Origin of the sequence: Luteibacter sp., from assembly GCF_009912395.1 — a bacterium.
Classification (GTDB): domain Bacteria; phylum Pseudomonadota; class Gammaproteobacteria; order Xanthomonadales; family Rhodanobacteraceae; genus Luteibacter.
The window spans coordinates 1-57671 of record NZ_WNDO01000021.1 but is presented as its reverse complement, the minus strand read 5'-3'; the positions used below and the strand labels follow the sequence as shown (position 1 = coordinate 57671).

Sequence of the window (57671 nt, the reverse complement as noted above, 5' to 3'; positions counted from 1 at the left end):
TTGACGACGCGGTCGTGCGCGCGGTGTTCACCCAGGCCTTGCGTAACCACTGGCAGTTCCTCGTCCATGCCAATGGCGATCGCGCCATCGACCAGATGCTGGCGCAGTTCGCCCTGGCGAAGGAGGACGTGCCGGGCGTCGACGTGAAACCCGTGCTCATCCACGGCCAGACCCTGCGCGAAGACCAGGTCGATCGCCTCCAGACGCTGGGTATTTTTCCGTCGTTGTTTCCCATGCACACGTTCTACTGGGGCGATTGGCATCGCACGTCGGTGCTTGGCCCGGAGCGCGCGGAGAATATCTCGCCGACCGGGTGGCTCGTGCGTAGGGGCATGCCGTTCACGACGCACCACGACGCGCCGGTGGCGTTTCCGGATGCCATGCGCGTGGTCGCCAGCGCGGTGAATCGCAGCACGCGGTCAGGGTATGTCCTGGGTGCGCACCACCGCATCGACCGCTGGACGGCATTGAAAACCATCACGTCGTGGGCGGCGGACCAGCATTTCGAAGGCGCGAGCAAGGGCTCGCTGGCGCCGGGAAAGCTGGCCGACCTGATGATACTGTCCGACAACCCGCTGACGGTCGATGCGTCGAAGATCGCCGATATCCGCGTGCTGGAAACCGTAAAGGAGGGGCGCACGATCCACGAGGCCCGTGCGCAGATTCCTGCCAGGTGGCTTACGGCGTCAGGCGCAGGCGATGTTCCGTAGCGCCGGGAAGGAGCGGCGTGGCACGGCCATGCACCCAATCGTCGTGCCCCGCGCCATGGAAGGGCGACAACGGATGGCCGCTCTGTCCGCCAGGCAGTTCCAGGTAGCTGCGATCCTCGTGGCCGGGCGAAATGCCGAAGCGTTCCGATGCACCGAAGGATGGCGCCTGCACGCGGGGCATATCGGTATCGCCGGGTAAGGGTTCGGCGGGCATGTCCAGGTAATGGGCAAGCCAGCCGGGCAGCGCGGCCGATAGCGGATGGGCGATATGTGCCGTGTTCACCTCGCCCCATGATCGCGCTTCAAGGCCACCGGGCAGCTTGCCGAGGTCGTCAGCTGTCTTGCGCGCGGCGCCCAGCAGGAGATCGTCCCAGTCCTTCCAGCGCGGGTCGAGGAGGTTCATCGGGCGCTCGTGCAGCATGCGCCAGATGGCGGCCTCGGCCAGCGCGGCACGAGGCCATTCGAACGCCGGGAAGCGCGCCTTCGTGCGCGCGATGAACGGCGCGAGCACCGCCTCGCGTACGTTCTGGCGGAACGTGCGGACGAGGCGGTAATCGACGCTGGAAGGATCGGCGCGACCTCCCCAGGTGGCCGTCAGGCGACGCAGCGTGGCAAGCGAACCGCTGGTGTCTTTAGCCAGCGTCTCCTGCAGCAGGCCCTGCCAGCGCGTGAGGAACACCGCACGATCGTCGGTCTGGATGGCGAGCATGTCGGCAGGCGCGAAACGGTCGCGTGCGCGCAGGTCGTCGCGAATCTGCCGGGCGCGGGCGCCGAGGTCATGGCCACCGTTGCCCAGCAGGGCGAGTGCGTCGCCGCCGACGGTGCGATTGTTGGCGGTCCACAGCCGGCCGTCGGCGGGATCGACAAGCCGCGGATAGCGGTCCGGCGAGGCAATGCCGCGCCATGTGCCATCGGGACCGTCACGCAGCGGAATCGCGTTGCCGATGATCGTCCAGCCGACGTGGCCCTGGCTGTCGCCCGCGAGCAGGTTCTGCGGCGGCATGCCGGCCGTGGGGCCCACATCCAGCGCCTGCGACACGTCGGTCACGTGTTCCATGCGCATCAGGTTGAGGTTGAAGGCACGCGGATCGTGGGCGATCCATGAAAGTGCCAGCGGCGTACCGTCGGTATCGGGCTCGACCAGCGGTCCCCAGCGGGTCTCCTCCACCTTGAGGTGTCGTGACTCGCCACCGGCGACCTCGATCACCTCGTCGTGCACCTTGAACCGCTCCGGGCCATCCGGCGAGTCGTAGCGGGTCGGATCGGCGGCGTCGCGATGCACGCGGACGAAGTCCATCCAGTCGCCGAAGCTGTTGGTGAACGCCCAGGCGACCTGTCCGTTGGAGCCGGCGACGAGGACCGGCGTGCCGGGTAACGTCACGCCGTTGAGGTCGCGCGTGCCGCCGGGAGCGGTCGGGTCGGGATACCGCAGCCGGGCGCGATACCAGATATCCGGCACGCGCAGGCCAAGGTGCATGTCGTTCGCCACGAGCGCATGGCCGTCGGTCGTGAGCGAGCCACCCACGGCGAAGCTGTTGCTCCCGGGGAACTCGGGCAGCGGTGCCGGTGAAAGAGCCGCCACGGTCGTGGTGGCGCGCAGGTCGATGGTGCTGGCATCGGGCAGCGGCACGTCCGGCGAGCGGCTGCCATCCAGGGGCGCCTCCCAAAGCGGGTCCGGTGCGAGCAGCGCGTCGGCCAGCGCAGGGGGCAGGGCGGCGCGCAGTCGGGAGATGTCGCGTTCGCGACGATTGGTGCCGTCCTCGTTGAGGTCGAGGTACATCGCGCCGAGCACGAGCAGGGTGTCCTCGCCCGTCCATGGTTGCGGCGACTGGCGCAGCAACAGGTACTCCCAGGGTCGCACGCGCAGGGCACCTAGCCCGGCGTTCACGCCGTCGCGGTAGGCGTTGATCAGGGCACGCTGATCGCCCGGCAATGCCTCGTAGGCCCGGTGTGCCACATCGCGCATGCGATGTACGCGATGACCCATATCGACATCGACGGCCTTGCTGCCGACCAGGGCGGCCAGTTCGCCGGCGGACAGGCGACGCATGAGGTCCATCTGGAAGAAGCGATCCTGTCCGTGCGCGTAACCCAGCGCCCAGGCGACATCGCGCCGATCGCGACCTTCCACCGTGAGCGTGCCGCGTGCGTCACGCTCCAAGGTCACCGGGGCCGACAAGCCGTGGACGGTGACATCGCCATCCAGTCGCGCCAGGCTGCCCGACAGGAAATACCAGCCGGTCCCTCCCGCCAGGCCGATCAACACGATAAACAGGATCAGCAGGCGGGCGAGGACGCGGCGTGTTTTCATGGTTTCTTTGGAAAGACGGCGATGATGCCCGCGTAGGGCTTGGTCATGAAGGCTGGGGCGCCAGCGTAGCCGGACGCGGGCGTGAAGGCTTGGGAAATCGTGCCGTCGAGGAAGAGGGCGTCGCGGCAACCGATCTGGTCGCGGAACAACCGGGCGAACGCATGGAAGTTGACTGGAGCGCGGCTCACGGCGAACACCACTTCGTGGGCGCTACGGGCACACACGCCGCTACGCCATTTCATGCTGTCCGAGCCATCGTCGAACTGGGTGTTGATCTCGCCGTCGACGACCAGCATCGGTCCGGATTGGGTCGCCCAGCGAGGCTTGCGTGCGGCGGCGCGGAACACCTCGCTGGTGCGTACCTCGGCGCTGCCGTCGTCGTAGACGGCGAACACGCCATTGGGTAGCAGCGAGAAATTGCCCGATCTCGGATTGCCGTGGGCGAGATTGAGCGGAACGAGGGTTTTGCCGTTCTCGACATACAGACCCAGCGGCCGGAACTCGCGATCGTAGATGCCCGCGTTGGTGGCGAAGGCCAGCGGGCGACCCTTGCCCTGGGTCCAGGTCTTGAGCGCTTCGATGCCGCCGAACGGCTGGTCGTTGTCGGGGTTGCGCCAGTAGAGCTCGATGTCTTCGCGACGGGTGTCGACCGTGACAGTGAAGTACGACTGGCTGTCGAACACGACATCGCGTCCTTCCACGGCGTCGGCCGGGCCGGAGCAGGCGGTGGCCAGCACGGCGAGCGCGGAGGCCGAGGAAAGGCGGGCGAGAAAACGGGCCATGCGAGGGAAGTGCCGGTGGTGCATCCGGGGATGTTCGCCGGGCTGGCGGGGGCATGCAAGGGCTGAACGCGTCCGGTAGCGGGGATGGGCGTAAACTCCGGGGTTTTTCCCCGACTTCGCCATCGCCATGCCTTATACGCCCATCGTCGCCACGCTCGGCTACGTGCTGTCCCCGGACGGCCGGAGCGTCCTGATGATCCATCGCAATGCCCGCCAGGACGACCAGCACCTGGGCAAGTACAACGGCCTGGGCGGCAAGATGGAGCCGGGCGAGGATATTGCCGCCTGCATGCGCCGGGAGATCCGCGAGGAGGCAGGCATCGAATGCCTGGAAATGAGCCTGCGCGGCACGCTGAACTGGCCGGGCTTCGGCAAGAACGGTGAGGACTGGCTGAGTTTTATCTTCGTGGTGACCCGTTTCGAGGGTGAGCCGCCTGCCACGAACGCCGAGGGTTCGCTGGAGTGGGTGCCGATCGAGGGGCTGGACGACCTGCCCATGTGGGAAGGCGATAAAAACTTCCTGCCGTTGGTGTTCGACGAGGATCCGCGGCCGTTCCATGGCGTGATGCCGTACCAGGACGGCCACATGGTGTCCTGGAACTACACCCGCCTCTGAATCAGGCTTGTCGCAGTCATCATCGCGGATACGATCCGCTCCCACCTTCTGTCAGCGACGTTGCTACCAGAGGGGTGGGAGCGGATCGTATCCGCGATTCAACGAGAGCCGATCAGCCGGTGGTCTCGATGCGTTCCACACGGCGTAGGCTGCGCGGCAGCACGCCGCCACGCGTGGCACGGCTGCCGCCGTACTCCACGAGGTCGGCCCACTTCAGCGTGAGCTTGCGCTGACCCGCGTAGAGCGTGACCTCGCCCTTGCCCTCGGTGACCACGGCGACGCCGACGACGCGCTCCTCGCCCGAGGCCAGCTTGGTCTTGGGAATCTCGATGAGCTTGTTGCCCTTGCCCTTGTCGAGTTCCGGCAGTTCGGCCACCGAGAACATCAGCAGGTGGCCTTCGCCCGTAACCACGACGATACGGTCACGCGACGGATCGGGTGTGACCGCCGGTGCCAGCACACGTGCACCGTCACTGAGCGTGATGATCTGCTTGCCGGCCTTCTGGCGACCCGTAAGGGCCTCGAAGCGGGTCACGAAGCCATAACCGAAGTCGGTGGCAAGAATGATGCGGGTGTCGTTCTCGGCGGCCACCACGGCGTCGAAGCGTGCGCCGGCCGGCGGGCTGAAGCGGCCCGTGAGCGGTTCGCCGTTACCGCGCGCCGAGGGCAGCGTATGCGCCGCCGTCGCATAGGCGCGACCGGTGGAGTCGATGAATGCCACCTGCTGCGTCGTGCGGGCACGGGCGATCGCCAGCAGGCTGTCGCCGTCGCGGTAGGACAGTGCCTCGCCGTCGATCTCGTGGCCCTTGCCGGCGCGGACCCAGCCCTTCTGCGAGAGCACCACGGTGACCGGCTCGGAGGCGACCAGCGCGCTCTCGTCCAGTGCCTGGGCGGCGCTGCGCTCGATCAGCGGCGAACGGCGCTCATCACCGAACTTCTCGGCGTCGGCGCGCAGTTCTTCCTTGATCAGGCCCTTGAGCTTGGCCGGGGACTTCAGCAGCACGTTGATGCGCGCGCGTTCTTCCTCGAGCTTGTCGCGCTCTTCGGTGATCTTCATCTCTTCGAGGCGGGCCAGCTGGCGCAGCTTGGTCTCGAGGATGTAGTCGGCCTGTTCCTCGTCGAGACGGAAGCGGGCGATGAGCACCGGCTTCGGTTCGTCCTCGGTGCGGACGATGCGGATCACTTCGTCCAGGTTGAGGTAGGCGATGCGCAGCGCTTCGAGCAGGTGCAGGCGGCGCTCGACTCGGCCAAGGCGGTGGTTGAGGCGACGCGTGACGGTGTCAGTGCGGAAGCGCAGCCATTCGCTGAGGATGGTCTTCAGGTCCTTGACCTGCGGGCGACCATCCAGGCCGATCATGTTGAGGTTGACGCGGAAGCTCTTCTCCAGGTCGGTGGTGGCGAAGAGGTGCTGCATCATCTCCTCGACGTCCACGCGGTTGGAGCGCGGTACCAGCACGAGGCGGATCGGGTTCTCGTGGTCGGACTCGTCGCGCAGGTCCTCGATCATCGGCAGCTTCTTCGCGCGCATCTGCGCGGCGATCTGCTCGAGGATCTTGGAGGGCGAGACCTGGTGCGGCAGCGCGGTGATGACGATGTTGCTGTCGTCGCGCTCGTAGATGGCGCGAGCGCGCACCGAGCCGGTGCCGTTCTGGTACATCGTGGCCAGTTCGCGGCGCGGCGTGATGATCTCGGCCTTGGTCGGGTAGTCCGGGCCCTGCACGTGCTCGCACAGGTCGGCGATCGTGGCATCCGGGTCGTCGAGCAGGCGGATGCAGGCGCTGGCGACCTCGCGCAGGTTGTGCGGCGGGATGTCGGTGGCCATGCCCACCGCGATGCCCATCGAGCCGTTCAGCAGCACGTGAGGCACGCGGGAGGGCAGCCACGAGGGTTCTTCCAGGGTGCCGTCGAAGTTCGGTACCCAGTCGGTGGTGCCGTGGCCCAGTTCGGAGAGCAGCAACTCGGCGATCGGAGTCAGGCGTGACTCCGTGTAGCGCATGGCCGCGAAGCTCTTCGGATCGTCGGGCGAACCGAAGTTGCCGTGGCCGTCGACCAGCGGATAGCGGTACGAGAACGGCTGGGCCATGAGCACCATGGCTTCGTAGCAGGCCGAGTCACCGTGCGGATGGAACTTGCCGATGACGTCGCCGATGGTGCGGGCGGATTTCTTCGGCTTGGCCGTGGCGGCGAGGCTCAGCTCGCTCATGGCGTAGACGATGCGGCGCTGGACCGGCTTGAGGCCATCGCCCACGAAGGGCAGGGCGCGGTCGAGCACCACGTACATGGAATAGTCGAGATAGGCCCGCTCGGCGTAGTCCTTGAGCGGGATCTGTTCGTAATTGGCTTGCAGATTCATCGGGTTAGCTGTCCTTCTGGCGCGCCATGGCGCGTCGTTAGCCGGAGGATGGTGCCAGAAAGCCGTCTCAGGGGTGTAGACCGGAATGCGAAACGGTTCACCGTCACGGCGTCTTGACCTAGTGGAACCGGCGCGTAACGCAAAACCCTGCGTTCACCCGAGGTCAAAACCCGGATGGGTTCCATGGGGTTTTTCCCATGGGCGAGTTGATGCGCAAAGACCTCTCGGCAGACGGCCTGCGTGGCCTGGCCGCGGCCAATGTGCTGCTGTGCCACCTGTTCCTGGCCTTCATCCCGGGCGGTTTCGCCTGGATCTACCCCGACACCACCACACCCGACGCCATGCATGGCGTCGTAGACCACCTGATTGCCTTGCCCCCGCTGGCGGTGCTGTGGAACGGCCAGTTCGCCGTGTGCATCTTCTTCGTGCTGAGCGGCTATGTGCTCACGAAGGCCTGGCTCGACACCGGCGATGCCGGGATCTTCCGTACGCGGGCCTCCCGTCGTTACCTGCGCCTGTGCGTGCCAATCTTCGGCTCCGTGATGTTCGCGTGGTTCGTCATGCGCATGGGTTGGAGCCACGCGAGGGAGGCGGGCGCGCTGTCGGGTTCCTATTGGTTGGCCGATTTCTGGAAGCAGCCGGCGGATGTCGTGCAAGCGCTGCGCGACGGTGTCTACGGCACCCTCTTCGGCGGGTGGTCGCGTTTCAATCCCACACTTTGGACGATGAAGATCGAGCTGCTGGGTTCGCTGTTCGTCTTCGCGTATCGGTCATTGACCTTGCCAGGACGCTCCGGCGTGCTGAACTTCGCTTTCGCGGTGGCCGTACTGACCTGGTTCTTCCCGCACGACTGGCCGTACTACACGGCGTTCCTGGCGGGCAGCCATGTTGGCGAGGCCCGACTCACCCGTTCGCGGCCTTTGCTGGCGGCGATCCTGGTCGGTGCGGTGGTCTGCGGTGGCTTTGATGTCTCGCCCTGGTACGACTGGACGCGCGTGCTGCCGCTGGCCGACAACGAGCGCAAGGCGTTCTTCAACGTCGTCGGGGGCGTACTCATGCTCTACGCCGTACGCTGCGGCGTACTCGATCGCGTATTGCAGAGTCGTCCGGCTCAGTTCATGGGGCGCATCTCCTACGCCTTCTACCTCGTCCACCTGCCGATCCTGTTGAGCTTTTCGGCCTGGTTCTTCGTCGCCCTGGCAGGCGGCATGCGCCTGGATCCCGTCGCCGCGGCGCTGCTCACCGTACCGGCGACCTTCCTGGTAGTGATCGTCGCGGCCGTGGCCTTCGACCGGACCTTCGATCGCTGGGGCATCCGCCTGTCGCAGGCGGTATTTCCGGCAGTTTCCCGGCGGATTCCCACGGCGGCCGTCGCGGGAGCGGGCGGGCTTCGGCGCCGTTTGCGCTATCGCAGGCGGCGCGCGGCGGAGCCTGCGAGGCGGATAGCCCATTCGACCGAGTCCGGTCCGGGCTAGGGTTCAGAGCGTGAAGTCGACGGCCACAGGGAAGTGGTCGGACGGATAACGGCCGTCCTTCGACGTGGTCACCGTGGTGGCGGATTTCGCCTCCACGCCGCGGTAGAGCACCCAGTCGATGCGTTTGTCGGCCTTGCCGGTGAAGTTGTGGAAGGTCGCGTCCGGTCCTTCGTGGATCGGTGCGGCGGTCCAGGCGTCCTTGAGGGTCTTCGTCAGCAGGGCATGCGCCTCGCTGTCGGGCCCGGTGTTGAAGTCGCCGGTGAGCACGACGGGCACGCCCTGCGGCAGCTTGCCGATCCAGGTGGCGATCTCGCGCGCGCTGCGCGTGCGGGCATCCTCGTCCTGGTCGCGATACGGGAAGTGCGTATCGAGCAGGTAAAAGCGCTTGTGGTCGGACACCCGCTCGAACAGCGCCCAGTTCACCATGCGCGGGAAGATGTTGCCCCAGGTGATGCTGGCGACCTTGTCCGGAGTGTCCGACAGCCAGAAATCGCCGGATTCGACGAGCTTCAGGCGGTCCTTGCGGTAGAAGATGCCCATGTGCTCGTCCTTGTGGCCGCCGTAGCGGTCACGGCCGAACCAGGTGTAGCCCGGCAAACGGGCCACGGTATCGTCGCCCTGGGCCTGGCCCAGCTCCTGGGTGCCGATCACGTCGGGGTCGATACGGCGGATCGTCTCGGCGAACAGGTCGCGACGCATCTCCCAGCGATTCGGGCCGTCCGGGCCGGTGATCGTGCGGACGTTGAAGCTCAGCACTTTCAGGTCGGCCGAGGCGGCAGGAAGCGCGAAGGCGGCCATGGCGGCGAAGGCCAGGGTACGGAGTCGGATCATGGCGGGTCTCCCGGATAGGCAGCCTCTGACTATAGCCCCGTAACCGCGTTACATCGCCGCAGCTCCCCCTTGGGACGATTGGGGCAGAATAGGCCGTTTCCCGCGCTTTCCCCGGAGCCTCCATGACCGATCGTGACGTCGCCCCCACGCGACGCGACAATGGCCGCCGCACCGCGATGGCCATCGTGGCGCTGGCCTTCATCGCCTCCGCCACCACGGCCATCCTCGCCTTCACCGCCTCCCATCGCGCACAGAAGGCCGACGCGGCCAACCTGGCCGCCGATTCGACGGACCTGCACAGCGTGATCGCCGACTGGCACCTCCAGCGCGACGGTGCCGTCGACAAGACAGCCCTAGGCACCCGACTTGCCGCCCTGTCGGCGTGGAAGCCGCGGACGCCGTGCGGCGCCCAGGCGCGCAATCATCTCGGCGAGGCGATGAAGCAAGACATGGCGCGATTTGTGAATGACACTGATCATTCCAGTCCCGTCGATCTCAGGGCGGCCCTCGAGAAGTCACTGCAGGAATGCGAAGCGTCGCGGGGACGCGACGTGAACATCTGATCCCATGCGCAACCACCCCTTCCGCCAGGTCGACGTGTTCAGCGATCGGCCCCTGCTGGGCAACCCACTGGCCGTGGTCTTCGACGCCGACGGCCTCGACGATGCCACGATGCTCGCGTTCACCCGCTGGACCAACCTGAGCGAGGCCGTGTTCCTGCAATCGCCCAAGGATCCCCGGGCCGATTACCGTCTGCGGATCTTTGGCGCCCGTGGTGAGATGGCCTTTGCCGGGCACCCCACGCTCGGTGGTTGTCATGCCTGGCTGGAGGCGGGCGGCCGTCCGCACGGAGAGGACGTGATGCAGGAGTGCGGCGTCGGCCTGGTCCGGGTGCGCCGTGGCGGAGGACGGCTGTCGTTCCTGGCGCCGCCGCTGCTGCGCGACGACGCGTTCGACGAAGGGGAGAGCCTGCGCATCGCCTACGGCCTGGGGGTGTCCCGGCACGACATCCTGGGCGCCCGCTGGGTGGACAACGGGGGTGGCTGGCGGGCCGTCCTGTTGCGCGAGGGCGTCGACCTGCGTCGCCTGACGCCCGATCCGTCCGTTCTAGCCGGCATGAAGCTGGGGGTCATCGCGCTGTCCGGCGACCACGCCGACGCGCTCTTCGAAGTCAGGGCCTTCGTCTTCGCGGGCGGGTTGCTCGAGGACCCGGCCACGGGCAGCCTCAATGCCGGCATCGCGACCTGGTTCGCGCGAGAGGGCCTGGCCCCGGCCTCCTACGTGGTCGCCCAGGGCATGGCCCTGGGGCGCGACGCCCGTCTTCACATCCTTCGCGACGGCGCCGATATCTGGCTGGGTGGCCAGACCGTCACGGCCATCGAGGGGCATGTGGCGCTGCCCCGCGTGTAGGGGGAAAGCCGTCCATTCGCGTTATATCGGTCGAGGGCGAGCAAGCCCGTCGACCCGATGGGAGCGAGGATGGTTTCGCAAGCCACATTGCCGATTCCGCACACACACCGAAAGTGGGGTACTCTCGCTGGAAAGCGGCTTTCGGGGGCACGGTATCGCAGCATGGGACGCAGTTCGGTCGATGGCGATCAGCCAATAGAAACCTCGCCCGAAACGATCAGTTTCGAACGTTTCGTACGCGAGCAACGCAATCCTTTGCTCGGCTTCCTGCGCCGACGCGTATCGTCGGAGGAAGACGCGCAGGACATCGCGCAGGAGAGCCTCGCCCGGCTCATCCGTTATCGTGACCACGCGCCGGAAACCTGGAGCGCGTTGCTCTACCGCATCGCCATCAACGCGCTGAACGATCGCGCGCGCCGTGCGCAAACACATCACGTGACCGACCACGTCAGTCTCGACGAAAACGTGCATGCGCTGGCGTCGTCCGAGCAGGCGCACGAACAGCGCCTCGACACCCACCAGGAACTGGCACGCGTGCAACAGGCGCTACTACGCCTTCCGCCGCGGTGCCGCGATATCTATCTTCTCAACCGCATCGATGGCATGAGCTATCCGGAGATTGCGACGCACTGCGGTATCTCCGTGAAGGCGGTGGAGAAGCAGATTGGCAAGGCACTCGCCCTGCTGCGAAAGCAGCTGGGTGAACTGGACGCCGGAAGGAACTGAGCATGACGCACGATTTTGAATCCCTGCCGAGGACGGCCGAGGCCTGGGTGGCCCGGCTTGCCTCGCCCCGATGTAGCGTGAAGGACCGCGAGGCCTTTTCCCGCTGGTTGCAGGAAGAGCCCGGTCGCGACGCGGCTTTTGTCGAAGCGTCGCGCCTGCACGACGCCGTGCTGTCATTGCGCCAGGATGCCATGCTGCGCGCATCCACCCGCCAGGGCCGCGAACGCACCGGGCGGGGACGCCGTCGCCGCCAGATCTTCCGCTTCGTGTTGCCGACGGCGCTGGCTGCGAGCCTGCTGATCTGGCTTGGCGTCTCCGGCGTATACACGCGCCATGCCGCGGCGCCCGTCGCCCAGGAGCAACACGTGCTGGGCGCGCCGGATCGCATCTTCGCCTCCACGCTGCCTGATGGCACGAAGGTGGTGCTCGACGCCGGTGCGGCGATGTCGCTTCGCTTCGACGACGACCGCCGTATCGTCACGATGGAGCGGGGGCGGGTCGAGTTCGTCGTCGCCCATACCGGCGTGCCTTTCGAGGTGCGTGCGGGCAGTCACGTGATCCACGACATCGGCACCACGTTCCAGGTCAGCGATATCGAGGGCGCGGTGACGGTTGGCCTGCTCGAAGGCGCGGTGTCGATCGACCGGGCCTCGTGGAGTGGTACCCGGGCGCTCACGCCGAACCAGCAGATCCGCTTCGCCGCCGACGGCAGCACCGACGGCGTCACGCCGCTGGATGTCGATTCCGCGCGAGGCTGGACACGCGGCGAGTTGTTCTTCAGGCAGCATCGCCTGGACGACCTGCTGACGGAAATGAATCGCTATTCCGAAACCAAGATTCGCCTGGGGGATCGCAGCCTCGGTGCCGTCGAGGTCAGTGGTAGCTTCCATGCGGGCGACCAGCAGGCGCTGGTCCGGGCGCTGGAGGCGGGATGGTCGCTCAGGGTCGAGCGACGGGGGACCGACGAACTCGTGTTGTATCCGGACAACGGCACGGTGAAAACGCACTGAGGAAGCCTGCACTGAACGCTTCGCCGCCGAAAGGCACGAACTAGCCGTATGCGCGCCGGGGGGCCTCGAATCGGTAGATATGGAAGGGCGGCGCTTGGCCTGCTCGTGGCGCTTTGCTGCGCCCGCGGTGCCGCCGCCCCCCTGACGCCGACGGATTACCAGATCGCTTCGGGTTCGCTCGACGATGTGCTGCGCGCGCTCGCCCACCAGGGTGACGTGCAGTTCATCTACGACCCCGCGCTCACCCACGACAAGCGCAGCGCTGGCGTGAAGGGGCAGCGCGACGCCAGCGGTGCGTTGAACGACGCGCTCAAGGGAAGTGGCCTGAAGGCGGTGCAGGTGGATGGCAAGATCTTCGTGCTGCGCAGGCTGCCACCGCCGCCACCGCCGATCGAAAAGCCCTTGCCGCGTATCGAGGAACTGCCGCTGGCCACGCGGTTGCTACCGGTGGAGGTCACCGGATCGCACATCCGGCGCACCGACGTCGAAACCGCGTCGCCGATGACCGTGATCACGCGCGACGAGATCGAACACAGCGGCTACCAGACACTCTACGACCTGCTGCGCGCGCGCCCGGGCATTCGCGTGAGCAATTCGCCCGTGAGCACCACCGATGGGGCGGTCTACCAGAACAACGGTCTTTCCGGAGCCAGCGGCGCTGCGGCCGTGGACCTGCGAGGCCTGGGTTCGGCGGCGACGTTGTTCCTGATCGACGGCCAGCGCATGGCGGGCTACGGCCTTGCGCAGGACGATTTCAGTGTCATCAACGACCTCAACAGCATTCCCCTCGCGCTGGTCGAGCGCGTGGACATCCTGCGCGACGGTGCATCGGCGATCTACGGCTCCGATGCGATGGCGGGCGTCATCAACGTGGTGTTGCGCAAGAACGCCACTGGCGTGACGCTCGATGGAAGCTATGGCTGGTCAGACCGTGGCGACGCAGGGCAGCGTCGGGCCACGGCAAGCTTCGGCGGCTCGTTCGGCCAGAACGGGCACGCCATGTTCAGTATCGACTACTTGAAGCGCGATCCATTGCTTGGACGCGATCGCTCCTGGGCGGCGCTGACGGATCAGCCGACCCTGGGGGGCGCAGTACGCCTTCGGATGACGATTTCGTGCTGGATCGGTCCCAGGTCCGCTTCCGCCCGGCCGACTGCGCTCCATCGAAACGTAGTCGCCTGGGGGTCTGCCTCGATGATGGCGCTGGCGTCACCAGCTTGCAGGGCTCGCTGAACAGCCGTTCGTTGATGGCCCGGATCGATCGCAGTTTCGGTGACGTGGAGGCCTATGCGGATGCACGCTGGACCCGTGTCGAACAGGGTCAGCAGTCGGCACCGGTCAAGGACAGCCTGCAGCTTCCCGTAGGCCACCCGGACAACCGGGGGCCCGGCATCATGACCATCTACGACTACACCTTCGCCGATCTCGGTCCCGTGCGCGATACCACGGTGTCGATCAGCCGTTTCCTTACCCTTGGCTTGCGCGGGGCGTGGGGCGATGGCGAATGGGATATCCACGTCAACGACCAGCACAACGACAGCTCGGACGAGTTGATGGGACTGCTTCGGGAGGACACGTTCGCCGAGGCTGTGCGCAAGGGGGCGTTCCATATCGACACGGTCAACGCGGAGGCAGTGCGTTCCGCCATCTCGCCGGTGCTTCACCGCCGTGCGGAAACCACGCAGAGCGGCATCAGCGGGCACGTGTCACGGCCCGTGGCCGAGTTGCCCGGCGGTGCAGCCACGGTGGCCATCGGCGTGGAAGCCTATCGCGACCGGCTGCACGACGCGCCCGATCCATTGATCCTCACCAGTCGCGTCTTTCAGTTCCAGACGCCGTCGATCCGGAGCGAGGACCGATGGAGCTCGGCGGCGTATATCGAATCCCTCCTTCCGGTCATGCATCGCTTCGACGTCGACGTCGCCTGGCGATTCGATCGCAGCAAGGGGTATGGCCATGCGTGGTCGCCCAAGGTCGGCCTGAACTGGAAGGCCATGGACGGTCTCAGCATCCGCGGCACCTGGGCCCGGGGATATCGCGCGCCGACGTTGTTGCAGCTGAACCATCCGGCGACCCTGGCCTCGGTCGGTTTCCTCACGCAGGTGCCGAACAACGTACTGCCGTGCGCGGAGGGTGTGCTCATCGATCGGTACAGCAGCTATTGCGAGCTGCGGCTCAACTCGATCAGTAATCCCCAGTTGAAGGCGGAGACCTCCAGCAGCTACACGCTGGGACTGGTCTGGGCGCCGAGCGACACGGCGAGCGTGGCACTGGACTACTTTCGCATTCGTCGCGACAACGACATCAATGCGCTGCCCATTCCCTATGTCCTCACGAATCCGGAACGGTATCCGCGCCTTTTCGAGCGAAACGCCAACCACGAACTCGTGGCGCTGAACCAGCAACTCACCAACCTGGGCAAGACCGACGCCCGAGTGATCGACCTGGAAAGCCGCTACCGTTTCGAGCCCGGCCGGGTGGGGCGCTTCGATATCCGCTTCGACGTGAACTACCTGAAGCGGCTCGATCGGACGATCGTGTCCGGCATGCCGGTGGATCACTATGCGGGCTATGCCTCTCAGCCGCGCTGGACCGCGTTGCTCGGCATCGATTGGCGGTATCGCGACTGGACCACCACCGCCAACGTGCGCTACACCGGCGCCTACCGCTACCCGACCTCCTCGGCCAGCTTCCAGACCTGTCCCGACTACCTGGCGACCGTGGGCAAGTGCACCACGCCGGCGTTCGTGCTGGTCGACCTCAACCTGGCCTACGCCGGCATCCGCGACTGGACCGTCGCCCTGAACGTGCACAACCTCTTCGACCATTCGCCGGCCTATTACGGCTCGCCCGGCACGGCCTACAACCCGCTCTTCGACGATGTCGTGGGGCGCGCCTACCAGCTGAGCTTCACCTGGCATCCCCATTGATCGCATCAGGGGTAGGGGGGAGAAGCGCCATCGCGTTATAGGAAGTGTGCGCAGGCTACATCCGCGTTCCTGCGTACACGTGGTGCCCCCCGGGGGCCGGCAAGGATGCCGGCCTTCTTCTTGGGCAAGGCTACACTTCGTGACAATCGGCACCGCCGGCGCACATGCCCCGGACACATGGCCACCGCAGACTGGCGAAACATTCCCCGTCGAGGCCATGACATGCGTACGTTCCTTCATGCCGGCATCGCCGGTCTTCTCCTGCTATCCGCCGCTGCCGCCAGCGCTGGCGTGGTCCGTCACCCCAATCGCGGGAACACCCTGCCGATCTCGGCGGCGGTGGAAGTACCGGCCGACGCTTCGCTCGTGTTCGTCAGCGGCGTCGTGCCCCCACGCATCTCCGCCAGCGCGCCCGTTGATTCGGTAGATGCCTATGGCGACACGAAAACCCAGGCCCAGGGCGTGTTCGCATCGATTGAGCGTCAGTTGAAGGAGATGGGATTGGGCATGGGGGACGTGGTGAAGATGCAGGTGTTCCTGGTCGGTGACCCTCGTCTTGGTGGGCGCATGGACCTGGAAGGTTTCACCGCGGCCTATCGACAGTACTTCGGTACGTCAGGGCAGCCGAACCTGCCAGCGCGCTCCTCATTGCAGGCGGCTGGCCTCGTGAATCCAGGTTACCTCGTCGAGGTAGAAGTGACGGCAGTCAGGCCGCCTCCGGCCCACCACTGAGTTCGTCCATCGCGCGGCTGCTCCCGAAGCGAAGGTACCAGTACAGCGCCACCTTGCCGGCATGTATGCCGTGGGTGGCGTACACCAGCTGATCGAATCCACCCAGGGTGAAACCTTTGCGCTCGCAAAGAGCGCATGCGCGGAGATTGTCGTGCTGGGTCTCTCCCCTCACGCCCTCATAGTCGTTGTCGCGTGCCCACTGGACGACGCGATCGACAAGCGCCGCGCCCAGGCCTTTTTCACGATGGGCCCGGTCCACCGAGACCTCGTCCAGCGCGGCGTACCCATGCAGGTACGTGGAGCACGCCGCGAAGCCTATGGGCGTATCGCCATCGCGCAGCACGAACAGCTCCGCGAGGGCCGTGGAGCGATAGTGGTCGTAGTGGCCAGTCAGATGACGTCGGATCCGTGACTTCACCGGATTCGTGGCGACGATGCGACCCTTGTCGTAGGGCGGAGCGGCCACTTCATCGATATCGGATGAAAAATCCAGGGCATCGAAGTCGATGGCGGTGCTGGCAGGGGCGATGGTGTAGTTCGAGGGAAGGGGAGTGCTCATGGGGGGCAAAGGATACCTCACCCGCCTCGGCTCCTCTTTGCCGGGCATGCTCCCCGACAAAGGTGACGCCGACACGACAGTGCCGAGTCAGGATGTATCGTCGCGCTTCCATGCTTTGGCGTATGGCAGCAAGACGCTATCGACGCATGCATGTCGAAACATCTCATGCAAAGGAACAATATCGGCATGAACCCTTTGGCGCGCCATCTCAAGGCGCACTTTTCCGTGCATACCTTGCGCATGCAAGGATTGCGGGCCCTATTTTTTTGGCTGCGTATTGCGACGAACGTCACAGCTAACGCTTCGCGCACGTTGCCTTTCCTGTTTGTGGCCGAAAACACGCCCTGATAGGTATCGAAGAAAAATGCGTAAAAGCGTTACTTTCGGAATCTGTAATGAAGATGAACACGGTCGCCGCGAAGAAGAGGGCGCGTCGATCAAACCGGAAATAAGGACTGGCAACGTGGGATTGATACGAGCCGACAAGGTCCTGGCGCGGTGCCATGGCGCACCGTGCCGAAGGTGTATGCCCATGCGCGAATGGCAGGCCGGATGGTGTTGACCGGCAACGCGTGAATCGTTGTATGCGTGGTGACCTTGTGGTCATAAAGGCGCCATGCAACGCGATATATGTTCGGGTCCCCATGACATCGTTTCGTCGGATCGACGCGCTAACTGAGCTTAGTGCGGTGAGTCCCCTTGTGCGTTGGATTCGCGAGGAACGATGGAAAGAAGTTCTTATGGCTGAAGTCCGCCATTAATCAGGATGGTTATTGGAGTGCGTTTCCTATGAACGACAGTCTCGTTGAGCTTCGTCGCGCCTGGCGCGCGCATCTTGCCGGCCAGCCGGTACGCATCGACCTTCCGTTCGACCGTCCGCGCTCCCTGCGCGCCGGCACCGGCCTGTCGCGTTGCGCGATAGCCTGCCCATCGGGCCTTCTGGACGCGCTGACCCATGTTTCGACGTCCGGCGCGGTGGCGCCCTTCGCGATCATGGCGGGCAGCTTCGCCGCGCTTTGCGCGACACTGGCGGCGAGCAGGGACATCGTGATCGGTGCGGATGGCAACGGAGGCGACGAGATCGATGTGTTGCCTTACCGTGTCGAGAGATCGTCATCCCTACGCGCATGCTGGGAACAGTCGGAGCAGGCCTCGCGGTGGGCTCGCGATCACGCCGGCCTGCCTTTCGAGGACAAAGTTGCCGCCATGGGGCTGGATACGGAGACCTCGCATCATCCCATCTTCCAGGTGTTCTTTTCGTGGTCGACGGACGGCGGCGCGGTGATCCCAACCGGCGTCGATTTCGCCATCTGCGTGCAGCAGGGCGACGACGGCTTGTCTTTCGAGGTGGTTTACGACGGACGTCTCTTCGACGAGGCATCGGCGAAGAGCCTGGGGGCTTTGTACGTTTCGTTCGCGATGGCGGCGTTGGATGCCCCCGACACCCGCGTCGAGGACCTATGGCGGCTGAGCAACGAAACGTGGACAGCCGCCGATCAGCCCGGTGTCGGGCATCGCTTGCCTGGCCGGAGCGATCCGGGCGCCTGGTACCCGCTTTCGACCGCACAAAAGGCCATCTGGATCGAAGAACAGGCGACGCCGGGAAGCTCTTACCAGACGATATCGGTGTTGCGTTGTGGGCCATCGGTGAATCGCGGATGGCTGGAAGCGGCCGTCGACGCGGTGATCGCGCAGAACCAGGCATTCTGGCTCCAATGGAACGATGCCGGCTGGCAACGTCAGTCGACAGCGCCAATGACGACGCGGGCGAATTTCGTCAATGAATCGATTGCCGACGAACATGCACGTACCGAGATCGTTCGCCAGTGGCATCGCGACCTCATCGCCGACATCGACATGCAGGGCATCGCGGCCGTGTTCCACTGGGCGGACACGTCGTGGGTCGTCTGGCGCCTGCATCACCTGGTGACCGATGGCTGGACGACCCTGCGCACGGCCGAGAACCTGGCAAAGAACTACGCCCTGCTGGCGCGCGATCCATCCCATCGTTTCACGTTGGACCGCCATTATCTCGACAGCCTGGCGTTGGACCTGGCTTATGAGGATTCCGCGACCTATACGGAGGACGGCGCTTTCTGGCACCACGACCTGGCGGGGCTTCCGGAGACGTCGCTTCTCGCGGTGCTGGCCGATCGCCCGCACGCCATCGGTACGCCGTTCCGTGTCGCGTCGGTCACGCGTACTTTGTCGCCCGAGTTGCAGGCCGCCATCCAGCGGCTCGCCGACGAGGCGTCGGTTACGCCTTCGGAGTGCCTGACCGCGCTCACGGCCATGTACCTGGCACGCATGGCCGGTGAAGACGAGATCGTCATCGGCGTGGCTTACCTCAACCGTACACGCGACATGCTCGATACCCTCGGGCAGTTCGCGAAAGTGCTTCCGCTGCGTTTGTCCTCCGCCGGTGGCGATACGATCGGCGCGCGCATCGGCGCGTCGGCCAGCATGTTCCGTGACGTGATGGCTCACGGGCGCTATCCGTTCAGTGAGCTGGTCCGTCACCATGGACTCGATCCGCGCCACGTCGATGTCAGCGTCAACACGCTTTTCCTGAAGCGCAGCCTGGAACTCGGCGGCGAGCCAGCCCACCTGAAATGGTTGAGCGGCCCGCAGGCAGGTCTGTCTTTCCTTTTCACGCAGTTCGGTCGAAACGCGCCGATGGGATTGGAGCTTCGCTTCAACCAATCCGTCTTCAACGACGTATCGGTAGCGCGCCATGCCGATCGGCTGCTGGATTACCTTGCCAGCGCATCGACCGATCTGCACGCGCCTGCAAACGAGGTGACGCTGCTGTCGCCCGAAGAGCGACACCTCTTGCTCGATACCTGGAACGCCACGGAGCGGGCATACGACACCGCTCGCTGCATCCACGCCTTGTTCGAGGAGCAGGTGGCACGGAATCCGGATGCGCTCGCGCTTGTCCGGGGCGACGAGCAGGTCAGCTATGCGGCATTGAACGCGCAGGCCAACCGCCTTGCGCACCATCTCATCGATCTGGGCGTAGGGCGGGACGATCGCGTAGCCGTCTGCGCGGAACGCAGTGTGGCCCTGGTGACCGGGCTGCTCGCCGTACTGAAGGCCGGCGCCGCTTACGTTCCCCTGGACCCCGCCTATCCTGCCGATCGCCTCGAACAGACCCTCGCCGATGTCGAGCCTGCCGCGATACTGGCCGACGTCGCAGGCCGACAGGCCATGGGCGCCGCGGGTGCGGGCAGCCTCGCCCTGGATGACGTCACACTCGGCTCCGCATGGCCGGCGAGCGATCCGCAGGTGCCTGGCCTGGTTCCGGGCGATCTCGCGTACCTGATCTACACGTCCGGTTCGACCGGCACGCCCAAGGGCGTGATGGTCGAGCATCGTACGTTCGTCAACCTCATTGCCTGGCACGCGGAGACTTTCGGCCTCGCGGCGGGCCAGCACAGCACGGCCACCGCGGGTGTCGCCTTCGACGCCAGCGCGTGGGAACTCTGGCCAGCGCTGGCCAGCGGCGTCACGCTGCACCTGCCACCGTCGCGGATCAGCCGCGATCCCGCCATGCTGTTGCCCTGGTGGCGTGAGCAGCCGGTGGACAGCGCTTTCCTTGTCACGCCGCTGGCCCAGCTCGCGATGGACGGTACGTTGCCGTCGAGCCTGAACCATCTGCTGGTGGGTGGCGATCGTCTCGCCGACGTGCCTGCCTCGTTGCCGGCGCATATACGACTGACCAACAACTATGGCCCCACGGAAACGACGGTGGTGGCGACCTCCGGTGTCGTCGAGGCGGGCGACATACAGCCGTCCATCGGCCGTCCCATCGCCAATACACGCGTATACGTGCTTGATGCCCAGCGGCGGCTCGTACCGCCGGGTGCCACGGGCGAGCTCTACGTGGGTGGCGCAGGCGTGGCGCGTGGCTACTGGCGGCGACCGGAACTGACGGCCGAACGCTTTCTCGCCGATCCGTTCAGCCGGGTTCCGGGGGCACGGATGTATCGCACGGGCGACGTGGTGCGCTTCCTGCCAGACGGCAGGCTGGCCTACCTGGGACGCAACGACGAGCAGGTGAAGATCCGCGGGTTCCGCATCGAACTGGGCGACGTAGAAGCGACGCTGCGAGGGTTGGACGAGGTAAACGACGCCGTCGTCGTCGCGCACGTGCCGACGGCGGGCGAGAAGCGACTTGTCGCTTACGTGGTGTTGGGAGACGGTATCGACGCCGATGCCACGATGCCTACGCTGCGTACGCGCATGGGTCGACACGTGCCGGACTACATGGTCCCGTCCGCGTTCGTTCGCTTGGCCGCGCTGCCGCTCACGACCAACGGCAAGCTGGATCGTCGCGCGTTGCCCGCTCTCGACGACGATGCCTTTTCCCGTGAGCGTTACGAAGCGCCGTCAGGTGACGTCGAAGAAGCGCTGGCCGCGACATGGCAGGCATTGCTGGGCGTCGATCGGGTCGGGCGGCATGACGATTTCTTCGCACTGGGCGGCCATTCATTGCTGGCCGTCAGGCTGCTGAGTCGTCTACCGTCCCTGTTCCAGATCGAGCTTCCGCTGTCCGCCCTGTTTGCCGCACCCACGCTGGCCGGGCTGGGCGAAACCGTGTCGCAGCGTCTTGCCGGGGCACGATACGACTCGACGACGATCGAGAGCGTGTCGCGCGACGCCGTGCTGCCCTTGTCGTTCGCCCAACAGCGCCTGTGGTTCCTCGCGCAACTCGACGAGCATAACGAGAGTTATCACATCCCCCTCGGCCTGCGGCTTCGCGGATCGCTGGACAAGGCGGCGTGGCGTCGCGCGCTGGATACGGTATGGGCACGCCACGAAGCCCTGCGCAGCCATTTCGTCAGCGTGGGTGGCACGCCCCAGGTGCGCCTTCTTCCTGCTGGACAGGGCATGCCGTGGCGCGAAGACGATCTGCGTGGCGAGCAAGACCCGTCCGCTGCGCTGAGTCGGTTGCACCAGGAAGAAGGGAGCGCGACCTTCGATCTGGCGGTAGGTCCGCTCGTGCGTGCGCGCTGGATCGAACTGGCAGACGACGACCATGCGTTCCTGCTGACCCAGCATCACATCGTTTCCGATGGTTGGTCGGTGGGCGTGTTGCTGAGGGAGTTGTCTGCCCTATATGCCGCCTTCCGGGAAGACCGGGGCGACCCGCTGCCTTCGCTGGATATTCAGTATCCCGACTACGCGGCATGGCAACGTGCATGGATGCACGGCGAGCGTCTGGCGGAGCAGTCGGCTTATTGGAAACGACAATTGGCCGATGCTCCCGTCCTGCTGGCATTGCCCACGGACAGGGCGCGCCCGCCGCTACAGAGCTTCGACGGTGCCAGCGTACCGGTGTCGCTGGACGAGGCGGCCACTCGGCGTCTGAAAACGTTCGCGCAGGACCACGGCGCCACCCTGTTCATGGGCGTGCTGGCCGCGTGGGCTTCCGTACTGGCCAGGCTCTCGGGCCAGGAGGATCTGGTCATCGGTATTGCCGGTGCCAACCGAGGTCATGTCCAGACCGAATCTCTGGTCGGCTTTTTCGTCAACAGCCTTGCCCTGCGAATCGACCTGTCGGAACGTCCAGACGTCGCCACGTTGCTGAATCGCGTGCGTCGGGTAACGGCGGACGCGCAGGTTCATCAGGACCTGCCTTTCGAGCAGGTGGTGGAAGCGGTGAAGCCGCCGCGCCACCTTGAACATACGCCGATCTTCCAGGTGCTACTGGCCTGGGATGACGATGTGATCGGTCAATGGGATGTCCAGGGTGTTCAAGGCCAGGCCATGGACGTGCCATGGATGCCGGTGAAGTACGACATTGAGCTGAACCTCGGTGAGCGTGAGGGGAGGTTGGAAGGCAACCTGCGTTACGCCACGGCCTTGTTCGATGCCGAGACGATGGAACGACATCGCCATGCCTTGCTCTGCGTGCTCAACACGATGTCGGTTGACCCGCTTCAGGCGGTAGGTGGCATCGATATCCTGGAGAGGGAAGAACGCGCGCGCCTGTTGACCGCGTGGAATGCAACGGAGCGTACGTACCCGACCGATCTCGGCATCCACCAGCGGTTCGAGGCGCAGGCCGAACGTACGCCGGATATCGTCGCCGTCGTCGCGGACGATGAGCAGGTGACGTATGCGTGGCTCAATGCGGAAGCGAATCGTCTTGCGCATGAGCTTGCGAGCAAAGGCGTGGGTCCTGACGCCCGCGTCGCCGTGTACGCGGAGCGCAGTGTAGGTATGGTGGTGGGTCTGCTGGCCGTGCTGAAGGCGGGTGCCGGCTACGTGCCGCTAGACCCGTCCTATCCGGTGGATCGCCTTGAATGGATGCTGGAGGACAGCGCCCCGCAGGTGCTGCTTACGACAGCCGCCCTGCATGGCACGTTGTCGTTGTCTCCCCAGGTGGCGGTGCTCGAACTGGACGATCCTTCAAGGCCGTGGGGGCACCGCTCGCCACTTAACCCCGTCGTCCCGGGTTTCGATCCCTCCGCGCTCGCTTATGTGATCTATACCTCCGGATCGACAGGGCGCCCCAAAGGGGTGATGAACGAACACCGTGGTGTGGTGAATCGGCTTCTCTGGATGCAGGAAGCCTATGGGCTCACCGAGGCGGATGCGGTACTGCAGAAGACACCGTTCGGCTTCGACGTGTCCGTGTGGGAGTTCTTCTGGCCATTGCTGCATGGCGCTCGCCTGGTGATGGCGCGTCCGCAAGGGCACAAGGATCCGTCTTACCTGGCCGAGGCGATTCGCAGGCATGGCATCACCATCCTGCATTTCGTTCCGTCGATGCTTCAGCTCTTCGTCGATAGCGGCAAGGCGGATGGTCTGCCAACCCTGCGCCATGTCATGTGCAGTGGCGAGGCGCTCCCGGGCGCGCTCGCGAGGAAGTTCCGCCAGGCGCTGCCTTCGGTCGCGCTGCATAATCTCTATGGTCCCACGGAGGCCGCCGTCGACGTCACGGCGTGGCCATGCGAAGGAAGCGAGCTACCGGACAATATCCCCATCGGGAAGCCCATCGCCAATACATCGATCTACCTGTTGGATGCCTTTGCCCAGCCGGTACCTCAGGGTGCGGTAGGCGAGCTGTACATTGGCGGCGTTCAGGTGGCGCGAGGGTACCTCAATCGACCGGACCTCACCGCGGAACGATTCGTGTCCGATCGATTCAGTAACGTGCCGGGCGCGCGGATGTATCGCACGGGCGACCTCGCAAGGCATCTTCCGGACGGTACCATCGTCTATCTGGGACGCAACGACGACCAGGTAAAAATCCGTGGTTTTCGCATCGAACTGGGTGAAATAGAAGGTCGATTGCTTGAGCACGGCAGCATTCGCGATGCGGCGGTGGTCGCAAGAGATGCTTCGGGCGGAAAGTTCCTCGTCGCCTATATCGTGCTGCACAAGGACATGCATCGTGACGCTACTCTTGAGGCGATACGCGCGCAGCTCGCACAGCGACTTCCCGATTACATGGTGCCATCGGCCTTCGTCATTCTGGACGTGCTACCGCTGACGCCGAACGGCAAGTTGGATCGCAAGTCGCTTCCCGCACCGGACGACAGTGCCTATGCGCGAGAAGTCTATGAAGCGCCTACGGGTCCTATGGAAGAGCTTCTCGCGACACTGTGGCAAGAGCTTTTGGGTGTCGAGCGGGTAGGGCGTAACGACAATTTCTTTGCCTTGGGTGGCCACTCACTGCTTGCCGTGAAGCACATGGAACGGCTTCGAGACGAAGGATTGTCGCTGGAAGTGCGGGCGCTTTTCGCCGCGCCGAACCTGCGCGAAGTCGCTGCCATGCTCAGGCAGGGTCATGAAATCGCCGTGCCTGTGAACGGTATCGGACCAAATGCCGCGGCTATCGTGCCTTCGATGCTTCCGTTGATCGACCTTGCGCAAGAGGACATCGATCGTATCGTCGCGAAAGTGCCTGGCGGCGTCTCCAATATCCAGGATATCTACGCGCTGTCGCCGTTGCAGGATGGCATCCTCTTCCACCATCTGATCGCGAAGCAGGGCGATCCGTACATGCTCCTGGTCGAACTGGCCATGGCGGACGAGGATCTGCTGAATCGCTTCCTGGCTGCCGTGCAAACGGTCGTCGATCGGCACGACATCCTGCGCACGTCGTTTGTCTGGGACCAACTGCCGCAGCCGGCCCAGGTCGTGTGGCGTCACGCCACGGTCGAGGTGACGACATGGCAGCTCGATCCCGCGAACGGTTCGATCGGTGCGCAGCTGGTCTCGCGTGTCGATCCGCGCCATCACCGGGTCGACCTTGAACGCGCACCCTTGCTACGTTTCGACGTCGCCCACGATGCCGAGAATGATCGCTGGCATGTCGCGCTTCGCCTGCATCATCTGGCGAGCGATCATTCGGGGCTCGAAATCCTTTTCGACGAAGTGCGGACGATCCTCTCCGGTGGTGAGGGAGTTCTCGCACCGGCCCTGCCGTTCCGGCAGCTGATCGCACAGGCGCGCCTGGGTACCTCGGAAGACGTTCATGCGACGTACTTCCGTACACAATTGGCCGACGTGGATACGCCGAGCCTACCCTTCGGGTTTGGCGAGGTGCATGGCGATGGCGAGGGCGTGGACGAGTTCCGCGAAACGCTGTCGGCGTCGCTTAACGCGCGCCTGCGCGAGCAGGCCCGGCGTCATGGCGTCAGCCTGGCGAGCCTGTGCCACCTGGCCTGGGGCCAGGTCGTGGCGCGGACCAGCGGACAGGACATCGCCGTGTTCGGCACGGTGCTGTTCGGGCGCATGGACGGCGGTGAAGGCGCCGATCGTGCGATGGGCCTGTTCATCAACACCTTGCCCCTGCGGCTGGACCTGGACGATACGCCGGTGCTGGATAGCGTGAAGCTCACGCACCGCAAGCTGGCCGACCTGTTGCAGCACGAACATGCCTCGCTGGCCCTGGCCCAGCGTTGCAGTGGCGTGCAGGCCCCGGCGCCGTTGTTCGGCGCCTTGCTTAACTATCGCCATAACCGCGACCTGGGTGCCGGGCTGGACGCGATTCGCCAGTTGGGTATCGAGTTGCTGAGTGCGGAAGAACGTACCAGCTATCCCCTTACGCTATCGGTGGAAGATGGCGGCGACAGCCTGGGCCTGACGGTACAGGTGGTGCGGCCGCTCGATGCACGTGCGGTCGCGTCCTATATGCACCGCGCATTGACGAGCCTGGCAACGGCGCTCGAGACGGCGCCGACCGTTCCCGTGCGCGATCTTGCGATCATTCCGGACGAGGAACGCACACTGCTCCTGGACACCTGGAACGCGACGGACAGGAACTATCCGCAGGACACCTGCGTCCATCGGATGTTCGAGGCGCAGGTGACGCGAACACCCGACGCCATCGCCCTGATCGCTGGCGAGGAGCGGGTTGGCTACGCGGACCTCGACGCTCGCGCGAACCGCCTCGCGCATCACCTGGTCGATCGCGGCATACGTCCGGACGACCGCGTGGCCTTGTGCGTGGCGCGCGGCGTGGACATGGTGGTGGGCCTGCTGGCGATCCTGAAGGCCGGCGGCGCCTACGTGCCATTGGACCCCACGTATGCGGGCGAGCGCTTGGCGCAGGTGCTCGTCGACGCACAACCTGTCCTGCTCGTTCACGACAGGGAAGGGCGCGCGAGCCTCGGCGCCTTGCCCGAGGGCCTCGGTGTGGTTGACCTGGACGACGATACGCCTTGGTCGGCGCTTTCCGGAGACCGCCCGCAGGTCCACGGCCTGGCGTCGCATCACCTGGCGTACATGATCTACACCTCGGGTTCCACCGGTACGCCCAAGGGCGTGATGATCGAGCACCGGGCGGCCGTGAACTACCTGCATTGGGCTGTTCAGGCGTATGCGCCGCGACGGGCCACCGTATCGTCCTCGCTGGCCTTTGACGCGACGGTGACCAGTCTCATCGTGCCCTTGCTGTGCGGCGCGGAAGTGGTGCTGCTGGGATCGGGACGCGAGATCGACGAGTTGGATGCCCTGGTCGGCGACGACGCCGGTTTGCTGAAGATCACGCCGAGCCATCTGGACCTGCTGGGAAAGGGATTGCGGGCACGCGGCGCGCGGTCGAACGTGGACCTTCTGGTGATCGGCGGCGAAGCGTTGCCACCGCAGGTGGTCGGCGACTGGAAGCACCTGCAACCCGGCATCCGCATGGTCAACGAATACGGCCCGACGGAGACCGTGGTCGGTTGTGCGATCTACGAAGCCACGGGCGAGGAGACGGCGACGGTGCCGATCGGTCGGCCGATCGCGAACACGCGCCTGTACCTGCTCGACGACCACCAGCAGCCCGTACCGCTGGGCGCCGTGGGCGAGCTGTTCATCGGTGGTGCCGGCGTCGCGCGTGGCTACTGGAACCGTCCCGAACTGACGGCGGAGCGATTCCTGCGCGACCCGTTCAGCACGACGCCCGACGCAAGGATGTACCGCACGGGCGACCTGGCGCGCTACCTGCCGGACGGCCACCTGGTCTATCTGGGTCGTAACGACGAGCAGGTGAAGATCCGCGGTTTCCGCATCGAGCCGGGCGAGATCGAGGCGCACCTGCTGGCACAGGAGACCGTGCGGGATGCAGCGGTGATCGCCCTTGGCGACGGTGCGGGCGGCAAACGGCTCGTGGCCTATATCGTGCCGCGCGACGGCGGCGATGCGGACGACGTCGTCGCCGATGCGCGTGCCCGTCTGAGCCAGGCGCTCCCTGATTACATGCTGCCGTCGGCCTTCGTGCCGATCGGCGCGTTGCCGCTGACCCCCAACGGCAAGCTGGATCGCAAGGCCTTGCCGGCACCGGACGAAGCAGCCTTCGTTCGCGAGCTTTACGAGGCGCCGCTGGGCGAAGTCGAGGAGACGCTGGCGCGCATCTGGCAGGAACTGCTGCACGTGGAGCAGGTCGGTCGCAACGACAACTTCTTCGCGCTGGGCGGCCATTCGCTGCTGGCGATCCAGCACATGGAGCGGCTACGTCGCCACGGACTCTCGCTGGAAGTGCGCGCGCTGTTCGCCTCGCCGACCTTGCGCGAACTGGCGGGCATGCTGGGTGGCACGCACGAGGTTGCGGTGCCGGAGAACCTCATCGTGCCGGGTACCGCGTCGATCCAGCCGTCGATGCTGCCGCTGATCGAACTGACCCAGGCGGACATCGACCATATCGCAGCCCAGGTGCCCGGCGGCGTGTCCCAGATCCAGGACATCTACGCCCTGTCGCCCTTGCAGGACGGCATCCTGTTCCATCACATGATGGCGGAGAAGGGCGATCCCTATCTCCAGCGGGCGCTGCTCTGTGCGCATGAGCGTGGCTCGGTCGATCGTTTCCTCGACGCCGTGCAACAGGTCGTCGATCGTCACGACATTCTGCGCACCGCCTTCTTCTGGGACCGCCTGTCGCGTCCGGCGCAGGTCGTCCTGCGCCATGCCGAGATCGAGGTCACGTCGTGGACGCTGGACGCCGCGGATGGTTCCGTGGCGGACCAGCTCATGGCGCGAGTGGATCCGCGCGATCATCGTATCGACCTGGGGCGCGCGCCCTTGCTCCGCTTCGATATCGCCAGGGATGCATCAACGGATCGCTGGTATGTGGCGTTGCGCCTGCATCACCTGATCATCGATCACGCCGGCCTGGACATCCTGCTCGACGAGGTGAAGACGATCCTGGCCGGGCAGGGTGAAAGCCTGCCGCCTGCGGAGCCGTTCCGTCGCCTGGTGGCGCAGGCCCGCCTCGGTATCGGCGAGGCCGAGCATGAGGCGTATTTCCGTGCCCAGCTGGGAGACGTGGAAACCTCCTGCCTACCGTTCGGGGTGGGTGAGACACAGGCCGAGGACTACGATGTCGAGGAGTGGCAGGAGGTCCTGCCGAGCGAGCTCAACGAGCGGCTACGTGCGCAGGCGCGTCGCCACGGGGTGAGCCTGGCGAGTCTCTGCCACCTGGCCTGGGGCCAGGTGGTGGCCCGCAGCAGCGGCCAGGACACGGCCGTGTTCGGCACGGTGCTGTTTGGGCGCATGCATGCCGGCGAGGGTGCCGATCGTGCGATGGGCCTGTTCATCAATACCTTGCCCCTGCGCCTGGATATGGACGGCACGTCCGTGCGCGAGAGCGTGCGCGTGGCGCATCGCAAGCTGGCCGAACTGCTCCGGCACGAACATGCGTCGCTGGCACTCGCCCAGCGGTGCAGCGGCGTGGAAGCGCCGGCACCGCTGTTCGCCGCGTTGCTCAACTACCGGCACAACCGGATCGACACGTCCCGTTCGGGGGCGGACAGCGGCCTGGGCCTGGATGTATTGCATGGCGAGGAGCGGACGAACTACCCCCTGACGCTGTCGGTGGAAGACGGTGGCGATTCCCTCGGCCTGACGGCCCAGACCACGGCGCCGCTTAATCCACGATCGATCTGCGCCTATATGCGCGTCGCACTGGAAAGCCTGGCCGCCGCGCTCGATCACGCGCCGGACATGCCCGTAGGCGAGCTGGCGATCCTGCCGGACGACGAGCGCACCTTGTTGCTGGAGACCCGCAACGCCACGGCCCGTCCTTATCCTGCCGATCGCCGCATCCATGAGATCTTCGAGGATCAGGTAGCGGAAACGCCCGATGCCATCGCCATCGTCGCGGGCGATCTCCGTCTGACGTACGACGAACTCAATCGTCGCGCGAATGTCCTGGCGCATGCCCTGGTCGACCTTGGCATCCAGGCCGGGCAACACGTCGCGATCCGTGCGGGTCGCGGCATCGGGCTGGTCGTGGCCGAGTTGGCCGTCCTCAAGTGCGGAGCGATCTACGTCCCCATCGATCCGGAGACGCCCGAAGACCGTCAGGCCTGGATGCTTGCGGACGCGGAGGTCCGCTGCGTGCTCGACGATGGCTCCGTTGCCGGCAATATGGCAGGCATCCCGGTACTTTCCATCGGTACCGCTTCCTCCGCGTCGGCGAAGGATGCGAATCCCGTGCTGTCGCTGTCGGGCGATGCCCTCGCCAACCTGCTCTACACCTCCGGCTCGACTGGCACGCCCAAGGGCGTGCTCATCACGCATCGCGGCGTGAATCGCCTTGTCCTCAACAACGGCTATGCGGAGTTCGGTCCGACGGACCGCATCGCGCTGGCGGCCAATCCCGCCTTTGACGCGAGCACGATGGAGGTGTGGGGCGCCTTGCTCAACGGCGGCACCCTGGTCGTGGTGGAACGGCAAGTCCTGCTGGATCCCGCGGCACTCAGCGCTGCCATCGAGTCGGCGGGGATCACCGTCCTCTTCGCGACGACATCGATCTTCAACCAATACGCCAGGGAAATCCCGCATGTGCTGGCTCGCCTGCGCGTGCTGATGAGCGGCGGCGAACGTGCCGAGCCCGCATCGTATCGGCATATCCTCGCGCAACCGGTGGCACCGTTGCTTCTTAACGTCTACGGCCCGACGGAAAGCACCACGTACGCGACGACGGCGACGGTGACCCATGTCGCGGACGACGCGACCGATATTCCGATTGGCCGTCCCATCGCCAATACGCGAGTCTATGTGCTGGATGCGCGGGGACAGTTGCTGCCGGCGGGCGCGCCGGGTGAATTGCACCTCGGTGGCGACGGTGTCGCCAAGGGTTACTGGAATCGTCCCGAATTGACCGCGGAGCGTTTCCTGCCCGATCCGTTCAGCGATATCCCGGGTGCGCGCATGTATCGCACGGGCGATCTGGTGCGCTATTTGCCGGATGGCGACCTGGTCTACCTGGGACGCAACGACGAGCAGGTGAAGATTCGCGGCTTCCGTATCGAGCCGGGCGAGATCCAGGCGAGACTGCTGGAGCTGGAGAGCATCCGGGACGCGGCCGTGGTGGCGCGTGGCGCCGCGAACGGCGAAAAGCGTCTCGTGGCTTACGTGGTGCTGCACGAGGGTATCGGTGCCGACGGCATTGTGCCGGTGCTTCGCTCCCATCTGGAACAACGGCTGCCGGCGTACATGCTGCCGGCGGCCTTCGTGGTCGTGGGTACGTTGCCCTTGACGGCCAACGGCAAGCTCGATCGCCGCGCCTTGCCCGAGCCGGACGAAGATGCCTTCGCCCATGGCGACTACGAGGCACCGCAGGGCGCCACGGAAGAGGCGCTGGCGAGTATCTGGCAGGATCTTCTCGGCCTGGGGCGAGTCGGCCGGCACGACGATTTCTTCGCGCTTGGCGGTCATTCGCTGTTGGCGATACGCATCCTGGGGCGTTTGCAGCAGGTCTTCGGCCGGTCGTTGTCCATGCGCGCGCTCTTCGCCACGCCGACGGTCGCGGGTGTGGCTGCCCTCATCGAAGATGCGCCGCTACAGCGCGAGGACGGTGTCTTCGCGGTAGTGGATCGCGGCGGGGCGATGCCGTTGTCGTTCGCGGAAGAGCGCATGCTGGCGACGCACCTGGCCGCCACGCATGGCGGCATGCTGAATTCGTCGATGATCCTGCAACTGACGGGGGAGCTTGCACCCGAGAGGCTTGAGCGTGCCTTGCAGGCCACGGTCGCCAGGCACGAGATCCTCCGCACCCGATACGCGATGGGGCAGGAGGGGCGTTTCGTCCCGGTGATCGCGGCCGCAGGCGAATTCCGCCTGTCGATCCGACCGGTCGCCGAGGATGGCGTGACGCAGGCGAGGGAGCAGGCGGCCGAGCTACCGGATTGCTTCGACGGGCCCGTGTTCGCCGCGACGCTGTTCGTGGCGTCGCCGACACAGGCGTGGCTGGTGCTGAATATTCATCACGCGGTGACGGACGGCGTGTCGTCCCAGGCGATCTGGCGCGACATCCGCGAGGCCTATGTGCGGGACGGTGCATCGCTGACCGTGCCCGCGCTTCAGTACCGCGACTACGCCGCGTGGCAACGCCGTCACCTGGATGGCCGTCGCCTCGACGAACTGCGCCATGCGTGGCGCGCGCGACTGGCCGGTCTTCCGTCCTGTCTCAACCTGCCGTTCGATCGTCCGCGCCCCATGGTGATGACCGATGAGACGGGGCATCTGGACGTCGCCTATCCGGCGGCGCTGGCCAGGGATATCCAGCGTGCCGCGGCAAGTCACCGCATCACGCCGTTCGTTCTGCTGGAGACCACGCTTGCCATCGTGCTCGGCCGGTTGGCCCGTAGTCACGATGTCGTGCTGGGCACCGTGGCCGAAGGGCGCCGCCTGCCGGGTACCGAATCGATGGTCGGCATGTTCGTCAACAGCATCGCGCTGCCGCATCGGGTCGAGCCGTCTACCAGCGTGCAGGATCACTGGGCGCGGGGTATCGACACACTGATGTGGGGGTTGGAACACGGCGACCTGCCGTTCGCCGAGATCGTCGCCGCCGTCAACCCGCAGCGCAGCGCCTCGCATGATCCGATTTTCCAGGTGTTCTGCCAGTTGCAGCAGGCGGTGCCCGATACGGATATCTCGTTCGGCGAACTGGCGGTGGCTCCCGTATCGAGGGGGTTGAGCGGTCGCGGCGCCGATATCGCGATCATCTTCCGCCACGGCCAGGACAGCCTCGTCGCGGACGTCAGCTACAGCGCCGACCTGTTCGACGCCGCGTCCATGGAAGCGATCCTGTCGTTGTACATGAGCTTCCTTGCAGACTCGGTCCGCATGCCTCAGGCCTCCGTGGACGAGGTATGGCAAGAGAGCGTGACGCGCTTGCTGTCATCGGGACAGCAAGCGGCGCTCGACCGCATGCTCCACCGCCCGGCACCTGCCACGGGCGCCTGGTATCCGCTTTCGCTGGCTCAGGAAACGGTGTGGCTGCAAGAGCAGGCCGCGCCGGCGGGTAGTTCGCACCAGGCGGTGGCGATCATGCGCCGCGCGCCGTCGTCGGATCGTGCCCGCCTGGACGATGCCGCACGCGGATTGATCGCGCAGCACCAGTCCTGCTGGCTGGAGTGGAATCGTGCGGGAAGCCAGCACGAGTCGCTGGTACCGACGACGCGCTTCGAGCGCATCGTCATCGATACCCCGGCATCGCACGAGGAACAGGAGCGGACGGTTCGCGACTGGCACCGCGCGCTGATGGCCTCGGCGGACGACCGGCAAGGCGTGGTCGCCGTGTTCCACTGGCCGGACAATGCCTGCGTGGCCTTGCGATTCCATCACATGGTGTACGACGGCTGGTCGGTCATTCGCTACTACGAGCGCCTGGCGAAAAACTATGCCTTGCTCGAAAAGACGCCCGACCCTGTCTTCGCGATGGATCGCCTCTTCATCGACACATTGAAGTCGGACCAGGCCTATCTGGATTCGTCGGCGTACGCGGAAGATGCCGTCTTCTGGCAGGCGGCCAGCGCGCGCTGGCCCGAGACGACGTTGCTTTCGACGCTGGCCGACCATCCCCATGCCGAAGACGAGGCCCAGCGTGTCGCCTCGGTGACGCGGGCCTTGTCGAGGGGATTGCAGGACGCCCTGAACAGGCTGGCCGACGAGGCGTCGGTATCGCTCGCCGAATGCGTCACGGCGTTGACCACCCTGTATCTGTCCCGGGTGAGCGGCGAAGGCGATCTCGCTTTCGGCGTAGCCTTCCTGAACCGTACGCGAGACGCGCTGGATATTCCGGGGCAGTTCGCGAAGGCGTTACCGCTGGGCCTTTCACTGGACACGCAGGCGGGCACGGTAGGCGAAGGCATCGCGCGCGTCGCGGAAGCCTTCCGCGACGTGCTGAAGCATGGCCGCTACCCCTTCGGCGAGATCGTGCGTCGCCTGGGGCTCGATGCCAGGCATACGGAGGTGAGCGTGAACACGCTCTTCCTCAAGCGTGGCGTCGAGCTGGAAGGCGAGTCCAGCCATATCCAATGGCTGAGCGGTCCGGAAGGCGGCTTGTCCTTCCTCTATACGCAGTTCGGGCGACAAGCCTCGATGGACCTGGAGCTGCGCTTCAATCGTGCCCTGTTCGACGATGCGACGATCGCGCGTCACGCGGATCGCCTCCTGCATTTCCTGGCCCAGGTCAGCGCGGATATCCATGCGCGGGTGCCGGATGTCGCCCTGTTGCTCGACGATGAACGCACGCTCGTGCTGGATACCTGGAACGCGACGGAACATGCGTTCGCGGAAGACGCCTGCGTTCACCAACGGGTTGAGACGCAGGCAATCCATCATCCGGATGCCCTCGCCCTTGTCGCGGTGGACGACGCGGTCAGCTACGCGGAACTCAACACGCGGGCCAATCGACTGGCGCATCAGCTCGTAGCGTGGGGTGTATCGCCGGACCGTCGTGTGGCTGTGTGTGCGGAGCGCGGCGTGGACCTGGTGGTGGGCTTGCTGGCGGTGCTGAAGGCCGGTGGCGCCTATGTGCCGCTGGACCCGACCTACGCGAGCGAGCGATTGGGCCAGGTACTGGACGACGCGCAGCCGGTGTTGTTGCTGGCCGATGCGGCCGGTCGCGAGGCGTTGGGTGAGGTGGTTTGCGTGGCGCTGGATGCGTCGGAAGCCTGGGCCACCCAGCCCTCGACGAATCCGCAGATCGAAGGCCTGACCTCGCGTCATCTGGCCTACCTGATCTACACCTCCGGTTCGACCGGCACGCCCAAGGGCGTGATGGTCGAGCACCGCTCGCTCGCCAACCTCATCGACTGGCATGCGCGGACCTTCGACCTGGCCCCGGGCCAGTGCACGACAGCGACGGCGGGCATGGCCTTCGACGCGAGCGCGTGGGAGATCTGGCCGGCCCTGGCCAGCGGCGTGACCCTGCACCTGCCGCCGTCGGCGGCGAACCGCGATCACGCCTTGCTGTTGCCATGGTGGCGCGAGCAGGCGATGGACAGCGCGTTCCTGGTGACGCCGCTGGCTCAGTTGGCGATGGAAGACACGCTGCCGGGCAGCCTACGTCACCTGCTGGTCGGCGGCGATCGCCTGAGCGCGTTGCCGGCGTCGCTGCCCGCCTCGCTGACGGTGACCAACAACTACGGACCGACGGAGACAACCGTGGTGGCGACCTCGGGCGTGGTGCGTCCGGGCGACACGAACCCGTCCATCGGCCGACCGATCGCGAACACGCGCCTGTATGTGCTCGACGCTCAGCAGCAACCGGTGCCGCTGGGCGCGGCCGGTGAGCTGTACGTCGGCGGTGTCGGTGTGGCGCGCGGTTACTGGAACCGTCCGGAGCTGACGGCGGAGCGTTTCCTTGCCGATCCGTTCAGCTCGGTGCCCGAAGCGCGCATGTACCGTACGGGTGACCTGGTGCGTTACCTGCCCGATGGCCAATTGATGTACCTGGGCCGCAACGACGAGCAGGTGAAGATCCGCGGCTACCGCATCGAACCGGGCGAGATCGAAGCTCGCCTGCGCGAGCGCGCGCAGGTGCGCGATGTGGCCGTGGTGGCGCGCGCGGTAGGCGCGGGCGAGAAGCGCCTTGTGGCTTATGTGGTGTTGCACGAAGGTAGCGACGCGGAGTCGGCGATCCCGACCTTGCGCACGCAGCTGGGCCAACAATTGCCCGACTACATGGTTCCTTCCGCCTTCGTGGCGCTGGACGCGCTGCCCCTGACCCCGAACGGCAAGCTGGATCGCAAGGCGTTGCCGCTACCGGACGACTCGGCCTTCGCGCGGGAAACGTATGAAGCGCCGCAGGGCCCGATCGAGGAGACCCTGGCGGCGATCTGGCGGGAGCTGCTGGGCCTGGAGACGATCGGCCGGCACGATAACTTCTTCACCCTCGGCGGCCATTCGCTGCTCGCGGTCCAGCATATGGAGCGCCTGCGTCGCGAAGGACTCTCCGTGGAAGTGCGCGCGCTGTTCTCCACGCCCACGTTGTGCGAACTCGCCGCCTCGCTCGGCGAGCATCGCGAAGTGGTGGTACCCGAGAACCGTATCCTGCGGGATACCTCGTTCATCACGCCGGCCATGCTGCCGCTGATCGAACTGACCCAGGCGGACATCGACCGCATCGTGGCCCGCGTCCCGGGGGGCGTGGCGAACGTGCAGGACATCTACGCCTTGTCGCCCTTGCAGGACGGCATCCTGTTCCACCATCTGCTGGCGGAGCAGGGCGATCCGTACCTGCTGATCGCCCAGCTCGTGTTCCCGGACCGTGGCCTGCTGGATCGCTTCCTGGTCGCCGTGCAACACGTGGTGGACCGGCACGACATCCTGCGTACGGGTTTCGTCTGGGACCAGCTCTCCCGGCCGGCCCAGGTGGTCTGGCGGAAGGCGAGCGTCGCGGTGACCCATTGGGACATCGATCCGGCGAACGGCACCGTCGCGGATCAGTTGCGCACCGCCGTGGACCCGCGCCATCACCGCATCGATCTCGGCGAGGCATCCCTGCTTCGCTACGACATCGCGCAGGATCCGCAAGACGGCCGTTGGCACGCCGTGCAGCGTCTGCATCACCTGGTGGGCGATCACTCGGGCCTGGAGATACTCTACGGTGAAGTGCGTGCCTTGTTGCTCGGACAGGGCGCGGGCCTGAAGCCGGCGCAGCCGTTCCACCACCTGGTAGCCCAGGCGCGACTGGGTATGCAGGACGCCGCGCACGAAGCGTATTTCAGTGGGCAGCTGAGCGACGTCGATACACCCAGCCTCCCGTTCGGCCTTGCCGAAGTGCATCGCGACGGGCAGCAGGTGGGCGAGGCGCATGCGCTGCTTCCGGACGCTCTCCATACCCGCTTGCGCGAACAGGCACGACGCCACGGCGTCAGTTTGGCAAGCCTGTGCCACCTGGCCTGGGGCCAGGTGGTGGCGCGTGCCAGCGGCCAGGACACCGCCGTGTTCGGTACGGTGTTGTTCGGTCGCATGCATGGCGGCGAGGGTGCGGATCGGGCCATGGGCCTGTTCATCAATACCTTGCCGATCCGCCTGGACCTCGACGCCACGCCGCTGCTGGAGAGCGTGAAACGTACCCATCGCAAGCTGGCCGACCTGTTGCAGCACGAGCATGCGTCGTTGGCCCTGGCCCAGCGGTGCAGCGGTGTGCAGGCTCCCGCTCCGTTGTTCAGCGCGTTGCTGAACTACCGGCATAACCGTCCCATCGACGGTGACGCGGTCGAGCATGACGATCTCGGCATCGAAGTCATCGGCGGCGAGGAACGCACGAACTATCCGCTGACCTTGTCGGTGGAAGACCATGGCGATGCCTTGGGCCTCACGGCGCAGGTCGTATCGCCTCTGCGCCCCGAAGCGATCTGCGGATACATGCAGGTGGCGCTGGAAAGCCTGGCGATGGCGCTTGATACCACGCCGGATAGGCCGGTCGGTGAACTGTCGATCCTGCCTGCCGATGAGCGGCACTTGTTGCTCGATACCTGGAATACGACGGCGCGCGCCTATCCCCAAGACACCTGCGTCCATCAATTGTTCGAGGACCAGGTATCCCGTACGCCGGACGCGTTGGCGTTGATCGCGGGAGGAGAGCGGTTGAGCTATGCCGAACTCAACACCCGCGCCAACCGGCTGGCCCACGCACTGATCGAACGAGGCATCCACCCCGACGACCGCGTGGCGCTGTGCGCCGAGCGTGGCGTCGGCATGGTGCTGGGCCTGCTGGCGATCATGAAGGCTGGTGGCGCCTACGTGCCGCTCGATCCGACATATGCAGGCGATCGTCTCGCGCAAATGTTGCGTGATGCCGAGCCTGCCTTGTTGCTCTGCGACGGGAAGGGGCGCGATGTGCTCGATCCGGTGCCGTCGACATTGTCGCACGTGGCGCTGGAGGATGAAGCCTCATGGCACGAGCACCCGAAGACGGACCCGGTCGTGTTGGGCCTCACCTCGCGGAACCTGGCCTACATGATCTACACCTCGGGTTCGACCGGCACGCCCAAGGGCGTGATGATCGAGCATCGCGGCGCGGTGAACTACCTGTACTGGGCCATCGAGACGTACGCGCCGGGCAGGGCGACCGTATCGTCGTCGCTGGCCTTCGACGCGACCGTCACCAGCCTGATCGTGCCGCTGGTCAGTGGCGGCGAAGTCCTGCTGCTCGGTTCGGGACGGGAGATCGACGAACTGGAAACGCAGGTGCAGGCGCAGGGTGGCCTGGTCAAGATCACACCGAGCCATCTCGACCTGCTTGGCAAAGGTCTGCGTGCACGCGGTGCGTCCAGCCGTATTGATCTGCTGGTGATCGGTGGCGAAGCGCTGCCGCCATCGGTAGTGGCTGACTGGAAACGCCTGCAACCCGGCATCCGCATGGTCAACGAATACGGCCCGACCGAGACCGTGGTCGGTTGCGCGATCTACGAGGCCACCGGCGAGGAAACGGAGGTGGTGCCGATCGGCCGGCCGATCGCCAATACACGTCTCTACCTGCTCGACGCCTATCGGCAGCCAGTGCCCTTGGGCGCGGTGGGCGAGCTGTATATCGGTGGCGATGGCGTGGCGCGGGGTTACTGGAATCGCTCGGAACTGACGGCGGAGCGCTTCCTGGTCGATCCGTTCAGCACGGTGCCGGGCGCGAGGATGTACCGCACGGGCGATCTGGCGCGGTACCTGCCGGACGGTAACCTGGTCTACCTGGGCCGCAACGATGAGCAGGTGAAGATCCGCGGCTATCGTATCGAGCCGGGCGAAATCGAGGCGCGTCTGCTGGAGCATGCGGACGTGCGCGATGTCGCGGTGGTCGCCCTGGACGATCGCCACGGCGGCAAGCGCCTGGTGGCCTACGTCGTGCCACGTGACGGAGCGAATCGCGGCGACCTCGCCGCCGACCTGCGTACCCATGCTGGTCATGCGCTTCCCGATTACATGCTGCCGTCGGCCTTCGTGCCCGTCGACGCGCTACCCCTGACGCCCAACGGCAAGCTGGATCGCAAGGCCTTGCCCGCGCCGGACTATGAGGCCTTCGTGCGCGAGCGTTACGAAGCTCCCGACGGCGAGATCGAGGCAACGTTGGCGCGCATCTGGCAGGAACTGCTCGGCGTGGAGAGCGTGGGTCGCAACGATAACTTCTTCGCGCTGGGCGGCCATTCGTTGCTTGCCGTGCAACATATGGAATGGCTACGCCGCGAAGGACTGTCGCTGGAGGTGCGTGCGCTGTTCGCCGCGCCGAGCCTGCGCGCGCTGGCGGCCATGCTGGGCGACAACCACGAAGTAGCGGTACCGTCCAACCGGATCGACAGGGATACGCGGGCGATCACACCTGCCATGCTTCCGCTGATCGGATTGTCGCAACCGGACATCGACCGGATCGTCGAGCAGGTGCCCGGCGGCGTGGCGAACATCCAGGACATCTATGGCTTGTCGCCGTTACAGGACGGCATCCTGTTCCACCACCTTCTGGCGGAACAGGGCGATCCGTACCTGCAACGCGTGCTGTTTTCGTTTGGTGAGCGCGAGGCGTTGAACCGCTTCCTCGTTGCCGTGCAGCAGGTGGTGGACCGCCATGACATCCTGCGTACGGCCTTCCTCTGGGACCGTTTGCCAGAGCCGGCCCAGGTCGTGCTGCGCAAGGCCACGCTCCAGGTGACGGAGCGGGCGTTCGACCCGGCGACGGGTCCTGTCGCCGCCCAATTGATGGCCAGTGTCGACCCGACGCATCATCGCGTCGATCTCTCCCGTGCACCCCTGCTGCGCTATGACATCGCCCAAGATGCCGGCGACGATCGCTGGTACGTCGTGCAGCGGATGCATCACCTGATCGTGGACCATTCGGGCCTGGAGGTCTTGCTGGGCGAGGTGAAGGCGATCCTTGCCGGTCACGCGGAACGCTTGGGCGCGGCCTTGCCATTCCGCAACCTCATCGCCCAGGCGCGCCTTGGCCTGAGCGAGCGGGACCACGAAAACCACTTCCGTGAACAGTTGGGCGATGTCGATACACCGAGCCTTCCGTTCGGCATGGTGGAGGTGCACGGCGAAGGCCAGCGGGTCGCGGAATGGCATGAGGGCCTGCCCGCGTCGCTCAACGAGCGCCTGCGTACGCAGGCCCGCCGTCACGGCGTGAGCCTGGCGAGCCTTTGCCACCTGGCCTGGGGCCAGGTCGTGGCACGCACGAGCGGGCAGGAGACCGCGGTGTTCGGCACAGTGTTGTTCGGGCGTATGCACGGCGGCGAAGGCGCCGACCGCACCATGGGCCTGTTCATCAATACCTTGCCGATCCGTTTGGACATGGATGGCACGTCGGTGACGGATGCCCTGAAACACGCCCATCGCAAGCTGGCCGACCTGCTCCTGCACGAACATGCGCCACTGGCGCTCGCCCAGCGTTGCAGTGGCGTGGAGGCGCCGGCGCCACTGTTCAGCGCACTGCTCAACTATCGGCACAATCGCGAGCTGGCGGCAGAGGCCACCGTGGACGATGGCCTGGATATCCGGGTGGTTTCGGCGGAAGAGCGCACCAACTATCCGCTGGTGCTCTCGGTCGAAGACCATGGCGATGCCCTGGGCCTCACGGTACAGGCGGCCCATCCCCTCGAACCTGCCGCTATCGGCGCTTACATGCATACGGCGCTGGAGAGCCTAGCCGAGGCGCTGGAACAGAACCCAGGCAAGCCGGCGAGGGAGTTGTCGATCCTCCCTGCTGCCGAACGCCGCCTGTTGCTGGACACCTGGAACGCCACGGAACGTGTGTTCGCGCAGGACGTGTGCATCCACGCGCTGGTCGAAGCCCAGGCCCTGCGTCATCCCGATGCGCTCGCGTTGGTACTGGACGACGAGTGGGTCAGTTACTCGGAGCTCAATGCCAAGGCGAACCGTCTTGCGCACCGGCTGATCACGCTGGGCGTGGTGCCGGATGCTCGCGTGGCACTTTGCGCCGAACGCAGTGTGGACTTGGTCGTGGGACTGTTGGCGATCCTCAAGGCCGGCGGTGCTTATGTGCCGCTGGACCCCGCGTACGCGAGCGAGCGCCTGAACTACGTGCTGAACGACGCGCAGCCGGCGTTGTTGCTGGCCGATGCGGCGGGTCGCGAGGCCTTGGGCGATGTCGCTTGCCTGGCGTTGGATGCGCCGGAGGCATGGTCCACCCAACCGTCGACGAATCCGCGGGTGGACGGGCTGACGTCCCGCCACTTGGCCTACCTGATCTATACCTCGGGTTCGACCGGCACGCCGAAGGGCGTGATGGTCGAACACCGTTCGTTCGCCAACCTGATCGATTGGCACGCGCGGACCTTCGATCTGGTTCCCGGCCAGCGTACGACGGCGACGGCCGGCATGGCCTTCGACGCTAGCGCGTGGGAAATCTGGCCTGCGCTGGCCAGTGGCGCGACCCTGCAATTGCCGCCCAGGGCGGCGAATCGCGACCATGCCTTGCTGTTGCCATGGTGGAGCGCGCAGGCGACGGACAGCGCGTTTCTTGTGACGCCGTTGGCTCAATTGGCGATGGAGGACCGGTTACCGACCGGCCTGCGTCACCTGCTGGTCGGCGGCGATCGCTTGAATGCCTTGCCTGCATCGCTGCCAGCGTCGCTGAAGGTCACCAACAATTACGGTCCGACCGAGACGACGGTGGTGGCGACCTCGGGCGCGGTGCGTCCGGGCGACACGAATCCATCCATTGGCCGACCGATTGCGAACACGCGCTTGTACGTGCTCGACGCACACCAGCAACCGGTGCCGTTGGGGGCCGTGGGTGAGCTCTATGTCGGCGGTATCGGGGTGGCTCGTGGCTACTGGAATCGTCCGGAGCTGACGGCCGAGCGCTTCCTGACCGATCCCTTTAGCCCTGTAGCCGGGGCACGCATGTACCGCACGGGTGATCTTGTGCGCTACCTGCACGACGGCCAGTTGATGTACCTGGGCCGCAACGACGAGCAGGTGAAGATCCGTGGCTACCGCATCGAGCCGGGCGAAATCGAGGCCCGCTTGCGCGAACGGGACGATGTACGCGACGTAGCCGTGGTGGCACGGGCGTTCGGTGCGGGCGAGAAGCGTCTGGTGGCTTATGTGGTGCCACAGGACGGGGGCGATGCCGAAGCGCTGATTCCGACCTTGCGCAAACACCTCGGTCAGCAGCTACCCGATTACATGGTGCCGTCGGCCTTCGTGGCGCTTGATGTGCTACCGCTAACGGCAAACGGCAAGCTGGATCGCAAGGCCTTGCCGTTGCCGGACGACTCGGCTTTCCCGCGGGAAGCCTACGAGCCTCCTCAGGGTCAGATCGAAGAGACCCTGGCCGCGATCTGGCGGGATCTGCTGGGCCTGGAGAAGATCGGTCGCCACGACAATTTCTTCATCCTCGGCGGTCATTCGTTGCTGGCCGTTCGCCTGCTCGGTCGTCTGCCGGCCCAGTTCGGCATTGAACTGCCGCTGCCCGTGCTGTTCACCGCGCCGACGCTGGTACAGCTTGCCGACGCCATCGCGAGCCATCTGGGTGCCGCATCCGGGGTGCAGACACGTATCGAGGCGATATCGCGCGACGGCGCGCTTCCCTTGTCTTTTGCCCAGCAGCGTCTGTGGTTCCTGTCGCAGATGGACGATATCGGCGCCTCATATCATGTGGTGCTGGGTCTTCGCCTGCGTGGGCAGGTGGACAAAACGGCATGGCGTCGCAGTCTGGACCGCATCTGGTCGCGCCACGAAGCCTTGCGCAGTCGCTTCGTGAGCGTCGAGGGCCAGCCCCAGGTCCGCTTGCTCGATGCGGGGCGCGGCATGCCGTGGCGCGAGGACGATCTCACGGGCGACGCGGATCAGGTATCCACGTTGCAACGCCTGTTCGTCGAGGATATCGACACGCCGTTCGACCTCGCCGGTGGACCGTTGATTCGTGCCCACTGGATATCCCTGGGCGCGAACGACCAGGCCTTCGTGCTCGTGCAGCACCACATCGTGTCCGACGGCTGGTCGATGGGCGTACTCGCGCAGGAGCTTACCTCGCTCTATCGGGCGTTCACGCAGGGTGCCGATGATCCGTTGCCGACGATGGATATCCAATATCCGGACTACGCAGCGTGGCAGCGGAGTTGGTTGCAGGGTGAGCGGCTTGCGATGCAACGTGCCTACTGGAAGCGTCAGCTGGCCGAAGCTCCCGTATTGCTGGCCCTGCCGACCGACCGGCCGCGTCCGCCGCAGCAGAGCTTCGACGGCGCGAGCTTGCCGGTGTGCTTGGATGCCTCTACCAGCGCGCGCCTGAAAACTCTCGCGTACGACCATGGCGCTACACCGTTCATGGTCGTGTTGACGGCCTGGGCGAGTGTCCTGGGCCGGCTGTCGGGGCAGGACGATCTGGTGATCGGTATTCCCACGGCCAACCGCGGTCATGCACAGATCGAAGGCCTGATCGGCTTCTTCGTCAACAGCCTGGCGCTACGGATCGACCTGGCGGGCTCGCCCAGCGTGTCCGACGTGCTGGAACAGGTGAAGCAGGTGGCCTTGCAGGCACAGGCTCACCAGGATCTGCCTTTCGAACAGGTGGTGGACGTGGTGCAACCGCCGCGTCATCTCGACCACACCCCGATCTTCCAGGTGATGCTGACCTGGGAATCGGGCGATCAAGGGCAGGACGTGCTCCCCGGTGTCACCCGCGAAAGCCTGACGGCATCGTGGAATCCGGCGAAGTACGACGTGGAGCTGAACATCGGTGAGCGCGACGGCCAGCTCCAGGGCGAGTTGCGCTATGCGACGGCACTGTTCGATGCGGGGACGATGGAACGCCATCGCGAGGCTCTGCTACGCGTGCTCACCGCCATGGCCGCCGATGCCAAACAGCCCCTTGGGCGCATCGATGTGCTCGGTGATGCCGAACGGCGGTTGCTCCTGGAAGACTGGAATACCACGAGGAGCGACTATCCGAGCGACCAATGCATTCACCAGATGTTCGAGGCCCAGGCCGCCCGTACACCGGATGCCGTCGCGGTGATCTCGGGCGATACGCGGATGACGTACGCCACGCTCAACGCGTCGGCCAATCGCGTCGCTCACACACTGATCGCCATGGGCGTCGTTCCGGATGACCGCGTGGCGCTGTGCATGGAGCGTGGTGCCGGCATGCTGGTGGGACTGCTCGCGATCCTCAAGGCCGGAGGAGCCTACGTGCCGCTCGATCCGGCCTATCCCGCGGATCGCCTGGGACGGATCCTGCGCGATGCGGGCCCCCGCCTGCTCGTCGCTGACGATGAAGGGCGCCGAGCGTTGGGCGACGAGGTGCTCGCGGATATCATGCATCTCGATCTCGATACGCTGTTGTCCGAAAAGGATCGCCAACCTGACCATGACCCAGTCATCGAAGGGTTGCGCGCCGATCATCTGGCCTATGTGATCTATACCTCCGGCTCCACGGGTACGCCCAAGGGGGTGATGGTCGAGCATCGTAACTTCATCAATCACCTGTACTGGCAGGTGGGTCGGTTCGGCTTCACCTCCCACGACGTCTTCCTGCTGCGTACGTCCATCGCCTTCGATGCCTCGGTATGGGAGCTGTGGACACCGCTGCTCGTGGGTGCGACCGCCGTGGTATTGCCACGCGAAGCGATGCGCGACGTGGCGGCGATGCACCGGCATGTGATCGAGCACACGATATCCATCGTGCAGCTCATTCCCTCGATGCTGCCTCTGTTCTTCCAGTGCGGCGATATCGATGGTGTGCGCTTGCTGTTCTGCGGTGGTGAACCGCTGAAGCTCGATGCACACGCACATCGTGCGAATGCGATGTGGGACAAGGTGGTCAATCTGTACGGTCCGACCGAGACCACCATCGACGCCACCTCGTGGAGCCATGCCGCAGACGTGACGACGGCGATCGCCCCCATCGGCCGCCCGGTGGCGAATACCCGGATCTACCTGCTGGATGGGTTCGGTCAGCCGGTACCGCGCGGAGCGGCAGGTGAGCTGTACATCGGCGGCGATGGCGTGGCGCGCGGTTACCTTAACCGGCAGGCGTTGACTGCCGAGCGGTTCCTCGTCGATCCGTTCCATGGCGAACCCGGTTCGCGCATGTACCGGACGGGCGATATCGCGCGCTACCTGCCTGACGGCAATCTCGAGTTCCTGGGGCGTAATGACGACCAGGTGAAGATCCGTGGCTATCGGATCGAACTGGGTGAAGTCGAGGCACGACTAGCCGAACATTCCGAGGTGAGCGACGTGGTCGTGCTCGCCCGTGAGGATGCGGGCGAAAAGCGCCTGGTGGCCTATGTCGTACCGCGGGCCGCAGCGCAGCGTGAGGACCTCGTCGCCGCGCTGCGCACGGCGGCCAGCCGCGCGCTACCGGACTACATGGTGCCGGCGGCCTACGTGGTGCTGGATGCCTTGCCCTTGATGCCCAACGGCAAGCTCGACCGTCGTGCGTTGCCCGTGCCGGATGGCGATGCCTTTGTCCGCGAACGCTTCGAAGCGCCGCAAGGGGCCGTGGAGCAGGCACTCGCCCGCATCTGGCAGGGCTTGCTGAAGGTGGAGAAGGTCGGCCGCAACGATAACTTCTTCGCTCTGGGCGGGCATTCGCTGTTGGCGGTGCAGCATATGGAGCAACTGCGTCGCGTCGGTCTTTCCATGGAGGTGCGCGCGTTGTTCGCCGCCCCGAACCTGCGCGAGCTGGCGGCCATGCTGGGCGGCCATCATGAGGTGATGGTGCCGGACAACCTCATCGTCGAGGGCGTTCATGCCATCACGCCGGCGATGCTTCCGCTGATCGACCTCGGCCAGGCGGATATCGACCGAATCGTGGCGAAGGTGCCGGGAGGTGTCGCCAACATCCAGGATATCTACGGCCTGTCGCCCTTGCAGGATGGCATCCTTTTCCACCATCAGCTGGCGGGGCAGGGCGATCCCTACCTGCAACGTGTCTTGCTGTCGTTTGGCGACCGTGCCGAGTTGGATCGTTTCCTGTCTGCCGTGCAGCAGGTCGTGGACCGCCACGACATCCTGCGTACGGCCTTTGCCTGGGATCGCCTACCCGAACCGGCCCAGGTGGTGTGGCGCAAAGCCACGCTGCCGGTGGCGGAGCGGTCGTTCGACCCGGCGCATGGTTCGGTCATGGATCAGCTGATGGCGGCCGTGGATCCTGCGCGCCATCGCATCGACCTGACCCAGGCACCGTTGCTTCGCTACGACGTCGCTCACGATGCGGAACAGGGGCGTTGGCTCGTGGCGCAGAGCATGCACCATCTGATCATGGATCACTCGGGCCTGGAGGTGCTCTTCAAGGAGATCAGGGCGATCCTCGCCGGCCAGGCGGAAACGCTGGGGATGGCCCAGCCGTTCCGTGGTCTCGTGGCGCAAGCCAGGCTCGGTCTTGGCGAGGCGGCCCACGAGACATATTTCCGTGAGCAACTGGGCGACATCGACACGGCCAGCCTGGCGTTCGGACTGGACGGCACGGTCGCGCCAGGCGAGCCGGTAGAGGAGTGGCACGAGCCACTGTCGCCCGAGTTGAACCGCCGCCTGCGCGAACAGGCCCGTCGCCATGGCGTAAGCCTCGCCAGCCTTTGCCACCTGGCCTGGGGCCAGGTGGTGGCACGCACGAGCGGGCAGGATACGGCGGTGTTCGGCACGGTGCTGTTCGGGCGCATGCATGGCGGCGCCGGTGCCGACCGCGCGATGGGCCTGTTCATCAATACGCTGCCCATCCGTCTCGACCTGGACGATACGCCCGTGCTGGATAGCGTGAAGCTCGCCCACCGCAAGCTCGCCGACTTGCTGCAGCACGAACATGCGCCATTGGCCCTCGCACAGCGTTGCAGCGGGGTGAGATCTCCGACACCGCTGTTCAATACCTTGCTGAACTACCGGCATAACACGCCATTCGTGGCGCCGTCGATCGAGGAAACTGGCCCAGATATCCGAATGCTCAGCGCGGAAGAGCGTACGAACTATCCGCTGGTGCTTTCGGTGGAGGATCACGGGAATGCGCTGGGGCTCACCGCACAGGCGATATCGGCGGTACGTCCGCAGGCGATATGTGGCTACATGCGCTGCGCGCTGGAGTCGCTGGCCGAGGCGCTGGAAGTGGCGTCGGTCGAACCTGTTGGGACCTTGGCGATTCTTCCGCAGAAAGAACGTGATCTCCTGCTGGACACCTGGAACGCCACCCGACGCGCGTATCCGGCGAATGAGGGCCTCTATGCGCTGTTCGCCCGGCAGGTCGCCCGCGCACCGGACGCACCGGCCATCGTCGAAGGCGATATCCAGCTGAGCTATGCGGAACTGGACCGGCGTTCGAACGTGCTGGCCCATGCCCTGCACGATCATGGTGCCGGTCCTGGCGATGTCATCGCGATCCGCGCAGGCCGGGGTATCGCCCTGGTCGTCGCCGAGCTGGCCGTACTTCGCTGTGGCGCTGCCTACCTCCCGATCGTCCCGGAAACGCCAGCGGATCGGCAATTGTGGATGATCGCCGATGGCGAGGTGCGCCTGGTTCTCGTGGACGAAGGCGATGTTGCTCCGGATGGGCAATCGGTGCCCAGCCTGGACATTCACCAACACGCGTTTCCGGGTGACCACGGTGCGCTGGTGGACCATTCCACGACGGGGGCATCACCTGCTTATCTCATGTACACCTCGGGGTCGACCGGTACGCCCAAGGGCGTGGTCGTGCCGCAGCGTGGCATCAGTCGGCTGGTGCTCAACAACGGATACGCGGAGTTCGCGTCCAGTGACAGGTTTGCCCTGGCCGCGAATCCGGCCTTCGACGCGAGCACCGTGGAAGTGTGGGGCGCCTTGCTCCATGGCGCCTGCCTCGTCGTCGTTCCGCGCGATGTGCTGTTGGATCCGGTCCGTGTGGCGAAGACGATCGAGGTAACCGGAATCACGGTGCTGTTTGTCACCACGGCGATCTTCAATCAGTACGTGCGCGAGATACCTCGTGCGCTGGCGAACCTGCGGGTACTCATGTGCGGCGGTGAACGTGCCGAGCCTTCGGCGTTCCGCCATCTGCTCGCGGGGGCGAAGGATCTGCAACTGGTGCATTGCTACGGCCCGACCGAAACCACGACCTATGCTACGACGTACACCGTGCGGCATGTGGCGGACGACGTGGACAACGTGCCGATCGGTCGACCCATCGCCAACACCACGGCCTACCTGCTGGATAAGCGTGGCCAGTTGGTGCCACCGGGCGCGGTGGGCGAGCTCTTCATCGGCGGCGATGGCGTGGCCATCGGCTATTGGAACCGTCCGGAATTGACGGCGGAGCGCTTCCTGTCCGATCCGTTCAGCGATGCGCCGGGGGCGCGGATGTATCGCACGGGCGACCTCGCGCGTTACCTGCCCGACGGCAACCTCGTCTTCCTGGGACGCAACGATGGCCAGGTGAAGATCCGTGGTTTCCGCATCGAACTGGGAGAAGTCCAGTCGCGCCTGCTGGAGCAAGAGGCCGTGAAGGATGCCTTCGTCGTCGCCATACCGGATGGCGCAGGGATCAAGCGGCTGGTGGCCTATGTGACGCTGGAGCGGTCCTGGGGGCAGGCGGACGCCGTCGCGGCACTGCGTGCGCGGCTTGCGCAGGAGCTACCCGACTACATGCTGCCTTCGGCCTTTGTCGTACTGGACGCCTTGCCGCTCACGATGAACGGCAAGGTGGACCATCGCGCGTTGCCGGTTCCGGACGACGAGGCCTACGCCCGCGAGCGCTACGAAGCGCCACGGGAGGGCGTGGAAGAGATATTGGCCGGGATCTGGCAGGCGTTGCTCGGTGTAGAGCAGGTAGGACGTCACGACGACTTCTTCGCCCTGGGAGGGCATTCGTTGTCGGCCACACGCCTGCTCAGCCTCGTGCGCGACGAACTGCGCTGCAACCTGAGCCTGGCGTCGTTGTACGAGGCACCGACGCTCGCCTCGATGGCCGCCCGCATCGACCTGGGCGGCGACCGTATCGAGGGTGGGGGCGCGCTGGATGTCCTCCTGCCATTGCGCTCGACAGGGCGTGGTCGTCCGCTCTTCTGCGTACACCCTGGCGGCGGCTCAGGATGGATGTACGCCAGCTTGCTGGCGCACCTACGGGATCGTCCGCTCTACGCGTTGCAGGCGCGTGCCCTGAGCGAGCCGGAGCGGGCGGCCGGGACGATCGAGGCCATGGCGGAGGATTACCTCGCGCAGATACGCAGCGTGCAATCGGAAGGACCGTACTATCTGCTGGGTTGGTCCCTCGGCTGCCACATTGTCCATGCGATGGCGACCCGACTCCAGGACGAAGGCGAGGAAGTGGGGCTGCTGACCATGCTGGACAGCCACCCCGTCGACGAAGCGGACGTTCGCAAGGCGATCGCGCAGGGACCGTCCGAAGCGACGAACGACGACATGCGGGCACTGGTGGTGAAGTATCTTGAAGACTTCGGCATGTACCAGGTCAGGGATAGCCTGGACGAGTCGTTCTTCGAACGATTCATCGCCCAGTTCGAGCTTGCACCACGGTTGCTCCTGGATTTCAGGCATCGAACCTTCGAAGGCGACATGCTGTTCTTCCGGGCGACGGTCAACGCGGGCAAGGCGCCTCCGCCTCGCGTGTGGGGGCGGGTGATCACCGGCGACATCGAGGTGCACGAGGTCGCCTGCGAGCATCACCAGATGATGCAGCGACCCGCGCTCAGGCATATCGGTCCGGTGCTGGAGCATGCCCTGACGGCAGCGGATCGTCGTGGGCCGGTGTCAGACGCCGCGCGTCGCCTGAGCGATCTGGTGGTTGACGAAGAGTGACGGCTGGCGTGCCGGACGATGGGGCGCCATCGTCCGGCACGCCGCGGATCAGAAGCGGAATTCCATGGCCGCGCCCCATACGTCGGTGTTCAACCGAACTACGGTGTAATCGTTGTTCCAGTATTTCGGATTGAAGTGGTCGTAGGTCAGCAGGACCCCGATCTGCGGGGTGATGTTGTAACCCACGCCGAGGCCGGCGTAGTAACCCGTGCTGTACAAAGTGTCACGCCACTTGTCCCTGTATGTGGTGTAGGGCGTGTAGTACTCGCTGCGTCCCTGCGAGCGATAGCGATACCGCGCGTAGCCGCCATGCGCTTCGAGATAGAACTTGTCGGAGATATCCCATCGCGCATTGATGCCGAGCGAAACCGATTTCACGCCTCGGTCGGTGCGTTCCTCGCTGGTAACGTAAGGCCAGCCATAATCGTTGATGTAACGCTCCTTCTTGCTGCCCAGGTCGTTGTAACCCGCTTCGAGACCCAGTGCGAAGTTGCGACCCATCGCCCAGCGATAGCCGCCATACAGGTTGTACGAGCCCTGGCTCGACAGATCGTTCGATGCGCTGCCGATGCCTACCCTGCCGAAGGCTCCGCCGGTTTGCGCATGCGCGGCCGACGCCGCCAGTGCCGTAGCGAGGACGACAGCACTTGCAAAGCACTTTATAGCCATGTGATCCCTGTTCCTTTTGGTTGATGCCCCTGGGGACGGGGCGAGACGATCTTAGTCACAACGCAAAAGTTTTCGGATGAACGAATGCCGGCTGGATCGTCGTTTTCGCATTTCGTTTACGGCGAATTCATTCGTCGCTTGGCAGACGTGCCGTCCCTGGCACATTGCCGGATGCTTCGCGTAACGCAATACTTCGACGCGACGCACGCATGCGCTCAGGGAGATGGGACGGATGAAGCACGGCATGGGATGGATGCTTTGCGCGGGGCTGTCAATCCTGCTGGTAACGTTTACGGCGAAAGTGCCGGCAGCCTCGGCGCAGCCGCCTTATCCGCACTGCAAGGGCGTTCGTATGCCCAATGGATCCGGCGAACTCTGCAAGAACCTGTTCACCCCGCTCGACCCCAACGAGCGCACGGTCAAGGATCTGGTCGCCGATACGGCGACGATCGGAGATCGTGGGCATACGGTCACGGCCTATACGGTCCCGGGAACGAACACCGGCCTGGCCAACCTCAAGGTAGTGGCCAACGGTGACCTGATCGGCCTGGGCGGACCGGGCTATCGTATCGTCCGCATTACGAAGAACGGCCACGCCTGGCACATCGTCGACCATTTCGAGGGTGCGGGAGAGTGGGCGAGGGACGTCGCTTTTGCCGACGATCGACGATGGTTCGCGATCGGATCGGACGGGCGGATGTTGCGCTCACAGGATGGCGGCGAATACTGGGAGAGTGTCAATCGCGTACTCCGTCTCGAAGGCGATGATGCGCTCTACGGCGACCTTCACTACGATGGCTCGGGGTATGGCGTGGCTTTCGCGGATACCGCACACGGCGTCGCTGTTGGCGAAGGGCGCCTGCTGCGTACCGCGGATGGCGGGCAGACCTGGACACGCGTACCGTTTCCGGGAACGGGCATCGCGTTGCAACAGGTCCGCTTTGTGGACCCGGCGCATGGCTGGGCCGTCGGTACGCAAGGCACGGTGTTGCACACCACGGATGCCGGCGCGCATTGGACGCCGGTCAGCCTTGGCGACGCGGGCGTCCATCTCATGGGCCTGAGTTTCGCCAGCCCCACGCACGGATGCATGGGCGGTGACCTCAAGGTGTGGTGCACCGTGGACGGCGGCACGACGTGGAGGGCCTCCAGGGTCGTGCTGCCCAAGGGCATGGATGCGCGACCCGATATCGGCATCACCCGCATCGATATGCGCGACGACCGCCAGGGATGGTTCGTGACCCGGGACGGCTGGATATTCAGCAGCAAGGACGGTGGTACGACATGGGCACCTTGGCTCAACGTGACGGCCGACGGCAAGCTCCACGATGTCGAACTCTGGGGACTGGCCTTCGCTAACGGGATGTACTGGGCGGCGGGTACGGGAGCCCGAGCGGTACCTGAAAAGAACAGCGCGTCGTTGAGCATGCGGCCGCTTCTGCTGTCCTGGAAGCCATGAGGATGAATGGCGTGCCGGATACGCCAGTCGCAGGCCGTGGTCCCGCGGCCGATCGCAAAGTCGGTATCTTCTTGGATAGGGTGTACGTCCTGTTATCCTGAGTATTCCCGGTCGTGCCTGGCCGGCGCGGTTCGCGGACTCTGTCAGGAAAGTAAACATCTCAGGGAAAGTAGATATGATCCTTCGTCGTAGCCTGGTGGCTGTCGTTCTTGCCGTTCCTCTCGCATTCGCGGCCTCACGGGCGCACGCCCAGGCCTATCCCTGCAATGGCCCCGGCCCCGGTGAAATCATGGTCGGCATGGCACCGGGCAGCAACGGCGTGGCCCCCACGCCTCTTTGCGCACCGGCCCCCGGAAGCACCGGGCCGACGGCCCCGGCGGCACGCATGCCGGATATCTACATGACCGTGATCACGCACCCAGACACCCGCCAGTACTGGTTCGCGAGTGGTTATGGCTCGGCCGAGTGGGCCGAGAAGGAAGCACTTGAAAAGTGCAAGCAAGCCATGGGCGAAGGATGCGTCGTCAACGATACCTGGTCCAACGACGCGCGCATCGTCGTCGTCGAGGATGCCGTGGGCAATGTGTTCGCCAAGGGTGGCCCGAGCTTCTTCAAGGCCTGGATGGCCTCGCGCGACGAGTGCGACAAATACTCATCCGGCTGCCACAAGATCGAGACCCTGCAGAATGCGCTGGGCGGCGGCATGGTGATCGCCTCCAAGAGCGACGGTGCGCGTCGTCCCTGGGGCGCCGTCGCCAGACCGAAGACCAAGGCACCCGAACCGCTCGACGACACGGCATGGCTTGCGACGGGCGGTGACGGCTTCAAGGCCGCCGAAGATGCCGCTGTCAAAGCATGTGAACAGGCGACGAAGCTCGAATGCCAGGTACGGATCAGTGCGGGTGGCGGTTATATCGCCCGCATGGTGAACAACAAGGGCGCTGTGGAGTGGTTCAACGCCCCGACGCTGGACATGCTCGACAAGGGCATCCGCAACAACTGCGGAAAGGGCGAGACGTGCAGGTTGGTGGACACCTTCGATGTGCGCCCCAAGGGGCTCTCAACCCTCGAAATCAGCGTATCAAAGGCACCTGCACGCGGATTCTTCGCCATGGCCAGGCCCGTGGACGACTCGCTCGAGAAGAGCTGGAACAAGCGCGCCATCGTCACGGGGCAGTCGAGCCTGGAGGCTGCTCAGAGTGCGGCGGTGGCGTTGTGCGAGAAAGAAAGCCGCGGCAAGTGCGAAGCGGCCCCCAAGGATGGGGATGACGGCGTCGACCAGTTCGTACTCCTCACCCGCGCATCCAGTGGCGACGTGAGGATGTTCCTTGGCACTTCGGCCGACGATGCACGCAACCACCTCACACAGTGGTGTGATGAAAAACATCTGACGTGCCCGACAGGACCGATCGCGGACCTGGCAAAGAAGAACAAAGGGTCGCTGCTGGATCTCTGATACCGGGCTATGACTGCCTGGCCGAGAACGCCAGGCGCAGGCCCAGCATAACGAACAGCGCCCCGACCGTCCGGTTGATCCAGCGGGCGAACGATGGGCCCGGGCGCAGCCTGCGCCCGGCGAAGCCGGCCGTCAGGGCCAGCGCGTGGCACCAGAGCATGCCGTTAATGTTGAACACGGCGCCGAGCACGAGGAAGGCTTCGGTGGTGTGTCCTTTCGTGGCATCGATGAACTGCGGCATGAAGGCCAGGAAGAACAGGGCGATCTTCGGGTTGAACACGTTGCTGACGAAGCCCTGCATGAAGATCCTGCGCCGGCTCGGACGCACGCTTGTCGAAGCCGAGGGCTCGGTGCCGACGGCCTGCGTCCCCCGAGTGGCGATCAGGGTCTTCACGCCGATGTAGACCAGGTACGCCGCGCCGATGGCCTTGACGGCACTGAAGGCCTCGGCGGAGGCCGCCAGCAGCGCCGCGATGCCGAACGCCGCGGCCGCGATATGGATGCAGGTGCCCGCGCCGATGCCCAGGGCGGCCATGGAGCCGGCACGCCAGCCCCATCTAGCGGAGTGCGATGCGATGAGCAGGGAGTCGGGGCCGGGCGCCATGTTCAGGAGCAAACCCGAAAGGATGAACAAGGGCAGGTCGTGAATACCGAACATGGCGGGGCATCCGGAGGTGTCAGTCAGGTGGCGCCACTGTACAGCGAAGCGATACCTCGGAAGGTATCGCTTCGACCCTGGCCGTGTCAGAAGCGATACTCGACACCGATATCGAGCACCTTGCTACGGTTGGCCAGGCCGGCGTCACTGGTGATGTATTCACCCTTCTCGACGCCCCGGGTCGTGCCCTTCACCACGTCGTAGGCTTCGTAATCGAACTTGGCGAAGACATTCCAGTTCTGGTAGATCGGATAGTCGGCCCTGATGGAGACACCTACCATCTTCGTTCTGGGGCCGTGGACACTCGACTGGTAGTCCCGGAACAGATGCGTATCGTTGGCACGGCCGGTGGCCCAGGCAGACCCGATGAGTTCCGCGGTGATCGTGACCCGCTTGATGTCGAACTTGCCGCTGATGCCAAGATAGGGCGTCTGCCACCACTGCGCATAGCGGATACCCAGGCCCTGGAAGCGCCCGTGCAGGTCGCGAATGTAGACATAGCCGGGCTTGTCGGCGGGATCGAAGCTTGAATAGACGAAACTGCCGTTGCGTCCCTCCCAGCGCAGCTTCTTGAAGCGATAGCCGGCCAGCGCCTCGAGCGAGAAGCTGTCGTAGGTGGCGAAGCGGTAGGCGACACGCGTGTCGAAGCCGAAGGCACGCTTCAGATCCGTATCGGGGTGAACGGAGCGATCCGTCCAGTAGGGGTAGGCGTTGTCGCGTGCGCGCCAGTCGGTGTCGTGCATCTCGTTGTTGCCGGACAGCAAGCGCGTCCAGGCGTCGATGCGCCAGGAGAGGCGCTCGTTCAGTCGCATATTGAAGCTGCCGCCAATGATGGGCGCCACCTTCGTCTTCCAGTCAAGCTGGCTCAGGCGTTGCCCGTCAGGGTAGTACACCAGTTCTTTCGACGTGTTATGAAGCATGCCGGTGAACATGCTGATGCTGAACTTGTCGTTGTCCGCGATCGTCGACTGGTCGATGATGCCGAAGTCGGCGGCCGATGCGGCGGGGACGGCCTGGATGGCCAGTGCGATGCAGATCGCCTTGAAAGTGGTGTTCATGAACGGTGTTCGGCTCCGTGATCGTTACAGCGCATCGCCATGACGCGCCGGGTCCCGGAAGCTATCGCGGCTACCGGTGCAGGTATGTAGGGCTATTGCCCGAAAGGATCGACCATGCAGAGATAAGCACGGGTCGGGACGGCAATCGTCCGGCCACCGCGTACTCATACCTCATGATGTCCCCTTGTCGATCATCCTTGATCTGCGGACGACAACGCGCCCGGCCCCGGCATGCGGGGCAGCGCAAGATAATACCGTGTCCGGGTAGTTCGAGTTGTGAAGTCGCGCGCAAACCCGGAGCCGGGGATGGCTCAGGTGGAGCGGGAGGGGCGCCTGCGTGGACCAGGCAGCAACCCGGGGATCACGGAGTACGCCCTCTGGCTCAGCGCAGCCCGACCATGCCGTTGTCGTAGTCCATGAAGTAGGCATGCTTCTCGAAGAACAAGATGCCGACGCAGCTACGGATGTTCATGTTCTGGTTGATGGTGAGCTTATCCGGGCTCATCTCGGAGACACGCGTGCCGTAGACGACATCGGAACCGATGCTGACGCGAAGCACCGCATCATAGGGCAGGGCGTTACCAAACCGTGCGCCGGCGGGTACGTTGATGATCGTCTTCGGGTTGCCCGAGTCGAAGATGGAGCTGCCGCGGAATGCATAGCCGTTGGCCGCGATGGTGATGTTGTCGATGACCTGGCTGCATGCGTTCAGCCTGCCGGTGGTGCCGATCATGCCGCTGCGGCAGTGCGTGTAGGTTCGGGTGAAGTCACGTGTCAGTCCTTCGGTGAGCCCGATCGTCAGTCCTCGGTTCAATGGACAGTCCTGCAGTTGCGTTATCGGACAGTCCGACATCGACATCCGGTCGAGCAGGAAGCCCTGACCGATACCGGAGGCGAAGGCCAGCTTGCGCAAGGGGCTGGCCATGCCGCAATCGGTCACCACCCGCTCATCGCAGACCACTGGCGTCCGCTGCGGGGCCTTCGAACCGCCCTCGTCATCGAGATCCTGCAGCATGTTGACGTCGGCATTGATGCCAATGATGTTGGCGCTGGAATCCTTGATGCCGAAGGGGCGGAAGCCCTTCTCATCGCCGCGTGCGTATGCGAACAGGACGGGTACGAGCCCGGTGACGACCTGGCCGTTCGTGCCGAAGCTGATCTGGGCGAAACCGAGGTTGCCCTTGGATGCGTGGGCCGTGTCTCCACGGCCGCCGTACTTCTTTTCGATCACCACATCGGTGACGATCATGCCGTCATAGGCAATGCGATGGCTGCCTTGCGGAAAATGAAAACCATCCTTCGATAGCACGGAACTCGGAAACACCTGGAAGGCGTTCAGCACGACGCCTGCCGAGCCGGTATCGATGAGCCCATGCACTTCCTGTGAGCCGTCGCCGACCCGAATCGGAGCGAAGATGCGGTCTGTCTTTGTGGAGACGCGTGCGGCACTCACCTCGACGGCGACTGGCCGTGTCACGAAAGTTTCGCAATAAATGGAAACGTTGTAGTCGGCACCGTGTCCGCCAAGACGGTCGACCACGCACATCTGGCCAACCGGCTGCCTCTCCACGTCGATCCTGGCGGGGCCGCGCCCTGGGTCGACGGAGAACCGCGTCTGGTTGGCGGCGATGGCGACGTGTTCATTGCCCACCTGCAACACCAGGCCATCGCCGCTCAAGTGATGAATGCGACCGGCGATCAGGCCATCGGCAGGCCACGCGGTTTCCACCATGCCGGGAGAGGCCGTGGCCTGGCATCCGGTCAGGCAGAGCAGGGCGCCGGCGGCGAGATAGTTCAGGAGGGGATTCGGGCGGGCCATGCTTCTCGGGCTCTAGGAGCGCTACGGAATGCGGATAGGTGATGTCCGATGGCGAAGCCGTCATCAGGCAGACAGGGTTGCGCAATTTTAGCGAGCAACTTTTTTTCCGGATTGACCGTTGCTAGCGTGACCGCAGAGAACGTCATGAATTGGAGATGGATTCTTCTTTCACAGGCACGGGTGAGCAAGGGCACGGACGTTGCATCTATCCTGCGGAGCTAAAATCATTATTGGCCGAGGGTGAGTGAGCTTCGCGGTCGAAGTCACAGGTAGCCGGACATGTCTGAAGGCGTCGGTTGGCATAAGAATGGCGCAAATGAAAGCCCGCTCAAGAGCGGACTCGTTCATTTAACAAGTGGCGACTGAAGACGGAACAGAGTCGGGAGCGTCTTCACGACGGGGCGTCCGATCTGCCGATTGAAATCCCTCGATCGCGTTCCTGTTCAGGAGAACTTATGGCCTTTCCGGTCGGGCCCGGAATAGAAAGTACAGCGGCACTCCAGGAAGAATCGTTGTCCCTATGGTGAATGGCAATGCAAACAGAGCGACCCAGATTCCCTCTGCTGGTTTTCCCGCAAGTGAGACAATAACCATCAATACTGGTGTTACAAGAGGCGTAACCACAAAGGCTGATATCTGCCTTGCTATTCCGGTTTTCATCATAGGCATTGTGTACTCCCACCTTCTCCGGTACAGCCAGTAGGACTCGCTGGTTTGGTGGGTGTCTCGTAATCCCCAACCGAGTTGATGAGTGGGCCAGCCTTCGATCCAGGAGCCTGGAGTTCCCCCGTGCCCTCGCCCCAGGACTGAATGAGGACGCCACCTTTCGCCGCAGGTACCGTCTCTCTTGCAACAATTCCGGGCGCCAGGACGTGGTCCCCAAGCGTAACGTTGACGATAGCTGGTTGGCCATCGACACGGTTCGTTGCAGTAAATGACATCACCGGACTCAAGTGGAATCCCGTCTGGGCGACAAAAGACACGTCGTAGATCGCAAGACTGTAGGAGCGCGCTTGCGCGCGATGGGAATTGCCGCAGCCCCATCGCGCGCAAGCGCGCTCCTACAGTGAGATAACGTCCGAGAGACGGTATAACAGATGGATCGCCCATCCATGGGCGCTTGGGTCCTAGTCGAACAGTAGGTCGATTGCCGCTGATGCCCCTCCGAAAACGGGTTTCACGGTTACTACCGACGACGTGGACGCGTGCGAGTCTGTATCTCCGGTATAGGCACCGGAGAATTGATACGACATCGTGCCTTTCGGCAGCGTTACCCGGAATGTCACAGTCGTGTTACGAGACCTGTATATGTAAAGACCGCAGGCCAGGTCGACGCAGCCAGAATCGTAGACGTCTGAGTTCGCAAACGAAGCGCGAACCTGGGCCACGAGTTTCCCGTTAAGCATGAGCTGGACATCGCCACCATTGACGGTGTGTGGTGGTCCATCGACGAGATGCTTACCGGTTACCACCACGGTTGCCGTCACTTGTTTGCCCGGGACAGGTGATCTTGCCCCCGTTTCACGGACACCCCTATAAGCGATTAACTATCGCAATAGGAGGTGGACGATGACCAAGAGCAAGGCAGGCAGAAAGGGGCAGGAGTTCAGCCTGGAGTTCAGGCAGCAGGCA

23 protein-coding genes (1 of these 23 running past the window's edge) are annotated in these 57671 nt (G+C 64.9%); 14 read left to right on the top strand and 9 right to left on the bottom strand.

Translation table 11 applies throughout. From position 1 onward, the window contains the following. A protein-coding gene (locus GAK28_RS17565) for an amidohydrolase (protein ID WP_291782135.1) crosses the window boundary here: on the top strand, positions 1-710 show its final stretch. 1006 nt of this gene lie to the left of the window's left edge; the window shows 710 of its 1716 coding nt (coding positions 1007-1716); the start codon falls outside the window, past its left edge; it ends in the stop codon at positions 708-710. Here the strand turns inward: GAK28_RS17565 and GAK28_RS17560 are convergent. Together GAK28_RS17560 and GAK28_RS17555 are read right to left on the bottom strand one after the other, a co-directional pair. Continuing rightward, the gene (locus tag GAK28_RS17560) at positions 679-3021 is read right to left on the bottom strand and encodes a penicillin acylase family protein (RefSeq protein ID WP_291782132.1); all 2343 of its coding nucleotides are present in this window, start codon (positions 3019-3021) and stop codon (positions 679-681) included. The genes GAK28_RS17565 and GAK28_RS17560 overlap by 32 nt on opposite strands. Next, on the bottom strand, positions 3018-3803 hold the full coding sequence (locus tag GAK28_RS17555; RefSeq protein ID WP_291782129.1) for a phosphodiester glycosidase family protein: 786 nt from the start codon (positions 3801-3803) through the stop codon (positions 3018-3020). Before GAK28_RS17555 ends, GAK28_RS17560 begins: the two co-directional genes overlap by 4 nt. Positions 3804-3930: 127 nt before the next feature. On the opposite strand from GAK28_RS17555, the gene GAK28_RS17550 reads away from it, so the two are divergent. Continuing rightward, complete coding sequence (locus GAK28_RS17550) at positions 3931-4419, top strand: 8-oxo-dGTP diphosphatase (protein ID WP_291782126.1); 489 nt, start codon at positions 3931-3933, stop codon at positions 4417-4419. 112 nt (positions 4420-4531) lie between these two features. On the opposite strand, the gene parC is transcribed toward GAK28_RS17550, so the two are convergent. Next, positions 4532-6772, bottom strand: a complete 2241-nt coding sequence (gene parC, locus GAK28_RS17545) for a DNA topoisomerase IV subunit A (protein ID WP_291782123.1) — start codon at positions 6770-6772, stop codon at positions 4532-4534. Between the two features lie 197 nt (positions 6773-6969). Here parC and GAK28_RS17540 point away from each other — a divergent pair, with 197 nt between their 5' ends. After that, positions 6970-8247 carry an acyltransferase gene (locus GAK28_RS17540; RefSeq protein WP_291782120.1) on the top strand — a complete coding sequence of 426 codons (1278 nt, stop codon included), beginning with the start codon at positions 6970-6972 and terminating at the stop codon, positions 8245-8247. A gap of 3 nt (positions 8248-8250) precedes the next feature. Here GAK28_RS17540 and GAK28_RS17535 read toward each other — a convergent pair whose 3' ends face one another. Further along, entirely contained in the window at positions 8251-9078 is an 828-nt protein-coding gene (locus GAK28_RS17535) for an endonuclease/exonuclease/phosphatase family protein (RefSeq protein ID WP_291782117.1), read from the bottom strand. 122 nt (positions 9079-9200) lie between these two features. On the opposite strand from GAK28_RS17535, the gene GAK28_RS17530 reads away from it, so the two are divergent. The 7 genes from GAK28_RS17530 (at position 9201) to GAK28_RS17500 (ending at position 15886) form a co-directional block, all read left to right on the top strand. Then, the gene (locus GAK28_RS17530; RefSeq protein ID WP_291782113.1) at positions 9201-9641 is read left to right on the top strand and encodes a hypothetical protein; all 441 of its coding nucleotides are present in this window, start codon (positions 9201-9203) and stop codon (positions 9639-9641) included. 4 nt (positions 9642-9645) lie between these two features. Further along, positions 9646-10488, top strand: a complete 843-nt coding sequence (locus GAK28_RS17525; protein ID WP_291782110.1) for a PhzF family phenazine biosynthesis protein — start codon at positions 9646-9648, stop codon at positions 10486-10488. A 162-nt stretch (positions 10489-10650) separates the two neighbouring features. Then, positions 10651-11214, top strand: a complete 564-nt coding sequence (locus tag GAK28_RS17520) for a sigma-70 family RNA polymerase sigma factor (protein ID WP_291782107.1) — start codon at positions 10651-10653, stop codon at positions 11212-11214. A gap of 2 nt (positions 11215-11216) precedes the next feature. Beyond that, a complete protein-coding gene (locus GAK28_RS17515) occupies positions 11217-12224 on the top strand; it encodes a FecR domain-containing protein (RefSeq protein WP_291782104.1) in 1008 nt (335 codons plus the stop codon). A gap of 105 nt (positions 12225-12329) precedes the next feature. Beyond that, on the top strand, positions 12330-13457 hold the full coding sequence (locus GAK28_RS17510; protein ID WP_291782102.1) for a TonB-dependent receptor: 1128 nt from the start codon (positions 12330-12332) through the stop codon (positions 13455-13457). Further along, the gene (locus GAK28_RS17505) at positions 13340-15154 is read left to right on the top strand and encodes a TonB-dependent receptor (protein WP_291782098.1); all 1815 of its coding nucleotides are present in this window, start codon (positions 13340-13342) and stop codon (positions 15152-15154) included. The genes GAK28_RS17510 and GAK28_RS17505 overlap by 118 nt, the downstream gene beginning before the upstream one ends. A 222-nt stretch (positions 15155-15376) precedes the next feature. Then, positions 15377-15886, top strand: a complete 510-nt coding sequence (locus GAK28_RS17500; protein ID WP_291782095.1) for a RidA family protein — start codon at positions 15377-15379, stop codon at positions 15884-15886. Here GAK28_RS17500 and GAK28_RS17495 read toward each other — a convergent pair. Then, on the bottom strand, positions 15861-16445 hold the full coding sequence (locus GAK28_RS17495; RefSeq protein ID WP_291782092.1) for a GNAT family N-acetyltransferase: 585 nt from the start codon (positions 16443-16445) through the stop codon (positions 15861-15863). The two genes, GAK28_RS17500 and GAK28_RS17495, sit on opposite strands and share 26 nt — an antisense overlap. 150 nt (positions 16446-16595) lie before the next feature. On the opposite strand from GAK28_RS17495, the gene GAK28_RS17490 reads away from it, so the two are divergent. Both GAK28_RS17490 and GAK28_RS17485 read left to right on the top strand, forming a co-directional pair. Next, positions 16596-16793: a hypothetical protein gene (locus GAK28_RS17490; RefSeq protein ID WP_291782089.1), complete on the top strand. Its 198-nt coding sequence runs from the start codon at positions 16596-16598 to the stop codon at positions 16791-16793. Between the two features lie 441 nt (positions 16794-17234). Continuing rightward, positions 17235-48920 (top strand): non-ribosomal peptide synthase/polyketide synthase, encoded by a 31686-nt coding sequence (locus GAK28_RS17485; protein ID WP_291782086.1) that lies wholly within the window; start codon positions 17235-17237, stop codon positions 48918-48920. Positions 48921-48968: 48 nt separating this feature from the next. Here GAK28_RS17485 and GAK28_RS17480 read toward each other — a convergent pair whose 3' ends face one another. Further along, positions 48969-49589, bottom strand: coding sequence for an outer membrane beta-barrel protein (locus GAK28_RS17480; RefSeq protein ID WP_291782085.1), 621 nt, complete (start codon positions 49587-49589; stop codon positions 48969-48971). Between the two features lie 232 nt (positions 49590-49821). On the opposite strand from GAK28_RS17480, the gene GAK28_RS17475 reads away from it, so the two are divergent. Then, on the top strand, positions 49822-51048 hold the full coding sequence (locus GAK28_RS17475; protein ID WP_291782082.1) for a YCF48-related protein: 1227 nt from the start codon (positions 49822-49824) through the stop codon (positions 51046-51048). A 175-nt stretch (positions 51049-51223) separates the two neighbouring features. After that, positions 51224-52504 (top strand): DUF4189 domain-containing protein, encoded by a 1281-nt coding sequence (locus tag GAK28_RS17470; RefSeq protein WP_291782079.1) that lies wholly within the window; start codon positions 51224-51226, stop codon positions 52502-52504. A 7-nt stretch (positions 52505-52511) separates the two neighbouring features. On the opposite strand, the gene GAK28_RS17465 is transcribed toward GAK28_RS17470, so the two are convergent. The 3 genes from GAK28_RS17465 to GAK28_RS17455 form a co-directional block, all read right to left on the bottom strand. Continuing rightward, positions 52512-53162, bottom strand: coding sequence for a LysE family translocator (locus GAK28_RS17465; protein ID WP_291782076.1), 651 nt, complete (start codon positions 53160-53162; stop codon positions 52512-52514). An 86-nt stretch (positions 53163-53248) separates the two neighbouring features. Beyond that, complete coding sequence (locus GAK28_RS17460) at positions 53249-54220, bottom strand: omptin family outer membrane protease (protein ID WP_291782073.1); 972 nt, start codon at positions 54218-54220, stop codon at positions 53249-53251. 382 nt (positions 54221-54602) lie between these two features. After that, positions 54603-56039, bottom strand: a complete 1437-nt coding sequence (locus GAK28_RS17455; RefSeq protein ID WP_291782070.1) for a hypothetical protein — start codon at positions 56037-56039, stop codon at positions 54603-54605. Positions 56040-57671: the final 1632 nt, after the last annotated feature.

Excerpts from the sequence above, each read along its gene's own strand:
- GAK28_RS17560 (WP_291782132.1), bottom strand. The coding sequence starts at position 3,021 with ATGAAAACACGCCGCGTCCTCGCCCGCCTGCTGATCCTGTTTATCGTG.
- GAK28_RS17555 (WP_291782129.1), bottom strand. The coding sequence starts at position 3,803 with ATGGCCCGTTTTCTCGCCCGCCTTTCCTCGGCCTCCGCGCTCGCCGTG.
- GAK28_RS17550 (WP_291782126.1), top strand. The coding sequence starts at position 3,931 with ATGCCTTATACGCCCATCGTCGCCACGCTCGGCTACGTGCTGTCCCCG.
- parC (WP_291782123.1), bottom strand. The coding sequence starts at position 6,772 with ATGAATCTGCAAGCCAATTACGAACAGATCCCGCTCAAGGACTACGCC.
- GAK28_RS17540 (WP_291782120.1), top strand. The coding sequence starts at position 6,970 with ATGGGCGAGTTGATGCGCAAAGACCTCTCGGCAGACGGCCTGCGTGGC.
- GAK28_RS17535 (WP_291782117.1), bottom strand. The coding sequence starts at position 9,078 with ATGATCCGACTCCGTACCCTGGCCTTCGCCGCCATGGCCGCCTTCGCG.
- GAK28_RS17530 (WP_291782113.1), top strand. The coding sequence starts at position 9,201 with ATGACCGATCGTGACGTCGCCCCCACGCGACGCGACAATGGCCGCCGC.
- GAK28_RS17525 (WP_291782110.1), top strand. The coding sequence starts at position 9,646 with ATGCGCAACCACCCCTTCCGCCAGGTCGACGTGTTCAGCGATCGGCCC.
- GAK28_RS17520 (WP_291782107.1), top strand. The coding sequence starts at position 10,651 with ATGGGACGCAGTTCGGTCGATGGCGATCAGCCAATAGAAACCTCGCCC.
- GAK28_RS17515 (WP_291782104.1), top strand. The coding sequence starts at position 11,217 with ATGACGCACGATTTTGAATCCCTGCCGAGGACGGCCGAGGCCTGGGTG.
- GAK28_RS17500 (WP_291782095.1), top strand. The coding sequence starts at position 15,377 with ATGCGTACGTTCCTTCATGCCGGCATCGCCGGTCTTCTCCTGCTATCC.
- GAK28_RS17495 (WP_291782092.1), bottom strand. The coding sequence starts at position 16,445 with ATGAGCACTCCCCTTCCCTCGAACTACACCATCGCCCCTGCCAGCACC.
- GAK28_RS17490 (WP_291782089.1), top strand. The coding sequence starts at position 16,596 with ATGTCGAAACATCTCATGCAAAGGAACAATATCGGCATGAACCCTTTG.
- GAK28_RS17485 (WP_291782086.1), top strand. The coding sequence starts at position 17,235 with ATGAACGACAGTCTCGTTGAGCTTCGTCGCGCCTGGCGCGCGCATCTT.
- GAK28_RS17480 (WP_291782085.1), bottom strand. The coding sequence starts at position 49,589 with ATGGCTATAAAGTGCTTTGCAAGTGCTGTCGTCCTCGCTACGGCACTG.
- GAK28_RS17475 (WP_291782082.1), top strand. The coding sequence starts at position 49,822 with ATGAAGCACGGCATGGGATGGATGCTTTGCGCGGGGCTGTCAATCCTG.
- GAK28_RS17470 (WP_291782079.1), top strand. The coding sequence starts at position 51,224 with ATGATCCTTCGTCGTAGCCTGGTGGCTGTCGTTCTTGCCGTTCCTCTC.
- GAK28_RS17465 (WP_291782076.1), bottom strand. The coding sequence starts at position 53,162 with ATGTTCGGTATTCACGACCTGCCCTTGTTCATCCTTTCGGGTTTGCTC.
- GAK28_RS17460 (WP_291782073.1), bottom strand. The coding sequence starts at position 54,220 with ATGAACACCACTTTCAAGGCGATCTGCATCGCACTGGCCATCCAGGCC.
- GAK28_RS17455 (WP_291782070.1), bottom strand. The coding sequence starts at position 56,039 with ATGGCCCGCCCGAATCCCCTCCTGAACTATCTCGCCGCCGGCGCCCTG.